This window comes from Endozoicomonas sp. ALE010 (assembly GCF_049310165.1).
GTDB lineage: Bacteria > Pseudomonadota > Gammaproteobacteria > Pseudomonadales > Endozoicomonadaceae > Endozoicomonas.
On the sequence record NZ_JBLYNV010000031.1, the window covers coordinates 1 to 57671 of the forward strand.

Sequence of the window (57671 nt, forward strand, 5' to 3'; positions counted from 1 at the left end):
CTATCTTGATTACGTGAGCCCTGTGGACTTTGAGCAACAGGAATTCAGTAAAGCGGCTTAATCAGGTGTCCATTTTTACTTGACCACTACATCCTGGCAGGGGCTGCCAAACACTACCAGATCGATAGGGCCGAGTTGCTTGATCATGGCTTCCGTGATATCCGTCACGCTGCCAAGGTTGGGTACATCGGGGTAGTGGTGTTCCAGTACGGCACAGGGGAACGGTTCGATTTCAGCAAAACCCACTGGCATCCACCCCAACGGGTGCCAGGCAACCGTCGCCGCTTCAATCCCCGAAAATAACGACAGGTATCTCATGCATTCCCTTCCTCCCTACGCAAAGTTGATCAACCTTTCCACCAAGGCTTCCACCTTGTGCCGACTCCAGCCCCGCCCCGGATGAAGCACATACTGGAGCAACACATCCACCGCTGTGGAGTACAACAGTTCAAAATTCTCCTGACTCATGCTGGCAAACTTCAGGCTTCTGGCACGAACCCGTACACCTCCATCCGGGTAACCAATCACGTCATAGAATCCGGCTTTCACGGTCACCCAGCGGCGAAACTCATCGAAGTTTTTCTCTGGCGTGAACCAATGATCCGTTCCTTCCATCCGGTATGGCTGCGGTTCAAAGTAATCAAAGCCCAGCTTCAGCAGGGCAAAGAACTTGCGGTGAAAATGTGGATTACGGGCTTTACGAAACTCTGCCCGAATCACCTGCCCGGTCTTCAGCTGCTGAACGAATCGCTGGTCATCGTCGGATACCGGCACCAGCACCTGCGCCGAGACTTTCTGCAACGCCAGCTCCGCCATCAGATCGCCTCCACAAAGTGCCAGCAGAGCACCATCACCAGCACAACCCAGACCACCGCCAGCCAAACACCATCCCTGAGCCTGTTCATGGGAACATGCCCATCAGTCTCTGCCGAGCGGCCTGCCCATCCAGCGGGTCAATGCCCTGTTCAGCCATGCTTTCCCTGACCAGCTGATTCGAGTGGATGGCCGGATCAAACTGGTGTTCGATGGCAAGCTGATCTTCCAACGGAAGCCCTTGGCATTCACGGTTAACCAGTTCTTGATAGGCCGCTCCAAACTTGCGCTTCACGTTCCGGCACTCCTCTGCATTCCCTGCGGTTCTCAGCTCATGCCAACCCGCCTCACGCCCGGCGAGATAAACCGCCCGGTGGCTCCAGCCGTGGTGACTCGGTTGTCCGGAATACTCATTGGCTTCCTGCCAGGCTTTCGCCAGCGCTGGCAAACCCAATTCTTCCGGCAGTGGCAGGCAGAGCTTGCGAAACTCCGGCGCTGTCGGAGGCCATTCGCCACCGGCCAGTCGTACACGGTTGAGACCTATTTCCAGCTGGGCAGGGTGTAACCCGTTCAGCGTTCTCTGCCACTCGCCGTTGCGATCAGCCAGACCGTAGGCACTGGTCCACTTCTGGCCGAACAGGGCCGTCATGGTCGAAAACAGAGTCACCAGATCTTTCCGGCTCAACGTCGTAGATATTCCCTCCGCTGAAGGCTTCCGTCCCGCTGAAGGCTCCTGTTCTTTCCGGTTGGAGGATATGGGCGTTGGCCTGTTCGACCTGTTCAACCAGGCTGAGTTTTCCAGAATTTCGCTGCCGGGCTTCATAGTTCACCATCCATGGATTGCTGGCGTTATCGGGGTTGTTCAGGTAGGTCGTGGTGGTCTTCACGTACTGGGTACCCGTTGCTCCGGTTTCGTCGCAGTAACGGGCGTAGTTCAGGATGTTGGCCAACAGGTCGTCAGAGGAGTGTCCTTCCCGTAGCCGGGTTTTGTAATGGCCAAAGGTTTTGGTCTTGCTGCCCTTGTCACCTTCACGTTTCGGGTACTGGCTCCACCACTCTTCGAAGGATTCAGAGAAATCAGCCTTGCCCGATTTGGCTTTTGCCGCAGTCGCACCAGTCGTGCTCCCGACACTTGGTGGCACTTCCTCCGTCCTGGAGGTCGCACCAGTCGTGCTCCCGGCACTTGATGGCACTTCCCCCGTCCTGGGGGTCGTGCGATCGTCAGATCGGACACATGTCTTGTAAATATTTCTCTTATTCTCTTCTTCTCTATTTCTCTTATTCTCTGGGCGAACTTTTTCCTCACTGTTCGCTAACGGTTCGCTAACCGGTTCCGAACGCTTAGTGAACTTACTCCGAACCTGTTCTATCAAACGGCGAGTTTCACTGCCCCCCTTGAAACTACTGGCCTTCAGCAGTTCACCACTCACCAGATTGGTGAACATAGGGAGATCATTTGACAGGCTTTCCGGCAGATTCAGCAGTAACCGAAGCCTTGCCTCCATCTGTTTGACATTCTCGGCCCGGTTATGCGCCATGAATTTATTGATGCAGATAAAATCCGTTTTCGCCGACACACTCAGAAACCGGTTCGCTAACAGTTCGCTAACGGTTATTTCAACGGTCTCTGCATCCCACTTCAGGTCACCCATAATATAAGCGCGGGGTAAGCTGAAAATGCCGATCATATTCCCGTGCTTGCAGGTCAGCAGGTAGGCAGCCAATAACTTGCCCTGATCACTGAGTTCCTCATGACGCATGGTGTCCCAGAACTGGCTCTCGATTTTCCCAAACGTTTTCACTGACCACCTCCAGGCTTTGGCGCTTCTTTTGGAAAATACCTTGCCGCCTGCTGGGCATTCTTCTGATTCAGGCTCATCCACTTTTTCAGAAAGATCACCACATTTTTGGCCTCACCTGGCTGGTCCCAGCGATCGATCATGTAGTGAAACGCTTTCAACAACTGTTCGCCCACATCGATATCCGGATTTTCCCAACACAACTCTCCATAGAGTGTTGCCGAGGTTGGCATGGCGGGCTGTCCTGCCAGTGGCCACAGAATGTCCTGCCAGCATTGTGGCTGGTCGGGGATGCCCAGCTTGTCGGTATGGATCATTGGGTACCTCCTGCGGGGCGAACGAAGAGGTTGGCTGGTGCTCTGGACTGAGCACGAGGTTGGGATTGACTCATCAGTTCTTTCCTTGAGAATTAGTTTTTATCGTTAGATCCTTGCTTTTGCAAAGACAATCGAAAGAATACGTTGCTTTTAGATTACTTGTAAATAGCCAACCTCATCCAAAGCGAACACTCGCCCTTAATTAATGGCTTCCAGCTGTGTACTATTTTGCTTATGGATAATGGAATAACAGCGATTGGAAAAGAACGTGACGAACTGGACAGATCGGGTCAAAAGCAAAGCGAAAGAACAAAATCTGAAAAATGTCGATATTGCCCGCGCCGTGGGTTGTACGGAAGGGACATTCAGTTTGTGGATGAGTGGTGCCCGGAACCCGAAGCTGAATAACAAAATCGCCATCGCTGAATTTCTTGGCGTTTCCATTGACTGGTTGGAGACCGGCGAAGAGCTGCCAGATCCGAAAACCCTACCCTACATCAGCCTGGATGAGGCGATCGCTTTCTTTGATGAACTCGATGAAAGACGACAGCAGATGATCTCGGAGTCGGCCATCTGCATTATTGAATCGGATCACAAGAGTTTCCTGTTACGGTTGGAAAACGACACCATGGTCAACCAGACCCCATCCGATACGGCGATCAGCATCCCCAAAGGTGCCAAAGTTCAGGTGGATACTGTGATTACCCCGGAGCCCGGGAAAATCCTGCTGATAGAACACGACGGTGAACTTTCACTCCGCCAGTGGCAACCGATCAGCAAGTCACAACACAGTCTGCGATTCATCAATCGGCTGTACGGCAATTTCGATCTTAACTACGCGGGAGATATCAAGGATATCTACAAGGGCACAGCCGTCGGTGTCAGCTTCCTGTTATAGCGGCCAGCCAATCACCAGCACACCGGGCTGCTGTCCATAGACCTTGATGCAGCGGCCATCGACAATTTGCTTGTCATCTTCCCACAGAATCCCGTTCAGGGCATCACAGTAGAGTTTGGCTACATTGTCAAAGTCCGGCTTCACCGCCGGACGAACCAACCCGGCCTGCGCCTGTCCGTTTTTCTTTTTTGACCAGCTTGCCGGGATCGGGAAGACCGCCACTACCAAAACCCCCACTGGCCCCGCCAGCATTTTTTCCGTTTTCTGCCTTGCCGCCCATCGAACCTCATGTTCCGCCCGCCGGGTGCCCGCTGGTGTGTAGCATTTGCCTCGACGGGTGAACCGGGGGCGCCCTTTGCTTCTGGGTATTGAATTAACAAAAGCAATGACATTTTCGGTATTCCTCTGATTATTTATCGCCACCTGCAAAGTCACTGGTAAACACTGAATCCACTGCTCAACGTTATCCATCCCTGGCTCCGTTCGATAACACAAGGCATTTCAGCTGATAACGGCAGCCAAAGCCTTCAATCCATAAAAACTATCAATACTCAAAAGCTAATATAAATATATTATAACTTATCATCTGCAAAGTTTATCTTTGCAGATATATAAATATAAAAAGCGTTTAAATTTACAAAAATAAGGAATCTTTATGGACGCAGTTACCCGCGATCTCAACCGGCACCTCAATGCCACTGACGACAGGGAAGCCCTCGAAGAGACCATTGAGTCCGAGCTGGAACGGATTGAAGCTCATATTCAGGAACAGATCGAAGATCACAAGCCCATCATCATCGCGGGATTCGGTGTTTTAACTCCCGGCAGCTTCCTGACCTTTCTCACCCTGGAAGAATTTCACCCGATGCAGGGCTACCGCTGGCTGGCCGTGAAGCAGCTGGTGCATGACTGCAACGACGAAAACACCCGCCTTTCTGGCTGGGATGTCATCAACTATGCGAGCAAACGAGGTTATTGCCGTGGTTAATCAAATAAAGACTGAAGAAGTAAACCGCCTGGAAGAACCGGTCATCACCGGGATCAGCGACTGGCTAAACATCAATCAGTACACCTACGACTACGGCAAGGTATGCATCCTGAAAGATCGCATTGCCAGCAACATCACGCCGGATATGACGGTGCTCCAGATCTATCGGGTCATCAGGGATGAAATCACCGCATGGCGTAAGGATCCGAAAACGGCAGATGCCGTGATCGTTGATTTCCGTGCCTGGTGTGAGCTGCATCGCACACTATCCAGTGCATTGGAAAAGAGTTTCCGGATGGAAATTGCCGACCAGGTGCTGGCCGTCAGAAACCGCATTCACCGGGACGAGGCTCTTCGCCATGCCAGCTAAAAAGAAAACCGAACTGATTGAATCCGCTGACGTATTGCCTGTGGATAAGTCAGCAACTGCATTGTCCGAAGTGGGACAAATCATGCAATCCGCCATTGCCCAGAATGCCAGCATCGACACACTGGAAAGGGTAATGAGCCTGTACGAACAGAGCCAGGCCATTGTTGCACGACAACAGTTTAACGAAGCCTTTTCCCGCTTTCAGCAAGAGATGCCAGTGGTTAAAAAGAACAAGACCGCAGCCTTTAACACCAATAATGGCGGTCGCATGGAGTACTCCTACGCCTCCATTGATGATGTGGTTGCTGCGGTTCAGCCGGTTCTTCACCGCTACGGACTGAGCTACTGGTTTGAGCAACAGCAGAATGGGCCAAACATCACCATCACCTGCAATCTGACCCATGTATCCGGCCACACCATCTGTAACACGGCCACGGGTCCTATGGATAACACCGGTAAAAAAAGCGTCCTGCAACAGATCGGTTCTACCGTGACTTATCTGAAACGTCAGACTCTGGTCGGGATTCTTGGCGTGGCCTGCACCGATGATGACACCGATGGTTATGTGCCCGATATGAAAGACTCGGCCCAGCCACCGGTTAAAAACCATTACCCCGATGCAGACTTCAAGCGCCTGTTACCAGAATGGCGGGCATCCATTGAGTCCGGCCAACAGAGTGCAGATCGGATAATCCGCAAAATAAATTCCAAAGCTCCAGCCACCCCACAACAAGTACAACAACTTAAAGCCATCCAACCACGAGGCCATTAAATGGACATTCTCGATATTCAACAGGGTACGCCTGAATGGCTTGCCCTGCGTCAGAACTATTTCACCGCCAGCGAGGCACCGGCCATGATGGGCGACAGTCCGTTTCTCAGTCGTGACCAGCTGCTGCATCAAAAGAAAACAGGCAGTACCCCAGAGGTAAACGAATTTCAGCAAAAGAAATTCGATGCCGGGCATCAGGCCGAAGCAGAAGCCCGACCGTTGGTAGAAAAAATAGTCGGAGCGGACCTGTTTCCAGCCACCGGCGTCACCATCATCGACGGTTTACCACTACTGGCCAGCTTCGACGGACTGACCATGATGGAAGACCTGGTCTTTGAGCACAAACTCTGGAATGAAAAGCTGGTTGCCCAGATTGAAGGGGAAGGCATTGAACCTGCCTATTACTGGCAGTTAGAACAACAGTTGCTGGTTAGCGGCGCCGAACGGGTATTGCTTGTCTGCTCTGATGGTACCTCCGCCAAGCTGCGCTATGTCTATTACGAATCCCACGACTATCGTCGTGAGGCCCTGATCGCCGGATGGAAACAGTTCCAGGAAGATCTGCTGAATTTCGAGCCGGACACACCTGTACAGGTACTGGAAGGCGAAGTAATTCAGGACACCACGGCACTGGTGGTTCAGCTGGATGGATCCGTGATTGATTCCAACCTGCACCTGCTGGAAGAACAGATCTTCAAACGCATTGATTCCGTCAAATCGGCACTGGTTACCGATCAGGATTTTGCTGATGCCGAATCGGCGGTGAAGTTTTTCAAAAAGACGGAAACAAAGCTGAAGGACGGCAAAGAGACTGCACTTGCCCAGGTACCGGATATCGCCCGTCTCTTCACCCGCATCGACCACCTGACCGAGGCCATGGCTACTAAACGCAAGTCTCTGGATAAGCAGGTCAAGCATCAGAAGCAGCACATCAAAGACAGCATCGTACTGAAAGCCGTCACCACCCTGGAAAAAGAACGTCAGGTGATTAATACCGAACTTACTCCCGGCTGGATCGCTGCAGTGGTTACACCTGCTGATTTTCAGGAGGTGATCAAGGGTAAAAAGAACGTATCCAGCATGCAGTCTGCGGTAAATGACCGGCTGGCACAGGCTCGGATCGAACAGAAGCAGCAGGCACAGGACGTAAAAAACAATCTGGCGATATACCGAAAAATGGCAGCTGATAAGGACTACCTGTTTCCGGATCTGGATGTGCTTCTTCATAAAGAGCAGTCCGACCTGATGGCCATTATTGAACTGCGGCTGAATCAGGAAGCCAGGCAGAAGGTAGCTGACAAAGAACCCGAACCGGTAACAGAACCTGAAAACGCCGAAGACCAACCGGACCTGCTTTACACCGATGGAGAGGTCACCGAAGAGATCCTGACCGACGATATCTACGCCATGGAAAAGTGGCTTGGAAAAGGCTCACTGGACTGCTATCGCTTTGACCACCACGGCAACGAATACCGCATCGAACTGATCATCCGTCGTGCCGCACTAATCACCCCAGCTCAACAACTCTCTCTAAAACCAGAAGAAAAGGAGACCGCCTGATGGCCGCATCCCTGAACCGCGTCACCCTTATTGGAAGGCTGGGTAAAGACCCGGACTGCAAAGCCACCGCCAATGGCAATGCCGTAACCCTTCTTTCCATCGCCACGGAAGAGAGCTGGAAAAAAGATGGCCAGAAACAGACCCGTACCGAATGGCACCGGGTAGTACTGTACGGCAAACCTGCTGAACTGGCCGCTCAGTATCTGGCCAAAGGCCACAGAGTCATGATCGAAGGTCAACTCCAGACCCGTAAATGGCAGGACCAGAATGGTCAGGATCGCTATCAGACCGAAGTCGTGTACAGCGGGTACAACGGCAAGCTGCTATTTCTGGAAAAGAACCCCAATGCTCAGCAGGCACAGCCTCAGAACTATCAGTCACAACCAGGCACACATCAGAACCAGTACGCCAATGCCCGGGATGGTGCTCATGCTCCCCAGCCCATGCAGACACAACAATATGACTCCTACGACGACTCCATCCCATTTTAAAGGAGCTTGTGTTAATGAAAGCCGGAATGAGCCCACTCACACCCGATGATCTGGCCCTGGCCATAGAGATAAAACAGAAGCAGACCGCTGGTCTTAGCTCGGAAAAGGAGGAAAAGGAACTGGCAAGAAAAGTCATGCTGGCTGACCGGATCGGTGACGAAATGGAAGGCCTGCAGCTGAATGCAGAAACCGTACTGATTGAAATGACGACGCTGATTGTGGCCATCACCGTAGGTATTCACAGCCCCCAGGCGCGAGATCAGGCGATGCTGGTCACTGGGCTGATCCTGCAACGAATCAGGGATATCAATCAGGACCCTGTCGTAAAGAGCAGTGCCATCCACTGAAACACCATAACAAGACCATAACCAGAAAAGGGAATTGAAAATGGCCGCAAACACTCTTCATCAAAATGGTAAGAGCATGAAAGGAATCAATATAAACACCCCCCATACTCCCATCAAGCCCTCTTCCAGCCAGTATGGATTTATTCCAGACAATGCCGTGACCAGAACAGAAATGGTTATGTCCAGTCGGGAGATTGCCAAGGTGCTGGACAAGGAGCATAAAAATGTCAAAAGAGACATTGAAGTCATGCTGAGCAAGCTTGGAATGGGTACGCTCAAATTTGAGCATACCTACGTCAACCCGCAGAACAAGCAGGAATACACTGAATATCAGTTACCCAGGTTTGAGTTCGAAGTGCTGATCACCGGATACGATGTTAAGCGTCGGGCGGCGGTTATCAATCGATGGTATGAACTGGAATCCGGACAATCTAAACCCCTTGCCCCTCTTATCCAGGAACCACAGCTTGACCCCCATCAACTGCTGGAAATCAATATGGACACCAGCCTGAAAGCCATATCCTTTGTTAAAGAATACGGCTTTAAAGGCAATCAGGCCATGCTGGCAGCAGACCGACTGGTGAAAAGCCAGATCAACTTTTCACCACTGGAAGCCATGGGCCAGAAACAACTGGTGGCACCTGTCCAGGCCATGACGTTTACCCCAACCCAGCTCGGGCAGATGATGGAACCACCACAAGATCCCCGTCAGGTAAACAAGTTACTGGAATCGGCAGGACTTCAAATCAAAATCGATAGCCTGTGGGTACCCACCGATCAGGGCCAGCCTCTGTGTGAAATCCTTGATACCGGCAAAGCCCATAACAACGGTACGCCAGTAAAACAGGTGAAGTGGTATCAAAACGTACTGGATCGCTTGCAACCGGCTCTCCCCGACGAATCTAAAACTGAATCGATCGATCAGGATAGCCGCTATGCTGATCCTGCGCCTGAATCGGAAATAGTTGGCTCTGATACCGATGAAGAGCCAGTACAAAGAAAACAAAAACGCAAACGCAACCGCTACGAACTGGATGATTACTTCTCCCTGGTGGAGCTGGGCGAATTTATTGGTCGCAGCCGTCAGCATGTGGTGGAGGTACTGGAAAAGCACCGGCTCATCAAATGGATCGGTCAGGGTAAAAAAGGCAAGTACCTGCTCACCGAAAAGGGCTGGCAGTATGGTCTGATGTACGACCCTTCCGAGATCTGCTTTCACAACCGGAACAGTAAGCGACTGACCACCAGCAATGCCCAGCCGGTGTTGGGGTACGACATCCTGAAATTTTTTTAATGGAAATGCGACATGGATGCGCTGATTTCCCAGCCTGACCTGATGGCGTGGTCAGGCATTAAGCAAAAAGCGGCGCTGGTCAAATGGATGGTTCAAAACCGGATACCGTTTTACTACGGACGTAATGGCGAAGTGGTCACCACCTACGCCGCCATTAACCAGCCATTGATCGGCACAGAGATACAACAACCCAAAAAACAACCACTCAAATTCCTGTAGGAGATGTATTGATGGGAAGACCACGCAATAAAGAGAATGCTCAATTGCCGGATGGCGTTTACCGAAGCAAAGGGCGTTTCATTTATAAGCCTTACCATGGCCGGGTTGGTCAAAAGAATGTGTACGGTGCTGAAATCGTTCTGGGTCCGGAAACCATGGCCATGTCCAAACTCTACATGGCCATTGAGAACCTGGAGAAAAGTTCCGACCAGACATTGGGCTGGCTGCTGGATGAATGTCTGGAGTCCCGAAAACTCAGAAGCCAGAGCAAGGATTGGCAGTACAACAAAAGGCTGTATACCCCCAAGGTGAAAAACTTCCCCGTGGAAGGGTATGGCACTTTCGGTAAAGTACCGCTGGCGCTGATCACCCCACCATCATTGAACCGGTTCTATGAAAAATTTTCCGACAAACCGGGCGCCGTCGCCAATGCCCGCAAACTGATCTCCAGTGCATGGAGCTGGGGAAGAAGCCATCTTGAAGGGGTACCACCTAACCCATCGCTGGATTGCGAAGCACTGCCAAGACCAAACCGGCAAGATGTGTACGTCAGCGATGAAGACTACGCCTGCGTTTACTATCTGGCCAATCCCTTCTGGAAAGCCATGATGGAGTTTGCCTACATCTGCCGGGCAAGACGTTCCGAGCTGATCAATATGAAGCGGGACCAGCTGCTGGAGAAAGGCATACAGCTGAAACGGGTCAAAGGCTCACTGGATGAAATCACCCTCTGGACCCCACGCCTGAGAAAAGCACTCAAGCTTCTTGAAGATTACAACAACGGTGAGAAGTTTGAATATGTGTTCGGTGCGCCCAACGTAATCGCCAAAAAAGGCATTCAGATGTCACCGGGACAAAAGATGCATAAAAACACGCTGGACAGCCAGTGGCAGAAACTGATCAATCGAGCAGTGGATGAAGGGCTCATTGACGAGAAATGGCACTTCCACGATCTCAAGGCAAAGGGAGTCTCTGACCATGAAGGACTAGTCTCCGGCCACAAAACACTGGAAGCAAAGAAAATCTACATCCGGAAAACCCAGGAAGTACAGGGTACGAGATAACAAAAGGGAAGAGAGATGAGAGAAGATATCACCGGGCAGTTGTCCGGTTTTTTTTGCCGTCAATTACACGACATATCTTTGAGTATTGGTGCCCAGGAGAAGACTCGAACTTCCACAACCATACAGTTACCAGCACCTGAAGCTGGCGCGTCTACCAATTCCGCCACCTGGGCATATACGACAATTTACTACTTTTTAACGATGTTTGGTGCCCAGGAGAAGACTCGAACTTCCACGACCATACAGTCACTAGCACCTGAAGCTAGCGCGTCTACCAATTCCGCCACCTGGGCCTTGCCATCGCTGTCCAACATCTCAGCGATGCGGCGCATATTAGAGATCACTGGATGGACTGTCAACCACTTAACATCAGATTAACCAAAGATTATGGAAGCTACGTATCCAGCTATCGGTTATTCACCTCACACCCAATAGCAAGGCGTAAAGAGGGTGGAATTGACTATCTCTTCATGGCTCTGGTCATGGTTTGAAACCACATCACTTTACTGAGATCACCGGTTGCCACGATATTCTGCTCCTGGACACCCCGCATAAAGGCTTCCTGGGTATTTTTTGCCGTCAGGATTTCAAAGCCTTTAGTGGCACTGGAGAAAGAAAGCTCAAATGTTGGCTCGGTGGTGGTTCCGGCAACCGGGTAAACCTGTTTGTCTTTGACAATATAGTGCCGGGCGACACCGTCTTTACTGCTGAGCTGAAAGGTCAGGTCCTGGCCTTCCAGCGTCTTTTGAAATGAGGGGTTCTTTCGACTGGCACGTTTCATCATGAAACCCAGTGCCCATAACAACAATTTGAATTTCACTACTTCAGTCCCGAACTCTATATAAAAAAACACTTCCCCATGGCTCAGCTTGCAAAAGCTGGCAATGGAAAAATGCTTTCTGAGAGGTTGTGCAAACAGTATTTATGAAGATGGTGAAACCGGTAGCCGGTTTATCTGGCACATCAATCGCAGCTGGCCAGATAGAGAGCTATCAGTTTACGGCTTCTTTCAGGGCTTTGCCCGGCTTGAAAGCCACTGTCTTACTGGCCTTAATCTGGATGGTTTCGCCGGTTTGGGGATTTTTACCGGTACGGGCAGCACGGCTGCGCTGTTCAAAAGTACCAAAGCCAACAAGGTTGACAGAGTCTGCTGATTTCATGGCACTGGTGATGGCTTCAAGAATGGCATTGAGCGCCAGGGAAGCCTTGTCCTTGCTGATATCCGCTTCGTCAGCGATGACATTGACCAGATCGGGTTTACGCATAGGAAATACACTCCGTTTTGTTTTTCTTGTTTCTTCCCTTGAATCAAGGGTTTCTCGCTTCCTGAGCAAGGACAGCAGCAGCTCTTGACTACAGGTGTATGGCTCACAGACAAAAACAGACTAAAACACAGCCGCTCTCAGGGCAATAGTCTGAACCAACTGTTTGTGGGATTTTTGTCAGAAATCCGGGTTTTTCGATCATTCAACCCACTTCCATCATCTCAAAGTCAGATTTGCTGGCTCCACAATCCGGGCAGAGCCAGTCCTCCGGAACATCCTCCCAGGCCGTTCCGGCAGGTATGCCATCGTCAGGCCAGCCGACAGACTCATCATAGACAAAACCACAGACAATACACTGCCACTTTTTCATCATTCTCTCCGGTTCATACATGCTAACTGTTGTTTGTTTCTGGTATGCTTTGTGCTTTTGAAATCACCCCAAATGCTCAACAGGTCAATCTGTAAACAAAGATTCACCAAGAAGAATAAATATACGTTATCAGAGATCATCATGCCCGCAAGTCACGAGCCGGAATCCAGCCGTTCACACCGCCTGGACAGCAAAGGCACTGTTTTTGACAACCGCAGCGGTGAAGAGCGCTGCTACCGTATTCGCTGTGCAGGAATCACCAAAGTGTATCCGGGTGTTGTTGCCAATGATCAGGTAAGCCTGGCCATCCGGCCTGGCGAAATCCATGCGCTGCTGGGCGAAAATGGTGCAGGCAAAAGTACCTTGATGAAAATCATCTATGGCGTGACGCAACCAGACAGCGGACATATCTGGTTTGATGGCCAGCAGCACACCCTGAAATCGCCAGCCCATGCAAGACGCCTTGGCATCGGCATGGTATTCCAGCACTTCTCATTGTTTGAAACCTTAACCGTGGTGGAAAACATTGCGCTCTCTTTTTACGGGAAGGCGATGGATAAAAGAGCAGCAGGCCAGCTGAAGGATCTGGCCCGACGCATCGAGGAAATCTCCAGCCATTACGGTATGCCCATTGACCCTCATCGTCATGTGCACAGTTTATCCACCGGAGAGCGCCAGCGGGTTGAGATCATCCGCTGCCTGGTACAAGACATTAGCCTGTTGATTCTGGATGAGCCCACCTCAGTGCTGACACCACAGGAAGTCAGCAGTTTGTTTGTCACCTTGAAAAAGCTGGCCGCTGAAGGCTGCAGTCTGCTGTTTATCAGCCATAAGCTTCAGGAAGTTAAAGCCCTGTGTGATAGCGCCACGGTACTGAGACACGGAAAGATTGCCGGAACCTGTGATCCGAAAACCACCAGCACTGAGGATATGGCCAGTATGATGGTGGGCAGCCAGACGACACTGGGTCAGCGCTACAGTTTTTCCACCAATAAGAATGACGATAAACGCCTCGTCGTCAGAGGGCTGACGGAAGCGGCACTGGGTGACTTTGGCACCCCATTGCATGACATCCATTTTTCGGTAAAACCCGGGGAAATTCTTGGCATCGCCGGTGTAGCGGGCAATGGCCAGAAAGAATTAATTCAGCTGCTCAGCGGGGAGAGACTGGCTACCTCACCGGACTTTATCACGCTGGATAACCAGCCCATTGGCCAGCTAACCCCCGGTAAACGACGACGCCTGGGCATGGCCGTCGTGCCGGAAGAGCGCCTGGGTCGGGGAGCGGTGCCCGACATGTCGCTGTCAGATAATGGCCTGCTCACTGGCTTTTTACAAAACCTGGTGTCCGGGGGATTTTTAAGACAGCGACGAATTCACGGATTTGCCAACAACGTTATCAGTCGCTTTCGTGTAAAAGCCCACGGCAACTCAGCGGATGCCAAAAGCCTGTCCGGCGGTAATTTGCAGAAGTTCATTATTGGCCGTGAAATTTTACAGAATCCCAAACTGCTGATCTGTGCCAGCCCGACCTGGGGCGTTGATGTTGGTGCCGCCAACCTGATCCATCAGTCCCTGATTGATCTGCGGGACAAGGGCACGGCCATCGTCGTGCTTTCTGAAGACCTGGATGAACTGTTCCAGATTTCGGACCGAATTGGTGCACTCTGCCACGGCAAACTGTCGCCGGTGAAACCGGTCAGGGAAACCTCCATTAACGAAGTGGGTCAATGGATGGCCGGTGTGTTTGGTCATCCGGAAAAATCAGCCTCAGCACCGATGGCAATGGAACCTGACAGACAGGCAAAGGAGTATACCCCCTGATGAAGATTGCCATTGAAAGAAGGCCGCAAGACTCCAGCCTGATGAAATATCTGTCCCCCGTTCTGGCGGTGTTGCTCACCCTGATGGCCGGGAGTGTGATTTTTGCCATGCAGGGGCAGAACCCGTGGACCGGTTTATATACCTTCTTCATTCTGCCCATCAGCGATAGCTATGGCCTGTCCGAGCTGGGTGTCAAAGCCGCCCCCATACTGCTCTGCGCCATGGGGCTGGCGGTGTGTTTTCGAGCCAATATCTGGAACATTGGCGCGGAAGGACAGTTACTGATGGGGGCTCTGATGGGCAGCTGGGCCGCCCTGAGCTGGATGGATTCGGAAGGTTTCTGGGTGCTCCCCGCGGTACTGATAACCGGCGCTGTGGCCGGTTTACTCTGGGCCTTGATCCCTGCGGTGCTGAGGAATCATTTCAATACCAATGAAATCCTCACCACCATTATGTTGAACTATATTGCCCTGAATCTGCTGCTCTATGCCGTGCACGGCCCCCTGAAAGATCCCCATGGTTTTAACTTCCCGGAATCCGCACTGTTTACCGATGCGGTCACGCTGCCACTGTTGCTGGAAGGAACCCGCCTGCATATTGGTCTGGCCTTCGGACTGCTGGCCGGGGTGTGCATTTGGGTATTGATGACCAGGACCTTCCTGGGCTTTCAGCTGAAGGTCATTGGTCTGGATGCCAGTGCCGGGCACTTTGCCGGTTTCCGTGAGCGCCGTCTGGTGTATTTCAGCCTGTTGCTGTGCGGTGCTTTGGCCGGGCTTGCTGGTATCTCGGAAGTCAGTGGCCCGATTGGTCAGCTGGTGCCATCGGTCTCCCCCGGCTACGGTTATGCGGCCATTATTGTTGCCTTTCTTGGTCGCCTGCACCCTATTGGTATTTTACTGGCCAGCCTGCTGATGGCGCTGGTTTATATGGGGGGCGAGATGGGTCAGATTGATCTTGGCCTGCCGCTGGCCATGGGCAGTCTGTTTCAGGGGATGTTGCTGTTCTTTCTGCTGGCCTGTGATTTTCTGATCAGTTACCGCTTGAAAGTCTCTGCTCATCAACCCCCGGCTCAGGGACATCATGTAGGAGTCAACGGCTAATGGATATGGACCTGATCACTAACATTCTGTTTGCCATGGTTCGAACCGGTACGCCGCTGCTGCTGGTTGCTTTGGGGGAACTGGTGTGTGAAAAGAGCGGCGTGCTCAACCTGGGGCAGGAGGGCATGATGCTTATGGGCGCGGTGATCGGCTTTATTGCCGCACTCACCACAGGGAGCCTGATCTTCGGGGTGATGATGAGTCTGCTGGTTGGCATGGCCATGGCCATGTTGTTTGGCCTGCTGGCGATCCAGTTGCGGGCCAATCAGGTGGCTACCGGCCTGGCCCTGACCATTTTTGGTGCAGGCCTGAGTGCTTATGTGGGCACTGACTACATCGGTCAGGCTTTGGCAGGCTTCCAGCCCATGTTGATCCCGCTGTTATCAGACATTCCGGTGCTGGGTAAAGCCCTGTTCAGTCAGGACATTCTGGTTTACTGCTCTCTGGGTATCGCGTTGGCTATCTGGCTGTTCTTCCGCTTCAGCCGCCCCGGCCTGATGGTGAAAGCCATCGGGGAAAGCCCATACTCAGCCACGGCTGTAGGCTTACCGGTAATACGGACCCGGTGGCTGGCGTTACTGTTTGGTGGTGCCATGGCGGGCCTCGGGGGGGCTTATCTGTCACTGGCCTATACGCCGCTGTGGGCAGAAGGCATGACCGCAGGGCGCGGCTGGATTGCCCTGGCCCTGGTGGTATTTGCCAGCTGGAAGGTAGAACGGGTCTTACTGGGGGCCTGGCTGTTTGGTTTGGCAAGCATTATGCATCTGGTACTGCAGGGGATGGGTGCCTCTATTTCATCCAATCTGCTGGCGACCCTGCCTTATCTGGCGACCATTGTGGTGCTGGTATTGCTATCAAGCAACCAGTCCAGAAGCCGGTTGCTGGCACCAATGTCCCTTGGCAAACCCTACCACCCGGCGGGGTAATCTTTAAAACAGTTCCAACCTGGCCTGACAGGGAACTCAGGCCATTAATCTAACGATAAAACAGACCTGTAAGGAGTTGATCATCCCATGAAATCCCTGATTAAAAAGGCCCTCGTCTCCGTGGCCACGGCCGGATTGATGACCCTGTCGACACTCTCGTCGGCGGTTGAAAAGCCGCTGAAAGTGGGCTTTGTCTATGTCGGCCCGGTGGGTGATGCCGGCTGGACCTATGGTCATGATGAAGGCCGACTGGAGATGGTTGAGAAGCTGGGCAAGAATATCGAAACCACTTATGTTGAGAGTGTCTCTGAAGGTGCCGATGCCGAGCGGGTCATCCGTAAGCTGGCACAGCAGGGACACGACCTGATCTTTACCACCTCGTTTGGCTACATGAACCCAACACTGAAAGTGGCCAAGCAATTTCCCAACGTTAAGTTCCAGCACGCCACGGGTTACAAGCGTGGCAAGAATGTTGGCACCTATTCCGCCCGCTTCTATGAAGGCCGTTACCTGACGGGCGTGATTGCCGGACATATGACCAAAAACAATGTGATTGGCTATGTGGGTTCATTCCCGATTCCTGAAGTGGTCCAGGGGATCAATGCCTTTACCCTCGGCCTGCGCAGTGTCAACCCGGATGCCACCGTGAAAGTGGTCTGGATTAACAGTTGGTACGACCCTGCCAAAGAGCGTGAAGCGGCTGAGTCACTGATTGCCCAGGGTGCCGACATCATCAACCAGCACACCGACTCACCCGCTCCGGTGCAGGCCGCCCAGGACAAAGGGGTATTTGCCTTTGGCTATGACACGGACATGACACGCTTTGGTCCCGATGCCCACCTGACCGGCAGCATGGTTCACTGGGGGGGCTTCTATACTGACACGGCCAAAGCAGTACTGGATAAGCAGTGGAAGGCAGAAGATGTATGGGGCGGCTTCTCCGCAGGCATGGTTGAAATGGCCCCTTATAACAAAGCCATTCCTGAAACCGTTGTTGCCCAGGTCGAAGCCTTCAAGACACAGATTGCCGATGGCACCTTCACCATTTTTGAAGGCCCCATCAAGGCACAGGATGGTTCCATTAAAGTTTCAGAGGGTACAAAGCTGAACGATGGTGATATTCTGTCCATGAACTGGTATGTGGAGGGCGTTGAAGGCTCTTTGCCTAACTGATCCCCACTTGATTGACAGATCCTGGAGTCATCGGCTCCAGGCAGGATGTACTGCCGATGCCCTTTGCTGACATGAACTGGCAACCCGCCCGGGATGCCAAAGCGATACCCAGCGCACTGCGTGAGATGATACTGGATCAACATTCGTTGACCCGACGGCTGAAACAAGCACACAACAACGATTTTTTTGTCCGGGTCATTTCCCATGATTGGCAGGAGCCGGATGCATCAGAGAAAGCCTTTCTTCATTGCGATGATCAGCGTGCCAGCATAAGAGAAGTCCTGCTGTTTGGCTCAGGTCAACCGGTGGTTTTTGCCCGCAGTGTGTTACCGGAGTCCAGTCTGTCCGGTGAGAATAGAGTACTTCTGGAACTGGAGGACAGGCCATTAGGTGAATATATTTTCAGTCAGCCCGGCCTGCGCCGTGGACCGATTGAAGTTGCCGATATCAAAGCCAGTGAATTTAACGCACACCTTGATGTGGAATTTACGGCAGAAATCGCCTGGGCCAGACGATCCCTGTTTTTTTTGCGGGATAAGCCTATTTCTGTTTGTGAGGTTTTTTTGCCTGAGCGTGAGAGCAGAGGGGCTGTCTGAGAATAGCGCCTGGTTACCTCCTGGTAGCATGTGAAGCGGCATTGCAGTATGCCAGTAAATTTTTTACTGCCAGCAAAAATATCGTTTCCCGCTTACTGCACAAGAATGGTTACCGGCGTCGGAAACCACAGAAAAAGCGAACCATGGGACAGCATGCCGAACTTCTGAGTTTGCCTGCGAAAGCGTTGAACTGTGGTGGAATGAAGAGGGGCAAAGGGGCTATCCGGGTCAGAATGAATTGCTCATGTTGTGTGACGGTGGTGGCAGTAACAGTGCGTCGGCATATATTTTCAAGGAAGATCTGCAGGCGCTGGCGAATCGTCTGGGTGTGGAGATCCGGATAGCGCACTATCCACCATACTGCTCTAAATACAACCCCGTTGAACACCGCTTGTTCCCACACGTGACACGCGCCTGTCAGGGCGTATCGCTGGAAAGCATTGAAACAGCGGCATACTACATGAGTAAAACAGAGACAACAGGACTTGCCGTAACTACCAGAATCATCGACAAGGTCTTTGAGGCTGGCCGGAAGTATGCGGCTGATTTCAAGGAGAAAATGACCATTCAGTTCGATAAAATTCTCCCAAAATGGAACTATAGAGCTATCCCTGAAGCTGGGTGAAATGAGGAAGTTATTTCGGGACTATTCCTTAATAAGCGCTTTGCTGATTATCTTACTTCTTACTGCCAGTTGGGAACGTGGCAGCAAGAAGTAAAAAAGGTTAATCAGCTCTTTCCGGGATGATTAATCTGGGCCATGCCAATAACCCTTGGGTCGTTGGAATTTTTATGGTTAATTATTGCCAGGTAGAATGGATGGTCAAATTTAAAGCGAAGAAGTTTTTCAGGAGGTATATGTAAATCGTATGAGAGTATAGATGACGCAGCAGCTACCGCCGCTCCATTTTCATCAACGTCCAATGCTGCTATATGTTTACCCTTGGCTTCAGCCTCTTCACATATTTTTGTAAATTGATAATTGAACTTGAACTTGGGCAGCGTTAGCACCGCGTGTTTACTTCCGGATTTGCCCAGGATAGTGGTGAGTCCACTTGACAAAACCTGGTTGAGATCTTCACTACCGGGATTCGTTTCCCCTTCTGGCGGTAAAACAAACACTGCTTTCATGCCCGATTCCATAACAGGAACAGCGACAAAGTCATAGTCTTTATTTTTTATGTGCTTAATGGGTTGTACACTTCCACTTTCCATCCACTGTATTTCTGAGTGGGTTGCATTTTCCCATGTCATTTCTGAACTCTCATTTTCATTCATCACTCTAAAAGGAAACTGCCATGAGACCTGTTGCAATAACCAGGTGACCAGTTGAAACGCCAGGTCTGGATTATCCAGGTCTTTTGCTTGCAGAAAATCAGTAATCAGGCCCTGGGTGTCTTTTGTTATTTGCTCATTGAGCTCTGCCGTGGCCTGTTCAGGTCCCTTGTGAAAAAAAGCTTCACTGGTTGTATGAGGAATCTGGGATTGTCTCAGAATTCCATCAATCTTTGGTCTTTTTGAAAAGACATGTATGCCTTCTTCGGTGCTTTTGATCAATGGTCGAGCTTGATGAAGCTCACCAATATCCCCTGCTTGATAAGGCTCACCAGTATCCCCTATAGAGTCCGCCATATATCTTAAATTGGTAGTGATCGCCTCTGATGTTGTGACCAGAGCAGGTGAGGTGACAATGTTAATTGATCGTTCGAATAATGTTAATTCTCTAACAAATTCCTGTACGTCATCGACAAGCCCCTTCAAATAGGGTTGGACATTGTTTGTTACTGATGTACCAGAATCTGGGGAATCAGCCGACTGTGTTGAGGATTGCGGGAGGGGTAAATCACTGTTGTCCCAGAACGTATTGGATGGAGCTCTGGGGTAGTCACTAGAGGGTAAATTATTCATATATATTCAAGCCTCCAATCGTAATATTTTTATCTGAACCAGCACATTATTTATAATCAAACATGGCAAGTTCTGACCGGTTAAATGATAGGAGGTATTTTTATTCTGTAAATAATTGTTTGAAAATTAAATGTCATTGTTATTTTTGCCAGATAGATGGTTGTTGTTGATTTTATTTGGCTATAGTGATCTCCAAATGATTTACTTAATTTTCTTTCAGGAAAAAATTCTTTTCTGAAATCGAAGGCTTAACAGGATGGCTAATAAAGCGTTTGCATCATCAAGAGATCTGGAACCCAAAAAAGAGACGCTTGAAGTGCTGGCAGAAGGTGTTTATGCCTTTACCGCTGAGGGGGATCCCAATGTCGGGGCCATTGAGGCAGAAGACTTCCTTATTGCTTTTGAGGCTCGGGCAACACCAACGGCGGCGTCCGACTGGTTACGGGAACTCAGAAGGCATACAACAAAGCCTGTTAAGTATCTGGTTTTGTCCCACTACCATGCAGTGCGCGTACTCGGTGCCGCCGCCTTCTCAGCCGAATCGATTATTGCCCATGAGAACACCCGGTTCCTGATTGAAGAGCGTGGTATGGAGGACTGGGGCAGTGAGTTTCGTCGAATGCCCAGGTTGTTCCGGGAGCCCGAAGGAATCCAGGGGCTGACCCATCCTGATATTGTGTTTAATGATCGATTAGAAATCCCGCTGGGTGGGCTTCGGGGAAGCCTGGTGCTGGAATACTGTGGACGGGGTCATACCGCCGGGGATATCTGTGCCTGGCTGCCCCGGCATAACATTCTGTTTGCGGGAGATCTTGTTGAGGCCCGGGCTGCACTTTACACCGGTGATGCTTTCCATTTCGACTGGTCCACCACCACGTTGGACAAGATAAAGGCTTACGGTGCTGAAACGTTGGTTGGTGGCCGGGGTGCAGTTGTCCACGGTCGGGATCATGTAGATGCCGCTATCGAGCAAAGTCGCACTTTCCTCAAGACCCTGATTGATCAGGTAGGGACCGTTTATAAAAACGGGGGAACGTCAACCGAAGCCTTTGCCGCATCCCATAAAAGCCTGGCCACCCGGTATGGTAACTGGCCCATTTTTGAGCACTGCTTGCCATTTGATGTTCAGCGCCTCTGGGATGAGTTTGCTGGTATCGACTGGCCGAGAATCTGGACTGCCGAGCGGGACCAGGCAGTTTGGGATCAACTGCATGGCGGATATTGAAGTTGGTATCAATAGAGAAATGTACACGGTTAATAAACGACGGGTTGATGATCCCCGGCTTGCATACTCACCGACTGACCATAAAAATTTATATATGACTTGACTCTCCAGGGTGAAATCCGTTTAATACGCCTCGCACATCGTTTTCGTTGTTTGAACAGCGCCTGGGTAGCTCAGTTGGTAGAGCAGCGGATTGAAAATCCGCGTGTCGGTGGTTCGATTCCGCCCCTAGGCACCACACTTAAATGATAAAAAATACATGTGCCAGAATTTAGCCTGGGTAGCTCAGTTGGTAGAGCAGCGGATTGAAAATCCGCGTGTCGGTGGTTCGATTCCGCCCCTAGGCACCATATAAAAAGCCTTGAGCCCTTGCTCAAGGCTTTTTTGTTATTGGAGTTCAAAAAAGCAAGTACAGCCAAACCTGACGACAGGTTTTGCTGTGTCAGGCGCAATGGTTGCACTGTGCAGCTCAACAAATAAGCAACGATTGATAAGCATCCATCGTCTTCTATATGCGCGTTATGTCTAGTACATGGTTTCAATGAGTTTGACGTGTACGATCTCCGTTCACCCTGAGCGGAGTCGAAGGGTGCTTGGCACGTTCTATCAGAGTCCGGAGTTTCCGCCTGTAGGCCCTATGGGTCCTTCGACAGCCTCAGGGCGAACGGAGTGCGGAGGCACGACAACCCGTCAAACTCATTGAAACCATGTACTAGAGTTATCTGAACAATAAACATGATCAAAGATTTTCCCATCAGCTGTTAAGGCATGCCAGCCCCTGAGGTTGGCTAAGAATAGCCAGCCGGGAGTTAGTTATCTTCCGGCACATAGCCTTCAGCGGCATCAATATCTTCGCCGGAGAAATATTTATCCATTTGTTCCATAAGATACTGCCGGGCTTCAGGTGCCAACAGGTTAAGATGCTTTTCATTGATCAGGCGGGTCTGGTGGGCCTGCCATTCAGTCCAGGCTTCCTGGGAAACATGCTCAAAGATCCACTGACCCTTTGGACCGGGTAATGGCGGAACAATGAGGCCTTCCGCTTCTTTTTTCAGTTTGACGCATTGAATCATTCTGGCCATTGTTATCTCACTGCTTCAGTTACTGTGGATTGAGGGTATCTTAACGGGAAAGCTACCTGATAAACATTCATTCCCTTCAGGAAGAGCAGCTGACTTCCAGTTTTTTGCCCCATTCAGGCGGTTGACCTGCATAGTGCTCAAAATCAGGGTGCTCATCGTAGGGCGAAACCAGTACGTTCATCAGGTTTTCAATTTCCTGGTAGTCCCCTTTCTCTGCCTTTTCGATCGCCTGTTGTGCCAGATAGTTTCTGAGAATGTATTTCGGGTTCACCTGTTTCATTCGTTTCTGGCGGTTCTGGTCATCCAGAGGGTTTCTCTTGAGCCTTTTCTTATAGCTATCCAGCCAGGGGGCGAGTGATGGGTGGTTAACTAACGGCTCCAGCTGGTTAACGGCTTGTTCTGAAGGAAAGCTGCTGAGGGTTCGGAAGAATAATGTGTAATCACAGTGACTGTCATGCAATAGCTGAAGGAGATCGCGAACCAGTTCTGCGTCTTCCTCCTCTTCTGCCACCAGCCCCAGTTTATCGAGCATCAGGCGGGTATAGGTTTGGGTGTAGATTTGTGGGTATTGATCCAGCGCTTTCTGGATTAACTCAACATCATCAAACAGGGGAACCAGTGCCTGGCCCAGCCTGCCACAGTTCCAGTAGCCAATGTCGGGTTGTTGGCTGAAGGCATAGCGACCGGAGTGGTCAGAGTGGTTGCAGATGTAGTGCCAGTTAAAATCGTCCATAAAACCATAGGGGCCATAATCAAACGTATCCCCGATAATGCTCATATTGTCGGTATTCATAACGCCGTGGGCAAAACCTGCAGCCTGCCACCGGGCAATTAAGGTTGCGGTACGATGAACGACTTCTGCATAAAACAGCTGATAGCCTTTGTCACTGCCCGCCACTGCTTTCATTCCTTCAAGATCATGAAAGTGGTGTTCAATGGTGTAATCAGCCAGCTCTTTTAAGGCTTCATATCGTTTGTTGTAAAAAAAATATTCAAAGTGGCCAAAGCGGATATGGCTTCTGGCCAGTCTGAGTAATGTTGAACCCGCTTCCCTGGTTTCCCGGTAAACCGGCGTATCACTGGTCACCACGCACAAAGCGCGGGTCGTCGGAATGCCCAGATGGTGGAGCGCTTCTGAGGCGAGATATTCCCGGATGCAGGAGCGCAGGACGGCTCTGCCATCACCAAATCGGGAGTAAGGGGTTGGCCCGGCCCCTTTAAGATGCAGGTCCCACTTTTCTCCCCGGGTATTGACCAGCTCTCCCAATAACAACCCTCTGCCATCACCCAGCTGGGGATTATAGGCACCAAACTGATGGCCGGAATACACCATGGCCAGTGGTTCTGAACCGGGCCATGCACGGTTTCCGGAACCGATTAATGTCAGTTTTTCCCGGGTTTTTCGGGTGTCTTCAAGGTTCAGCTGCTGGCCGGCTGATGGGCTGTAGGTCACTAGTCTCGGGTTCTCCAGGGGAGTTGGGCCCAGCCTTGTATAAAAGCATTCAGGCAGGCGTGAGAAGGTGTTGTTGAAGTGTCCGCCATCAAGGTTATTCATCCCTGTGGTGCTCCCGGGTGATTCACAGAGAATCAGTTTACTCTGTATCTGTGCGCTACACATTCATTCATATAAATGGCCAGTTTTTGAACTTATAGCCAGATTTTCTGTCTGAGAATACAAGTTGTTCAGAATAATAAAAGGAGAGAGGTATATGAGTTCAGTTGAATTGGGCGCTTTGAACGCCATGTCTTACTGTTGGAACAAGCATGATGACAGTTTCATCCTTGCTCGTGCGGTGAAAGCCATCGCGGTGGTGGTGAAAGCGATATTTACCAAATATACCGTCTCATTAATTGAAGCCGAGGCTGTGATGAAGCGTCATCCTGACGCCTGGTTTGCAAAGCCCGTCACACGGGCATTGGCTGAATACAAGATAACCCATGCAACGGATACTTCACAACAACCATCAACAGCTGGCAGTCCTCCTCCGTCATCAGCAACAGCAGGCAGTTCTCCCTCATTGCCCCAACCACCGGCGAATTCGCTATTCTCATTCTCTTTAAAAGAAACGGATACAGACCGGGTTCGATTTATAGACGGATTCCGGACAACAGCAGATGTAAGGGACGCTTATAAAGAGATGAGGATGGCCGCTGGTGATTCGTGGGTTGCAAACGCCAGGTTAACCTGCAAACAGGTGGCTAAAGATGCTGTAGATGACATCGCATTTAATAATAAAGATCATTACGCTATATCGAAATTCCTGGTAACTATCACTCACCCAGACCATAGAGGGGAATCGATTGAAGAAGTGCTTCATGTGATGGATAAAAGGACTGGGCAGCACAAGCTGGTGCGTATTGGTTCGTTCTGTGAAGTTGCAGACGGATCAACAGCCGGAGGGTGCGGTTTCCCCGGATATTCAAAGTTAAGCTCAACCAGGGCAGGCCTTTATTTAAAAAATCTCCAGGCTAAAGATCAAGATGGCAAAGATTACTATCCCTATGCCCAGACCAGGTTTGGTATTGGCGAATATGACAGTAATAATGTTGGCAGTATGTGGAGTTGCGGTTTTGACGTACTGAGAATGCAGCTTTTCCAGGCAACAGGTTATAAATTTTCTTTTCAGGTCCTGGTTGCTTATTTAGAAGAAATAATCAGCGCCAGAGGTGATGCTCAAGAGTTGAGACGTAGTTTGTCTAATGGCCATTACCCTATGACAATATGTGTAATGCACCTGCTTTTAACCGGCATCGCCTCATCATCAGGCTACTCGAATTTACTGGTGGAAGAGGGGTCTGAAGGTGAGGGTCGAATCTCGCCAGACGAAAGAGAAGGTCTTGGTATCAAAACATGCACGCGTCAGGATATATTGGAAACCACAAACTGGGATTACTCATCAACAGCCATGATTTGCCAGCCTTTATACTCTTTTGGTATCTATCGAAACAAAAAAAGAGACGGTACGTTCGAATACACGGTCTACGATCCTCACAATTTCGAAGGTAGTCCAGACTTTTACGATTCAGGCAAGGGGCCGGGGCTAGAGAGTTTTGCATCCGCCGAAGCAGCGATTCATCATGTAACGAGCCGTAAAGGAGGTGCCAATGGCAAGATTGATGCTTTCTTTAGAGGCTCTGATGCTGGACTATGCTTCATGCGGGACAGAATGTTGAAAACGAAAGGTCGGCTGGAGTCTGAAGGAAAAGGCTTTTAGAAGCTATAGCGAACCCTGGCAATACACCCATCAACTTTGAAGTTATCTGCCCAATGGTGGGAGTAACGGAAGGTAATGGTGGTATTGCTTTGAATTTCCACACTCATGCTGGCATCAAATTGATAGCGGTTGTTATCTCTGTCGGCACCATTGATACGGAAGTGTTCACCCCCTGCGGCAAAGTGAGCAGTAATAGCAATCGGATCTTTTTTGAAATCGTGAAAGCCCATCAGCCCAAGCTCTGGTTTGATGACCATTGCCCGGGTATTCATTTCTCCCATCAACTTCAGGCCAGCACCCAGTTCCATGATGTCATATTTGCCATTTTTGACCTGATCGTATGATAAGTGTGTCTGGGCAGGATCTCTGGCGGACTCGGTATAATCGTCAGTTTGGATGGTGAAATAATTAAAGGCTACCTGAGGCTGCCAGCTCCACTCATCTCCCAGGGAGTAAGTGTGGCCCGCAATCATGCCGACCCCCCAGCTCCGGGAATCATATTTTGCATCGTTCAGGTGACCATCAACGTAGCGGCGTCCTTTATTCTTGCCAGAGGAATAACTCATCCGGCCATCAAAGAAAAAATCATTTTCCAGGTACGAGGAGTAAAGGCTGACAATATGAGTATCCGTGTCAATTTTGTTTCTTGAGCCATCTTTCCCTGCTACGTTTCCTTTTGCATAGGTGTAGGCAATGCCTGCTTCTATATTCTGATCCCTTTCCAGAGGGCTATCTGCCCCCATGGAGAAGCCAGTGATTCTGGCATGATAACCCGGTACATGGTCGTTGATATCCTGTGTTGCCTTGCTGTAGTCGTATTGAATCCAGGCCGCGCCAGAAGAGAAGATATCTCCGGTGTTGATGCCGGTTCGTTTGCCAGACATTCTGTCGTTAAGGGTTTTGCCCGCCGTTTTCAGTGCAAGGTTGGCATTGTGCACCGCATGAGGCGACATGGCAGGGGCAAGCTCTGCGGCTTTTTTCATGTCTTTGCCGGGCTTTACATTTTTTACAACATGCCGGGTTAATTTGGCACTTTCACTGTCGTGTTCTTCTTTTTCGGAAGGTTTTGTGGCTGCCAGCATCATGGATCGAAACCGCCCCGGAACCTGAGATACCCGATGGTCAGCCTGATCCGTGCTGATCAGCAGCATTCTTTTTGCGTTATCCGGATCAATGATCGCGTCATAGTGGATATAGAGCTCATTGTCAGCATCCACATTAACCGGCTGGTTAATGTTGGAATCCTCTGCTTCCATCAACAGATATTGTTTGCCAATGGCCGGATCTTGAATGATAACGCTGTCAAACACAAAATCAGCAGCAGGACCCACGTGGATATTTTTGGCTGCCACCACCGGGGCTTGCGGTATCGTACCATCGGTTAACGGCTCAAACCCTGCCGCGTCCGGACTTTGTTCTGTCAGCACCAGGCGACCATCCTGTTGATAGTTACCGTCGATATTAAGTTCAGATGGAATGGTAACGACGGCTCCCTGACGAATATGCAATGCAGGTGATGATTCAGGCACCTCTGCACGACGACTGTCTGACGAGCCGGAAACGATAGCCATTCTATCTGCCAAAAAATGGAGATGGCCATTCACATCAATGAGCCCATTGGACCGAAGCAGGTTACCTTTATAGTGGTTGATACCGTTAAAGGTAATGAAATCAATATCGGATATCTGTTCTTCTACTGTCGTATTATTGGCAATGAATCGATCATCCTTACCGTTGGCTCCTTTAAGTGAACCAATCTTGCCACCGGTTTGCTCTATGCTGAATGATGGGCTGCTCTGTAATGGTGACAGGTTGACCTCATCCAGCGTTCCTCTGGAATTTACGTATACCCTGCCACAGTCTTCTGTAAAGTGGGTTGCCAGTATTCCTTTGCCCTCTGGCATCTGATCAGAAACAAGAATATTGGCTGCACTGGCTGCTTCGTGGATGTTGATATTTTCAGGATTTGTTAACTGAATGCTGTGCCAGTCAGCGCCAAAGATATCGATATTGGCAAATCCTGAGGCTGTTTTCAGTGGGCCATTCACCAGGGCCAGAGTGTCGTTTTTGTCCTGTCGGCCGATGACCCGATCGGTATTGCCGCCATGTTGCATAAAGTACAGGGGAGGGCGCTGGGTATCCGCCGAGAAATCCAGTACTTTCAGCTCTCCCCGGTGATCAGGTAATTCATTGATGCCAGCCTCACCGAGATTGGTGACGACAAATGCCTTATTCCAGTCATAGGGGGCATCACCGGAAAAAGAAAGATGCATCGACTGTTTTTGAGCGAAATCCTGCTCACTGGTCTGCGTTCCATCAGCAACAATAAGATCTGCTGCCCCATCAGGGGCAATAGTGAGTGTTTCGGGATTATTCACCAGCCCCTGGCTGTTCCAGCCTGAGCTATGAATCCAGATATTTTTCACAGAATCAACAGCACCAATATTGGCTCCGTCATTGAGATTGAGCCGCTGTATCTGCGGAGTCGGCTGGTTGCTTTTTATCGTCAAAGGACGCTCTGGTGATGTCTGTATATTCAGCCTGGCAGGGGTATCCGGCACATCGGCTGCGGGCTTGGAGCTGTCAGCAACATTGACTTCAGCAACAGGTGCATCAGCGACCAGTTCAATAGCACTGATCCGGCCTTCAGATACAAAATCCGGGGTTGTGATAAACAGTCGCTCTACCGCCGGAATCTCACCTTTAAGCTTTGCTCCTTGAGTTAGCTGCAGGCTATCAATTTTTTTGCTGAAGACACTGACGGGTCTTGGAGTACTGAGTACCAGGTTGTTCCCAAAGGGGCTTTGTTGCGGGTTACCACCAACCAGTACATTGCCAAGCCCGGTTTCCGGAGAATAAACACCGTCGGCATTAGTAATTTTTCCCAGCTCCAGCGTCTTGTGGTCACCGGGCATGATGCTTACCACGCCACCCTGCAACGATAGATCACCAAGACTGGCCTGGTCATATACTTCCAGCAGGCCAAGTGCTCCACCCTCTGTTACCGTAACAGGCAACCGCTGTCCGGCAGCTGTTTTTATCTGAAGGGTCAGATCATTCTCTGTACGGTGAGGGATCTCCTGTGGTCCATAAACCCGCAGTAATGTCAGAATGCCATGCTTATCAACCAGCACTTCTCCGGTGTTATTGAGCGTTCCATGGGAACCCCAGTCATTACTGGCAACGGTAACGGAGTGGAGGCTGTCCGTATCGCCCTGAATGTGGCCTCCGTGAATAACCAGCTGATCGTCCTTTTCCGGGTTACCTGTCAGAGTACCTATTTCACCATTAAGAATCTCAAAACGCATGTTGGGACGTGCTTTAATGTTGAAATTTAGACCCGGTGTCATGAGGTCAGTTTTTAATGTTGTACTTTCATACTTCCCGACTGAAAACGGCATAAACGTCGGATTAGGTATATCCTGGGCCTTGTCTGCTCTTTCTTTCTCCAGGTGATCAGCACTGACCGCATAAATATGCCCAATAGGCAGGGTGCTGGTGAGTGTCAATGACTCAAGATCAGCGGGAAGCTCCACCGGTGCTGCCACGCCATGAAGATTCAGGGTAGCAAAACCATGTTGTAGCGCTGAGCTTGAAACGGCTTGTACGGTTTCTGCAGAACCGCCCTTAACGGTTAGTTGGTCGTTTCTGGTGTTGTTGCCCCGCAGGTTTACCAGCGTGTCACTGTCGTGGACATAGTGAAGGTCTGGACGTTGATGGCCGTTGGACGCATCAATCTCATTAACAGTGCCGTAATTGGTGATCCTGATGGCATCACCGGATGCGCTGTCACTGAAAAGCAGCCCCAGGCTGCTATCGGTATGTGCCGGAGAGGCTCCCAGTGTAACCCCTTGTACCAGCGCAGAGGTTGAAACTTCAATATGTCTGGCATTACGAACAGGTCCGTAAGCGTGAAAAGGCTGGTCAGCGGAGGCCTTTACGATCAGTTTCTCCGGAGCAATCAGTTGGCCAAAACGCGCCCCGTTGGCGATGGTGACTTCTGCTTTACCCGCTGATCCATCGAATTCCGGGATCGGTTGACCCGAGCTGATGTCAGACTCTGAAGGCGTTGCAACCACCAGTGTATTGGCTTTTTCTGTCAGTCGGTTGTCTTGTAATGACTGTGCTGGGTTCCCGAGGACAATTGACGTCTGTTCAAAAGTGGGTGTCTCTTTATCACCAGCGAATTCAGTGACCAGATGTTTTACGCCACGGACCGGCGTTTTTACCTGCCAGTCACCATCGGTTTGTGCTCTGATTCGATTTACATCCTCAATGATATTGATGATTCCGCTTGCCAGAGATAGCTCATCACGGCCTTGCAGATGGCCTGTCATCTGGCTGATATTACCTCCCACCAGGGATATTCTGGCGGCAGGACGGTTATTGGTGTCCGATAAATCAATATGGGCTATTCCAGATTCGCTGACCTCGATATCAACGCCATTTTCTGATGGAAACGAATCCGTAAAACTGAGCTGCAGGGTTTGCGCCTGATCCTCACTGACAGGACTTAAGGTGACATTCACAGTGCCGGCAGCAATCAGTGATTTTGGGTTTATAATTGGCCGGGATGCAGTCCACCGGTCACCGGTTATATAAATGAATTCAAAGTCCCTGACTTCACCATTGACTGAAATCTTCTGGTTAATGTCTTCAGTCATGTTGTCTGCCGGGTTGATACGCAGAATATCCATCGGGCTGTTGCCGAGCAGATTTCCCTGTAGTGTGCCGCCACGAAGTTCAATCAGGTTCAGGTCATTACCGGAGCCTTCAAGCAGCACGGCAGCACGCTGTCCCCTGATATAGCTACCGGGCGTGAAGATGGCGATATTAAAGGGCCCTGTTCCCCGGATAGCGGCATCATCACTGATCACTGTTCCCGAATTCTTAAGCCCGCCTTTGTGCAGGTGAATGCCGCTGGCACCATCCGTAGCAGTTATGGTGCCGGTGTTGGCAATAAGTCCGAAACCGACATTTGGATTATCCGGGTCAATGGATTGTGCCCTGGCCCCGGTTGAGTGCGAACCCGATATCTGGATACTGCCGTGATTTTTGATCAGGCCATTGTTATAAGACAGCAGTCCGGTTCCCTGACCCTTAATAGAGCCATGGGGATAATTTATGGCACCTGCTTTGTAGTCATTACTGTGTTCATCCCACTCTTTGCCGATACCGGACCAGACAATGTTCTGTCCATTACTGACCATTCCTGTGCTTTCGGGGTGGTTTAGCAAAATGGTGCCGTGATTGGTGGCTGTCGTTTGATGGCTTGTATCTTCAGGGCTGGCTGTGGCCCTCATACCTGTTCCTGGTACATTGATTTCAATATTGCCGTGGTTCAGGATTTTTTCACCCTCAGCCTCCATTCCTGTCATCCCCATGGTGGCGATGTAGATAGTGCCGGGGTTTATATTGTTCGCATCGGAACCCGGTGGGGAGTTTTCCTGAGTTTCTTGCTGGTCATTGGATAAATTACCGGCATTTTCAGTTTCAACTCCAGCGTGATCACTTTGGCTTGATGTTGAGACTATTGCAGAAATGGCAATTACCAATATTTTTTTATGGAATGTCTCACATTTGCAACCAATCATTCTTCAGGTTCCTCAACCAATGGGTTAAACCATAGAGCTGAAACTTCTATACATAATGTATAAAAATAACCTCAGGGTAATTTCTTACAGTGCATTCTCTACTTTTTGTAAAAGTTTCTTTACCGGTGCTGCCAACCCCAATTCAGGCGATTGATCCAGGGCAAACCAATAATAATTGTCATGGTCTTTTATTACCGTATTGGTTTGCCCCGGATATTCAACAAGACTCAGTGCCGGGGTAATGTCCAGATGGTAGTGGCTGAAGGTATGACGAAAAGACGGCCATGTGTCGAAGTCTGTCAGTAACAGGCCTGTCTTCTCAAGTGCCTGCTCGATAATCTGATCAGGAGCTGAAATCTCGGGAAAGCTCCAGAGTCCTCCCCAAATGCCAGACGGTGGTCGTTTTTCAAGCAGAACTTCACCGTACTGATTCACTACCATCAGCATAATAACCGACTTTTCCGGTTTCTCCCGTTTTGGCTTTGATTCCGGAAACAGCCTCTGCTGGCCTGTTTTGTGCGCTATACAATCGGCTTCCAGTGGACAAACCTGGCAGGCGGGTTTACTTCTTGTGCAAACCGTTGCCCCCAGGTCCATCATCACCTGAGTGTAATCACCTGTGCGACACTCAGGTGTCAGCTGTTCAGCAATCTCCCATAGCGCATTGGCGACACGTGTCTGCCCGGGCCAGCCGGAGATGGCAAAGTAGCGGGTAAGCACTCTTTTTACATTGCCATCCATGATGGGAGCCCGGATCCCCATGCTAATGGAGGCAATGGCACCAGCAGTGGATCGGCCAATGCCCGGAAGTTCCATAAGCTGTTCAACTGAGTGGGGAAATGCCCCTGCGAAGTCACTCACCACTTTTTTTGCGGCTTTATGCAGGTTTCTTGCGCGACTGTAGTAACCGAGCCCACTCCAGAAATGGAGTACTTCATCTTCACTGGCTGCTGCAAGGTCAGTCACTTCTGGAAATCGCGCCATAAACTTCTGGTAGTAGGGGATGACGGTGGTTACCTGCGTCTGCTGCAGCATGATCTCGCTGATCCAGACACGATAAGGCGTTTTATTTTGCTGCCACGGCAGATGCTTACGGCCATGTACATCGAACCAGTCCAGAAGTCTCTGGCTGAAAGTATGGTCTTTATATGGGGCTTTTTGAGTCATTAAATTACAAAAACAGGTTTGCGATCAGCCTGTTGGCCGATCGCAGTATAGTCGTTATGGGCAGAAATTTTATTTGAAGAAGCCCTGGAGCAGATCTTTAACAGGTCCCTGCACCTTGTCTTCTATCTTCTGCTTAAGGCGGTTTTCAGCGATTTCGGCAATGGTTTCAGTCAGTCGTCTGAAATCTGCGCCACATTTCAGGGCACCAAGATCACCGTGGCAACGGACAGGCCAGGTGACATTGACGTAATCCTTGTTGATCTGACAGGCAGGATCACTGTCTGGTGCTTCTTCGCCACGAATGTTGAGACCCATACGATAATCCAGCTGTCGATCCACAAGATTTACCTGGCCATCACCTTTCAGGTTCATATAAGCGAGCGCTGCAATCAGGTTGTCGTTTTTAGCAACACCGTTTTTGATGACGAAACTGCCGCTCAGGTCGGTAAACTCGGTAGATGTGCCCCAATCCGTCGCTCTCAGCTCTTTCTTACGCACTTTGGCAACGCCTTCACAGACCAGTTTGTCAAAGTTGGCATCAGTGAATGCGCCTTTATCAATCTTGAATTCAATGTTGCCATTCAGGTTTTTGGTGAGAACACTGGCGTATTGACCCTGTGTATGGACCTTCATACCCGCATTCACATCGCCTTTCAGTGAGGCAAGATCAGGAATAGCGGTTGATAACGCTTCAAGGCTGATATTTTTCAGCTCTGCCGATGCTGCCATTTTTGGCTTGCCTGACCGACGCACATCCAGGTTAGACGTCATATCAATAGTGCCCTGATAAAAGCGGGAACCAATGGTTACTTCCTGCTTACCCCGGGCTGCTTTTATCGAAACAGACGGCTGTTCAAAAATGAATTTGGCCACGGTGAGAGAGGCCAGCTTCATTGACCCGTCAAGGTTAAGGCCGCGCAGCATGGCTTCCGGAATCAGAGGATGCTCTTTACCGGATGCGGGTGGCTCTGAGCCCGATTGAGCGGGTTGCTCTTCATCAGGCACTTCTGCGTTATCCGTGACTGGGGGGAGATAGTTATCCAGATTAAGGTCGTTGCCGGTAAAGCTGAACTGCATATCGCCCCGGTCAATGCTGTTCATCCTGAAATTGCCATCCAGAGTAAAACTGTCCAGCTGGAGTTGCAGCTTATCTGCGCTCAGGCTTTCACCATTGGTGCTGAAATGACTGTCAAAGGATAGCCGGTTCAAGGCTTTTGGGTCTGACATGGGAGGGAGTTGCACCTTGATCTGGTTCAGCAGATTGGCAAGGTTAAACTCGGCAACATCCAGGTTGCCCTTAACCAGCATGGGTGTTTGCTGATATTGAACATTACCCACAATACTCAGGCTTTCACCTTTTTCTACATCCGGTGTGGCACTGACTTTCAGGTTCTGGATGTCATAATGACCCGCTTCCAGATTAAACGTCATCTTGCCACTGATCAGTGAATTTACCACCAGGTCAGGAATGGTGATGTGGGCTGTTAATTGAAAGTCAAAAGGCTGCTGATTGCGGATGGCACCAGTGGTTAAACTGGCCTGGTCAATCATGTATTTCTGCCCGGAAACCTGGTCTTCGTAGCTGATCAGCAGTCCACTGACGTTGACACTGGCAATATCCAGTTTGACAGGCGAGGCAGGTTCTGACTCAGGCGTCGGGGATGGCTCCTGTCCCCTGGGCGTGGGTTGTTCAGTGGGCGTTGGCGCACTGACCTGCCAGTTGCCCTGGCCTCTGGTATTTTTGACCAGCGTTAATTCCAGCCTTGTCAGCTCAAGGGTCTGCATTTCAATGCGTTTACTGATTAAGGGTATCAACTTCACACTGACTCCGGCGGAGCCCAGCTGCGCCAAGTGTGAATTATTGGCCCCTGCGACGGATACATCCTCAAGAGAAAGGCCAACCCAGGGGAAGATTGACCAGCCAATGGGCCCGTTAATGCTGACTTTCAGTCCCGACTGTTCATAAACAAGCCGGGTGATTTCATCGCGATACTGGTTGGGGTCGATAACGCGTGGCAGCAGTGCCGCACCGATAACACCCAGCAAAACCACCGCCGCCAGCAGCACGGCAATGAACTTGAGAATGCGGTTCATGGGAATCCTCAGGATCTATGGAAGAGTGATAATAAAAGACACCTATCTTACCCTGATACTTAACGTCATCAAGGGTAAAACAGGCTTGTTGCGGAAATGGGAACTGCGTCAGAGGCTGGCGATTTGCAGCTTTTTCAGTGATTCCACCGGACGGGTCCATGGATGAAGTATCAGGGCAATGTTTTTCATTGCCGGGGACTTCAGCGCCCTGATGGCTTCCTGACTGTTTCTGTATTTTCCCTGAACCAGAACATACCAGTCCTTCTGGTTGCGCTGAACATGAACAGTGACTGCTGAAGCCAGCTCCGGGAAACGCTGTTTCAACTTGTCAATTGTCTGCCGGTTACTGGCTGCGAACCACTGAATGGTATAGCTGTCATCAGGGCTGTTCAGCAGTTCATTCACAGGATTGTGAGGGTCCGGCTGTTCATAGTGTTGGTAGTTGTTGTCCGGCTGATAACCCGGGTGGAGAGGTTGTTCTCTGTTGGGCATCGTATGAACAACCGCTGGTCTGTGCATTGTCGGTGTACCAGCGTCGTTTGAACTCACTAACCTTGCCTTCACTGGCTGTCGGTTAAGGTCTTCACGATGGACAATATAGGTCTTGTCGCCGGGGTCTTCCTGACTAATCCATTGGCGTCTATCAATAGACGGCTCTGTCACGGGTCTGGCCCACGCATGGGTAGCCTGCGGGGTTGAACCGACCAGGGACTGCAAATAGGCGACCTGTCTGACTTTTGGCGAGAAACGTGCCGACACTCTTGACAGTGAAGGCGTGAGCAGAGCATCCAGAGCCTGGGAACGATTCACAAACAGCATACTGACCAGGGCATAGCGATTCCTGCTGTGTCTCTGGTAGTGGATGATCTGGGTATTTTTCAATTCGCTGTAACGAAGCCTTGCCCGTTCAAGTGATGCTTTTCTACTGGCATTCATCCATTCAATCGTATAACTCTTTGGATTGGCGGTCAGAACATTCATTGCCGGACGAGAGGGTTCCGACTCTTCATAACTCCGGGGTTGTCTGTATTCAGGGGCTGGTGCAACAGGCGCGTTTGGCGTGTTGTAGTCGACACGGCTCCCCTGAGTATGTTGCTGAGGAATTCTACTGCGATAGGCCGGTGAGATACTGACATACATTTCCTGCGGGTTAGCCTGCTCTGGCAGAATCCGGTAGTTTTGATCACTGGATAAGCCGGAGTAGGATTGGCCCTCGAACTCACTGCCATAAGACACAGTATTTATTTCAGGCGGCTGGCCAGTATCATAACCTGTCTCAGCCAATGGGTAGCTATTATCACGACGGATGACCGATGTTTCCGGTTGCTGAGTATAAGAGGGCTGCCGTTGATATTGTGAAGGTTGACGGCTTTGCTCTGTACTATAGGAAATATCGTAGTTAATAGGCGCATTGTTGCTGTCGCGCATGGACAGCTCTGGGGGATATTCTGGCTGATAGCGGTCGGCCAGCTGTTCCACCGGGTAATTCGGCCTGATAATATCCAGTTTATGAATACTGGCCAGCGATCTTGTCCAGGGGTAAAGTTCTCTGGCCATATGGGATCTGGGCGGTGAATCCAGTTCCGCCATGGCGGCAATATGGCTTGGATATGGGCCATCCAGAAGCACATACCAGACTGTGCCTGATCTTTTGTATTCAGCAATGGTCGCGTTTTTTAATACCGGGTAGCGCTGCTTTAGCGCCTCCAGCTGTTCACGCTCTTTTGCTGCCATCCATTGAAGCACGTAATGATCTCTCGGAGCATCCAGAATACTGACAAGTGATTCTGAGTTTCGAGCTTCAATAGATAATGAATTATAGGATTCAGCATAAAGCTGTTGTTCATCAGACTGTTTTTGCCTGGAGTATCCGGCATACTGTTGAGCAGGTTCGGTTTTATAAAACTGTCTGCTTATGCCGTTGCATAGCCAATCATTATTAATGCCTGACTGGCAGTTCCAGGAAATATTCGAAGCCAGAGGTTTTGGCGGCAATACTAGACTCTCTGCAACAGGTGCAGCAATTGACGTCAGAGCGGCCACGACACAAAGCCTGAGTTGTTTTTCCTTAAACAACAATCGACCGGACATGGTATCAGATCCTTCTTGGTTCAAATCAACAATACCTGACTAGTAAACAAAATCAACCCTTATAAAAATTAATTTTTTATTAAATATTTTTTTGTGAATATTTCGATTCTTATAAAGAGAGCTATTATGTTAACGGCGGAGTTGTTTTTTTCGGGAAAACAAAGGGTATTCACTTTTTGGTTTTTTTTGAGTCTGGAAAAAACGAGCTTATCCATTAATTGATTATTAGATTATCTAAAAAACCAGCCTTTAATAGTGTAAACAAAGGTTGGCGGTCTCCTCAGATTGAGTGAAAGGTTGTTGAGGAAAAAAAATGTCAAAAGTGAATTACCCTGCTTTCAAATTACCAGGCAATGTAATTTGGCTGATGGGGTTACTGAATATTTTATGCATAGCGCCTGTCATCAGCATGGCCAATGAATGCTTCCCTGCGTTTGATAAGGCAAAGTCTCAGTACATTGTCGGTTATGGTAGCCTGCTTTATGAGCAGGCCAGGAAATCAACCAATATCGGGTTTAAGCCTGAGGTTCCGGTCTGGGTTGATGGATTCAGAAGAGGGTGGCAGACCAGAACCCGTCAGGATAACACTATCAAGGTGACTGAGCTGGGGGTTATACCGCTGGTTGGCGGACGATTTAATGGTGTGTTGATTTCCATGCCAACCAATAAGATCAAGTCCATAGATCGTCAGCAGCAACTGACCTGCCGTGTGCTGGTCAACCCCGAGCGATTAACCTCCATGAGTAACGGGAACATCCCGGAGAATAGCCAGTTCTGGCTCTATCAGACGCAGAATAAATACAGCAGCAAACCCGCAGGCAGCTATCCGATCCTGATGTCCGATGTGGATGAATTTCTCACGGGATGTCTTGAGCAGGCGGATCGGTTTGGTCTTGAATCCTTCGCCCGGGAGTGTGTGACTACGACCTGGAACTGGTCATCACACTGGGTGAATGACCGGTTACACCCATTGAAAGCAAAACCGGCTCAAATCCAGAGGCTGCAGGTGGATAAGCTTCTGGAAAGCCTGGAAGGTAATCTTTATGAACAGGTCCGGTCCCAATAAAGAATATCCTCTTACAGCCTCCTAGCGAGCAGTTAACAGTCTCTATATAATGCTCACCATAATATCCCGGCAAACAGAATAGATGACAATCCAACCGGAGAAGTTCATGGCTGAGCGCAAGGCGAGTGTTGAAAGAAACACCCTGGAAACCCAGATTCGTGTGGCCATCAATCTGGATGGTACTGGCAAGGCATCGTTTGATACAGGGGTGCCTTTTCTTGACCACATGATGGATCAGATTGCCCGCCATGGCCTTATTGACCTTGATATCAAGGCTGTTGGTGATAATGATATCGACGATCACCATACCGTTGAGGATATCGGCATTACCTTGGGTCAGGCCTTTGCCAGGGCCATTGGTGATAAAAAAGGGCTGTATCGTTACGGGCATGCTTATGTGCCCCTGGATGAGGCGCTTTCCAGAGTCGTTATCGATTTCTCCGGGCGACCCGGTCTGGAATTTAATGTTGAATTTACCCGTGCAATGATCGGCCGCTTTGACGTTGACCTGTTCTATGAATTCTTCCAGGGCTTCGTGAATCACGCCGGTGTCACCCTGCATATTGATAACCTGCGGGGACGCAACGCCCATCATCAGATAGAAACCGTCTTTAAAGCCTTTGGCCGCGCCTTACGGATGGCGGTTGCCCTGGATCCGCGCATGGCGGGCCAGATGCCTTCTACAAAAGGGTCGTTGTAACCATGAAGACGGTCGCTGTCATTGATTATGGGATGGGCAACCTTCACTCCGTCAGTAAAGCACTGGAACATGTTGCCGAGGCGAATACCCGAATCATTGTTACCTCCGATCCCGGGCAGATACTGGCTGCCGATAAGGCAGTGCTTCCCGGCGTAGGGGCAATCCGTGACTGTATGGCGGAGATACGGCGTCATGGTGTTGATGAAGTGGTTCGAGAGGTGGCAGCCAACCGCCCCTTGCTGGGTATTTGTGTGGGTATGCAGGTACTGCTCGATCATAGCGAAGAGAATGGCGGGGTTGAGTGCCTTGGCCTGTTTTCCGGTGAGGTAAAGTTCTTTGGGAAAGACCTTCGGGATAGCGAAGGCGCTCGATTGAAAGTTCCCCACATGGGCTGGAGCCCGGTCCGTCAGGCTGAACCCTCCCATCCTCTCTGGCAGGGAATCGTAGACAATGCCCGGTTCTATTTCGTGCACAGCTACTATGCCCGTGTTGCCAATGCCGCGATGGTGGTGGGTAGAAGTGACTACGGTCTTGGTTTCGATGTCGCCCTTGGTCATGACAATATTGTCGCTGTGCAGTTCCACCCTGAAAAAAGTGCCGCCAATGGACTGCAGCTGCTCGAAAACTTTTTAACATGGAAGCCATAACGATGTTAATCATTCCTGCAATCGATTTGAAAGATGGTGCCTGTGTCCGGCTGCGTCAGGGGGAAATGGCGGATGCCACGGTCTTTGGTGATGACCCGGTTGCCATGGCCAGCCGGTGGGTGGATGCCGGTTGCCGCAGGCTTCACCTGGTTGACCTGAACGGGGCGTTTGCCGGCAAGCCCCTGAACGCCGATGCGGTTCGTGGTATCACCGCAAAGTACCCTGATTTGCCCGTACAGATTGGTGGGGGTATTCGTGATCTGGCGACAATAGAAGCCTATCTGGAGTCTGGTGTTTCCTGGGTGATTATCGGTACCAAAGCAGTAACCGACCCTGACTTTGTCAGGCAAGCCTGCCAGACGTTTCCCGGCCATGTAATCGTGGGTATCGATGCCCGTGATGGCCGTGTCGCAACGGATGGTTGGGCAAAAGTCACCGACACCCAGGCTGTAGACCTTGCACGTCAGTTTGAGCAGGACGGTGTCTCTGCCATCGTCTATACCGATATAGCCCGGGATGGCATGATGCAGGGGGTCAATGTTGCCGCAACCCGGCAATTGGCCAACAGCATGGCGATTCCTGTGATTGCTTCCGGTGGTATCACTGATATGAACGATATACGTGCCCTGAAAGCCGTTGCCGGGGAAGGGGTTGCCGGTGCGATTACCGGTCGTGCCATTTACGAAGGGACACTCAATCTGAACGAAGCGCAACGTTACTGCGATGAATGATTATGGTATCCCGCCAATGAACAGGCCCGATATTAACCGGGACGATAAAAATATGGCCGTACTGGCGCATCTTCTGCCTCTGTTCGGCTTTATGGTTCCGGGGTTGAATATTGCCATACCGCTGGTGATCTGGCTGATGAAACGGGACAAGTCGCTCTATATTGAGCACCATGCCAGAGAGTCCCTGAACTTTCAGATCACCATCACACTGCTGGCGACTCTCTGGGTTATCCTCAAGTTCATGCTGGTTGGGTTTCTATTATTACCACTGGTGCCAGTGATCATCATAGTGGTTCTGGTGTTTATGGTCAGGGCAGCGATGAAGGCGGGCAGTGGAGAGTTTTACCGCTACCCGGTGTCGCTGCGTCTGGCCAATTAACAAGCGTTTGGAAAGGTTGAAGTCATGGGACTGGCTAAAAGAATAATTCCCTGTCTCGATGTCGAAAATGGGCGGGTGGTTAAAGGCGTTCAGTTTGTCGATATTCGGGATGCTGGTGACCCGGTGGAAGTTGCCCGGCGTTATAACGAAGCGGGCGCTGATGAGATAACCTTTCTTGATATTACCGCCAGCCATGAGGGGCGGGAGACAACGGTGCATACCGTTGAACGTATGGCCAGTGAAGTATTTATCCCGCTGACCGTTGGCGGTGGTATTCGCAAAGTGGAAGATATCCGCACCATGCTTAATGCGGGTGCGGATAAAGTCAGCATCAACACCGCGGCGGTTTTCAATCCTGAATTTGTGCAGGAAGCGGCTGACCGTTTTGGCTCGCAATGTATTGTCGTGGCTATTGATGCCAAGAAAGTGAGCCAGCCCGGTGAGCCAGACCGCTGGGAGATCTTTACCCATGGCGGGCGCAAGCCTACCGGCCTTGATGCTGTGCAGTGGGCACTGAAAATGGAGAGCCTCGGAGCAGGTGAAATACTGCTGACCAGTATGGATCAGGACGGTGTCAAAAATGGTTACGACCTGGGCGTCACCAGGGCTATCTCGGAGTCAGTGGGTATTCCGGTCATTGCCTCCGGCGGTGCGGGTAACCTGGATCATCTGGTGGCAGGCATAAAAGAAGGTAAAGCGGATGCGGTACTGGCCGCCAGTATTTTCCATTTCGGGCAATACTCTATTCCTGAAGCCAAGGAGTATATGGCTGCCCGGGGGATTGAGATGAGAATTTGACCAGGATTGCTTATCAGGGTGCCTCGCGGAGGGCTTCCATTTACCATTTACAGAGAGCTTCCATTTACACCTGGCCACGATTTTCAGAACCCAGTGGCTGAGAGGTAATTACTGCGACTGTTGTCGGCTTGTAAACCGGGCTGTCAACATAATAGCGATGGAACGGTTCACTTTTACAACAAGAAGGAAGCACGGACGGCATGGCTGATACCAGCCTGCCATAACAGAGGTATGTTCCAGAGCTTGATTTAGACTCCAGTAGATCTTGCGAAGAAGGGGCGGGCTGAACAGCTCCTGAACCAGTAACAGAGTTCATATATTCATTCTTAACGTAACTATTCCAAAACACCATAAACCTAGCAGACGGGAGTAGATCCTGCCGCAAAATATTTGAAATTTCTGTTAAACATTTGGTGGATAACCCGCAGGATGCTTAAGTCGTTTTAAAACAGCCTCTTAATTCCAGAATGGACTCCATCTCAAAAATCTGGCCTCTCAATTCATTGGCCAGCTCGTTTTTGATGCCTTTGATATTGATGACTTCACTGTCCAGGGCGGCAAAATCCGGAAGGTCTGAGGGAAGCCAGCTGGCTTCTGACCGGCGCATATAAATACCATCCATATCTGGCAGGTTAGCCAGAGTCAGTGCCTGGCTGGCGGCACTGTCACCCAGGGCCGGGTGTTGCTCTTCCGGGAACTCTGCCTGTTGATCACTGACGCTCAGGCCAATACCAATATGTGTTTTGGCAATATTGATTGCTCCGGCTTTTTCAGCCAGCACTTCGATCATCAGACAGCAGAATAGAGCATCTGAGGTAAATGCCGGGCTCTCTTTGCTGGAAAACCGCAGATAGGCATTCCCTTCTGGCGTATAGGTTACCTCGCCACCATAATAATCCGCAGCTTCGCTGATGATCTGGCTGTGAGTGCGGAGAATATCCTGCAAGTCTCTGGGGGCTAGCAATTGCTGAAGCCTGCCCAGGTTTTTGACTTTGATTGCGGCAATCATCGACGTTTCCTGCTGCTCTTCAACACTCTCTTCCGGCTCCGCCATTTTCTTTTCAAGCAGCTGCTGCTCGGCAAAGACAGAAAGCCGGGTGATTTCGCCAGTGATCGGCGGGATTGGGTTCCCTGTGGGCAGAATGGAACGTAACTGTCGTTCAATAAGGCGCAGCTGAGTCGCCAGGCCGGAGGCATAGAGGTGCAGAAAAATCAGCCCGGCCAGCAGCAGTATCAAGCTGATAGCAATAATCACGAACAGGGCTTCTTTGGGTTTCTGGCTGAGCAGACCTTCGTTGAGTGATAAGCGGGCGTAACCGGCAATTACATCCTGGTAATGAATGGGTGATGAATACACCGGATGCCTGATGCCTTCGTCCGCCGTTGTGGCAATGGCTTTGGCAATTCTCTGGTTATCGATGCTGTAGATACTGGCTTCGGCAACATAAGGGTTCTGCACCAGCTGACTGAGCAGAACATTGAGGCTGAGCCTGTCTCCGGTGACCAGCATATCGGTCGCGGCGCTGGCAGTCTGTTCACTCAATAATTGACCGATACTGTCCGCCTGGTGCTGGCTTGATGAATCAATCTCATTGCTGATAACCAGCGACATCCCAATCGTCAGCGTGGCCATCAATAGACCAAAGATGACCATTAACTGCGTTCGGATGGAAAAGCGGGATGTGAACTGCGCAAAAATATCTGGCGTGAAAATACGCTTCTTCAAAAGTTAAGCTCCTGAGAGGAAAGCCAATGATTGTGATGAATTATCAACAGGCCCTACTGTCAATGAGTAAATTCTGACAGCCTCGCCGGGGAAGAGCCAGACTAAAAAAAGTGGAGACAGGCTGCTCCACTTGTTGCAATGGCAGGATGATAGCAGACAAAACCTATTTCCCTTGCTATTTCAGAAATAGTAATGCAGGCGAGATTTCACCTTTAACATTGCGTTAATGGTTATTTCCTTTTTAAAAAGGCTTTAATAAGCTCCCTACACTCACTGTCACGGTCAGCAAGGCTTAGAGGTGTAGCGTCACATTTATTTTTCGCTTTGACCCGGATGCCGACAGCTTTCAGCAACTCCCTGACGATCTTTGCATCATCTCGTTTGGCAGCCAGGTGAAGAGCCGTATCACCATTGAAGTCCATTTGATTGAAATTGGTGCCTTTAACCGCCAGTAATTCCGTGACGACATCTGCACGGCCCTGTTTGACAGCAAGCAGGATGGCTGTATTGTTGAAAAGTCCAACCCTCTCATTGATCTTGATGCCGTCAGTGTTCAGTAACTTCCGGACGATATTTATGTTGGCATATTTGACAGCAAAGTGGAGAGCATTCCAGCGATTTTTATCCTTCTTATTGACGTTAATACCGTCAGTGGTCAGTAACCTCATGACGGTCTCAGTGCGATTATGTTGGACTGCCAGGTGGAGAGCCGTAAGGCCCGATTTATCAGCGATATTGATATTCACTCCATTGGTTTTAAGCAGCTTTTCCAGGCTTTTGCCATGGCCCATGACAGCGGCGATGTGCAGCGGTGTTCTGCCGTTCTCATCGGTAGCATTGATGTATGTCGAGATGACCCGGTCATTCAGATATTCCATGGAATCAGTTTTGGCAGCACTGTGCACTAAGGAAGTAATATCCGCACCATTAGCAATCAGAGCGTTCAGGACCTTATTGTTGTTCGCCAGGAAAGCGGGATACAAGGCTCCGTTAAGGTCTTTCGCTCCCTCCTTGATCAAGAGTAAAAGGGCCTGATCTTTTCCCAGTTTGGCCGCAGTGCACAGGGCACCATCAAGATCTTTTGCTCCGTTATTGATCAGGGGTTTAAGGCACCAGGTTTGCCCCTGCCCGGCGGCTTCACGCAGGGCACCGTTAAGGTCTTTTGCTCCCATTTGGATCAGACGACTAAGACAGAGTATGTGCCCGTGCCCGGCGGCAGTAAGCAGAGCATCGTCAAGGTTGTTTGCTCCCGCTGCGACGAGAATTTCAAGGCAATGCAATTGCCCCCATTTGGCGGCTTCGTGCAGGGCGCTATTAAGGGCAGGTCGGCCGGGGCGGGTGGTGATCAGGTAATTAAGGAGTTCGGTATTGCCCTTCTGGATAGCGGTGGTCATGTCCGGACGAATCAATGGCAGTGTCGATTGCCCGTATGCACATTCGCGCAGGCCAAGACTTCTTAACTTCTGCGGTAAATCGTCAGGCGTTTCAATGATGCATTCCGGGTTGCACTGGGTTCTGACCAGTGAACGCCCATCCAGCTGTCCTCTGTTATATCCGTCGTCATTCTTACCGATGCCGCCATTTACGGGGACATTTGCTGTGTTGCCCCAGACATCACTCATGAAACCCTTCAAAACACTTTCCATCGCTTTGTCCAATTTTAGAGTTAAAGACTGTAGTTAGTTCTCGTCCAAAAACACAACCAATTGAAAATCGTGGAAATTCATCTTGAAAAATAATTGAAGCTTTGTTGTTTTTACAGCTAGAACATCAGGGAATGCTAAAAACAGAAGGCTTCGAATGCACAAGAAACGCAATCCTTAGGATAGTATGGAACTTCATTACGTTCCTCATGAAATCTGTACTCAGCTTTTCGGACTATCTCAGTGGCTTGATGCTTATCCGCAGTTGAATGACTGGGTTTATTGAAGACTTGAATTCTGGTGACAAACAGAACACTGACAGAAATGGGCTGTCAGCAAAACTGGCCCACCTGATGACCGTGTGGCAGTTTCATTGTGCGGGGTGACTTGGAAAAATCAGATTGCCAATTCTCATGAACGACTATTACGGTCATGAGAATTGGGTTCCAGAAAAGAATATAGACGACATTTAACATTTATTTGTTGTGTTTGTGGTTATTTGCTTTTTCAAAGGCTTTTAAGACTTCCTTGCACTCCCTTTTTTTAGCAAGGTGGCTAGGAGGCTGTCCGAGAATAGACTGCCCTACTGCGGTGGCAGCAAATTGGTCTAAAAAGTCGGAAATTTTTAGCAAATAGAACCACTATTCACTAAAAATTTCCGACTTTTTATCCTCAATTTTCTGCCATCCTCGCTACGGGCGCTATTCTCGGACAGCCTCCTAGGCTTTTTGCCTTTATTGGTTATCTCATTGATGTTGATGTCTTCAGAGGTCAGTAACGCCTCCATGGCGTCTTTGCGACCGAGGTAGGCAGCCATGTGGAGAGCTGTATAGCCAGTGTCATTCTTCTCATTGACATCGATGTGCTGCAGTAACAACTTGATGACGTCTGCATCAGCGTATTGGGCAGCCATGTGGAGAGCCGTCCTTTTCCTATAATTCTTCGCATCGGCCTTGATGTCTGCTTTCAGTAACAAATTGATGATCTCTATATTATTGTACCTGGCAGCTAAGTGGAGAGCCGTACCGCCATCATGTTCCGTCTTATTGACGTTGATGCCGGCCTTCAGTAACAACTTGACGGCCTCTGCGCGTTTTTTTATGACTGCCAAATGGAGAGCCGAATCGTGATTGTTATCAGTGATATCGAGATTCACCCCATCGGTATGAATCAGCTTTTCCAGGCTTTCGATATGGCCCAGGATAGCGGCGATATGCAGTGGTGTTCTGCCGTTCTTATCGGTAGCATTAATGTCTACCAAGGTCAGGAAGGTCGAGTCATCCAGACATTCCATAGAATTTTTACGGGCAGCAGTATGCAGTAAGGAAGTCATATCTGCTCCCTTCGTCAGCAGCATCTCCTTTGACTCTTCGTTTTTCGCCAGAACGGCGTAATACAAGGCACTGTTAAAGTCTTTCGCCCCCTCATTGATCAGAATAAAAGGGGGTTCGTATGCCCCTGTTGGGCGGCAGCGCACAGGGCATCATCATAATTTCTTGCTCCCAAATTGATCAGGGGTTTAAGGCACTGCAATTTTCCCTGCGCGGCGGCTTCGCGCAGGGCTCCATCAAGATCTTCAGCTCCCAATTTTTTCAGGGGTTTAAGGCACATCGTTTGTCCCTGCGCGGCGGCTTTGCGCAGGGCACCGTCAAGATCTTTAGCCCCCAATTCTTTCAGGAGGGGGAGGCACTGCCCTTGCCCTTGCCCGGCGGCAGCACGCAGGGCATCGTCAAGGTTGTTTGCTCCCGCTTTGAACAGGATGTTAAGGTACTGCGTTTGCCCCTTTTTGGCAGCATTGAGCAGGGAGTCATTAAAGAGGCCGGCGGGTATAGCACTGAAATGGTGTCTAAGGAGTACAGGATTGCCCCTCCAGGGCAGCAACATGCAGGGGTGTCTCCCCATCTTGATTGGCAGTATTAAGTACCATGGTTGCATAATCAGGTGATTCGTCATCAGCGACGTCGCTCCTGCCCGGACCAATCAATGGCAGTGCCGATGCCCGCTTGCACATTCCCGTTGGTTAAGACTTGTTGACACCTGCTGTGCATCGTAAGGCTGCTCGGTGATGCGGGTGCAAGAGGTTTCGGACAGTAAACGCCCAGCAAGCTGCCCTGTGCCAGAATCGTTATCATTTTCAACGATACCATGATTTTCGAAGGCATTGGCTGTGTTGGCTGTGTTGGCCGTGGCACGATCTAACGTGTTGCTATTCATCGCTTTACTCTACTTTAAGATTAAACTCTGCAGCTTTGACAATAAGCAGCAGAGAAAATTCCTTAAAACAGAATTTTCCACAGTTCTTTTTGAATATGTAATGTGCAACAGATGATTTTTTGTTGAAAAAAAACCGAGCTCAATCAAATAGGGAGGTCTTGCAGAGTGACTCTTCACTTGGTAACGGTGACCGGAAAAAATCAGATTAAAAATACTCATGACCGGCTATGACGATCATGAGTATTTGGTTCCAGAAATAGTAATAATCCTGGATGAGATTTAACCTTTCATATTGCGTTAGTGTTTATTTGCTTTTAAAAAGTCTTTAAGCAGTTTCCTGCAATTATCGTCAGCAAGATCCAGAGCCGTTCGGCCGCTGTTATTTTTCTCTTTGACCTCAATGCCAACATCCGTGTCCAGCAATATCTCGACGATATTTGTATTACCTCTTTTAACAGCCAGGTGGAGAGCTGTATCGCCATGGTCATCCTTTTGATTGACCTTGATGTTTTTAATGGGCAGTAATTGCCTGACGGCGTCTGGAATATTCTTGTAGGCAGCAGCATGGAGAGGTGTCCAGCCCTCTTCACCCCCCTCATTTACCGCGATGTCACTAGTTTTCAGTAACTCCTCCACGATCGTACTGTTGTCTGCATCGATAGCATAGTGGAGAGCAGTAAAGTGATTGTTATCCTTCACATTGACATCGATGTTGTCAGCTTTCAGTAACATCATGGCAGTGTCTGTACGCATATTAAAGACAGCAAAGTGGAGAGGCGTATGGCCGGATTTATCAGTGGTATTGATTTTCACTCCATCGGTTTTAAGCAGCTTTTCCAAGCTTTTGGTATGGCCCATGGCAGCGCTGATATGCAGTGGTGTTCTGCCGTACTTATTGGGAGTATTGATGTAAGCCGATATGATCTGGTCATTCAGCCGTTCCACAGAATCTTTCTCGGCAGCGGTGTGCACTACGGTAGTAATATCCGCTCCGTTATCAATCAGATCTTCCCGGATCTCATCGTTTTCTTTCAGGACAGCGAAATACAAAGCATTGTTAAGGTTTTCCGCTCCCTCTTTGATCAAGAGTTGCAGGGACTTGCTTTGCCCCTGTTCGGCGGCAGCGCACAGGGCACCATTGAGATTATTTGCTCCCTGATTGATCAGGGGTTTGAGGCACTGGATTTGTCCATGCCCTGCGGCTTCGCACAGGGCCATGTTAAGGACTTTTACTTTATCATCCGTTCTGATCAGTGGGTGGAGGCAATGTGCTTGCCCCTGTGCGGCGGCAGCAAGCAGGGCCTCGTCAAGGTTTTTTGCTCCCGCTTTGACCAGGATTTCAAGGCAATGATTTTGCCCCGATTTGACGGCTTCTTGCAGGGCGTTGTTAAGGGTAGATTCGTCGGGTTTTTTGCTGATCAGGAATTGAAGATGTTTAGCATTGCCATCCCGGGCAGTGTTGACCATGCCTTCACTGAATTCGTCGTTCTTTTTCAGTATTTGCAATACATTGGTGCTGCGTTGCCGTTCAGCAGTGTGCAGGGGTGTCTCACTAGGGTGGTTGGGTTTTTGATCAATTGATTTGCCGTCAATGACGCTGCTACTGCCCCGATCAATCGGCAGTGCTGGTTGCTTGTCTGCACATCCGCGTTGGTCAAGACTGATTGACTTCTGCTGTCCATCGCCAGGCTCATTGGTAATGCATTTTTGGGGGGCAGAGGTTTTGACCAGTGAATGCCCATTAAATTTTCCTCCGTTATCCTCATCGTTACCACCGACATTTTCCAGGTTGAACCTGACGGTAGGCACCTTGCTCATATCAACATTATTCATTACTTTGCCCTACTTTAGGATTTAAGACTGTGGTTTTGACAACGAGCAGAAGGGAAAATTCCACAAAACAGAAATTTTTTTTTGCATTTTTTTTTGAATACGCAATTTTCAATAGAGGATCATTTGGTGAAAAAAACCGAGTTCAGGTAGTTCAGGTAGTTCAGGTCTTGCAGAGCAACTATCTGCTTAGCACCTTTTTGCCGTAAAAATCACCGGGTCAGGCATGAACCGGCTCGTATTGTGTTTTTTCTTTCAGAGTTTGTGCACTGGAAATGGCTGCCTGCTGTCATTATTCTTATCCTCAATTTTGTCCCGGCGCTATAAAAATACCCGCGATAATATGTACAATCGTACAAACTTTGATAACTATAAATGGCCTATTTATCAAAGTTTGAGTGGTTATAAAACGAGTACAAACGTGCAGAAAAAAGTGAGCAATATAATACTGATTAATGTGACTGGCCGGGACCAGCCGGGACTCACCTCATCCATAACCTCTATTATGGCCAACTACGGTCTGGAAATTCTGGATATTGGTCAATCGGTCATCCACGATACCCTGACCTGGGGCATTCTTGTCCGTCTGCCAGAACAGACTTCAGGTCATGGTGATTCCGCTGCTGTTGCCAACAGAATGCTAAAAGATCTTCTGTTCCATTTTCATGAAAGTGATTTGCAGTTCAGCTATCAACCGGTGTCTGAAGAAGACTACGAGCACTGGGTCTCTGAGCAAGGCAGAAATCGTTATATATTGACGCTGTTATCCCGTAATGTCACCGCAGAGCAAATCGCCAGAGTCTCTGGTATTACCGCCGCTCATGGACTGAACATTGACCATATTACCCGGCTTTCCGGTCGACGGTCGCTGCGCAATGATAACAAGCGGGATAAAAAAAACAGCCGTCGTTCATCATGCCTGGAGTTTTCGGTTCGGGGTACGGCTCCTGATCAGGAAAAACTAAGGGCTGACTTTCTCAATCTTACCGCTGACCTGGACGCTGATGTGGCATTTCAGGAAGACAGTATTTATCGGCGTAACCGTCGGCTGGTTGTCTTTGATATGGATTCCACCCTGATCGAAGCGGAGGTTATCGACCTTCTTGCAGAGGCCGCTGGTGTGGGTGAGCAGGTGGCAATGATCACTGAGAGGGCCATGCAGGGTGAGCTGGATTTTAATGACAGCTTTCGTGAGCGCCTGGCCATGTTGAGGGGGCTGGATGAGTCTGTGCTGGGGGATATTGCCAGACAGCTGCCGTTAACCGAAGGTGCAGAAACGTTGATTCGTACCCTCCGTTCACTGGGCTATCGCACGGCTATTCTATCCGGTGGGTTTACCTATTTCGCCCGCTATCTTCAGGAAAAACTGGGGATAGACTATATCCACGCCAATGAACTGGACATGGTTGATGGCAAGGTTACCGGCCTGGTGAAAGGCGACATTGTCAATGGTGAGCGAAAAGCCACACTGCTGAAGCAGATTGCCGCTGAAGAGGGCATTTCCCTGAATCAGGTTATTGCGGTGGGGGATGGTGCCAATGATCTGCCAATGCTCAGCGTGGCCGGGCTGGGAATTGCCTTTCGGGCCAAGCCGATGGTGAAACAAAGTGCCCGGCAGTCAATTTCCACCCTGGGGTTGGACAGTATTCTTTATCTGTTGGGCTTTAGTGAGAAAGATCTGGAGTCTCTTTGGAGCAGTACTTAATTGTTTTGCTGGTTTAGAGCTTGATCTCCGTTCATCCTGAGCGGAGTCGAAGGATGACAGGCACAATGGCCCTGATTTCACGCCCTTCGATAGGCCTCAGGACGAACGGTGTTTGGAATCCGGGAAAGACGGAAGTTATTCAGGAGCTATTACTTAATACCCTTAGCTCCTGTCCAGACTGAGTAAAGGTATTCGCGATGGATGAGTGGATAAGCTGGCAGGATCATTGCCCGTACTGTGGAGAGCCCATCGAACTGCTGTTGGATGCGGGTTTTACCGAGACGGATGAATCATTGCTTTACACTGAAGATTGTCAGGTGTGCTGTCGCCCCATCGTTGTGACGCTGGCCATCGACGAAGACGGTAACCATTATTGCCAATTAACGACAGAGTCTGGCTATTGAGATGAAAATGAATATGAACATCCTAAGGACATGGAGCAAGCAAGCCTCAGCTGCTTTGGTCATGGCTACCGTCGCTTTTATCAGCGGCGTCAGTGCCAGTGAAGCGAAAACCACTACCTGGCAAACAATAGTGGAGCAATCAAAAGGGCAGACGGTGTATTTCAATGCCTGGGGGGGAAGTGAGCAGATCAATGATTATATTGACTGGGCTACCGATCAGGTAGACAAACGTTACGGTATTGCACTGAAACATGTCAAAGTCAGTGACACATCAAATGTCGTAAGTCGTGTACTTGCGGAAAAAGCAGCAGGGCGAAACAGTAATGGCACCGTTGATCTGGTATGGATTAATGGTGAAAACTTTCGTTCCATGAAGCAAAACGGCCTGTTGTTTGGCCCTTTTGTCCAGGACTTACCCTCGTTTAAGGGAGTGAACCCGCAAGAGAACCCCTCCACGGTGCTTGACTTTGGTGAGCCTGTTGAAGGCCTTGAAGCGCCCTGGGGGATGGCACAACTGGTGTTTATTTATGACACCGATTCGTTTTCCCGAAAAGAAACAGTCCCGCCAGCCAATGCCTCAGAACTGCTTGAGTTTGCCAGAAAGCATAAAGGGCGTGTGACGTACCCCCTGCCACCCGATTTTGTCGGTACGACGTTTCTGAAGCAGTTGTTGAGTGAGTTGACGCCAGATCCCGGTGCGCTGTTAAAGCCTGTCTCTGCAGCGGATTTCGCTGCGGTAACTTCCCCTTTATGGCGATATCTTGATGAACTTCACCCTTTATTGTGGCGAGAAGGCGAGACGTTTCCAGCCAACAATCTGGCGCTGACCCCCATGCTGGACGACGGTGAAATTTTACTCTCCATGACCTTTAATCCCGCCTATGCCAGCTCTGCTATTGCCAATGGGGAGTTACCAGACACGGTGAGAACATACGTCCATGATGTGGGTACACTGGGAAATACCCATTTTCTGGCGATTCCTTTCAACAGTGATTCCACCGGGGCAGCACAGGTCGTCATTAATTTTCTGCTATCACCGGAGGCACAGGCACACAAAGCGAACCCGGATGTCTGGGGAGACCCTACGGTGCTCAGCATGAGCCAGTTAAAGGGGGTTGAGCGCAAACGCTTTTCAAGTTTGCCCCTGGGGCCGGCAACCCTGTCGCCTGAAGCGTTAGGTAAAGTGCTTCCGGAACCTCACAGCTCCTGGGTTGCTGAACTTGAGGATGCCTGGAAGGCAAGATACCGCCAGTGAGTTTATTGATAAAGTGTGAGCGGGTATCGGTCAGGTCTGTTTCACGGTTACTTGCTTTAGGGTTGGTGGCACTGTTTTTATTCCCGGTCCTGGCCGGGTTGGGCAGTATTATGCTGCCTGCCTTTGGGTATATGCCGGTCCTGGGGTTTGACACAGTCAGTTTATCTTCCTGGCAAATGCTGCTGGAAACACCTGCGCTTATCGAGATGCTGTTGCTCAGTCTCTGGACTTCTGTTTTAGCCACGTTGTTATCACTGTTCCTTGCTTTTGGTGTGCTCTGTTGCACCTGGGGCACGCCCCTTTGGCAGAAGGTTCAGCGGTGGTTGGCACCCTTGATGGCTGTGCCCCATGTGGCACTGGCTTTTGGGGTTATGTTTGTGTTGATGCCCAGTGGTTTGCTGGCCCGGCTTATTGCTGTTTTTGCCGGGTGGAGTTTTCCTCCTGACTGGCAGACGATCCAGGATCAATACGGCATAAGCCTGATACTGATTCTGATTATTAAAGAAACCCCTTTTTTGCTGTTTATGATGGCGGCGTCTGTCGTGCAGTTGCCCGTCGCCGATACGCTGAAACTGGGAGGCAGCCTGGGATATCAGCCAGCTGTTATCTGGCTTAAGCTGATCTGGCCGCGCCTCTACCCGATGATTCGTCTGCCGGTGTATACCGTATTGGCGTTCGCCATCTCTGTGGTGGATGTGGCGCTGGTGATTGGCCCTGCAAACCCTCCGACATTTGCCGTACAGATTTTTCAGTGGATAAATGATCCGGATTTGAGCAAAAGCCTGCTTGCCGCATCGGGCAGTGTGCTTTTATTGCTGCTGGTGGCCTCTGTTATTGGTGCTTTTCACCTGACGGAATGGACCATGAACAGACGGCTCAGACACTGGTTGATCAATGGGCATCGTGGTCGGTTCAGTGGTCTCTGGCTGTCGTTCAGCAGGAAAGCCTGGCAGGGTTTGGTGGTGCTGTTTCTGTCCGGCGGGGCTGCTCTGCTGATCTGGTCTTTTGTCTGGCGCTGGCGATTCCCTTCTCTCTGGCCAGACTGGTCTTTGCGAAGCTGGCAGCGCGCCTGGGAGGGTATCAGTGAGCCCATTGTGAACTCCCTGCTGATCGGCGTGACCGCCACGTTAGCGGCCAACATTATCTCGGTTATTTTGCTGGAGCTGAATGATCTCCAGCGACAAAACAGTGAATCAGCCGGAAAGTGGCTGGCCCTGCTGACCAGGGGGGCCATGTATATTCCGTTGCTTTTGCCGCAAATGACTTTTCTGTTTGGTGTTCAACTGCTTCTGCTGCAATGGGGAGCAGAGGGTCACTGGTTGACGGTTACCGGCCTGCATTTGCTGTTCGTATTGCCTTACTGCTTTCTGAGTTTGTCAGGCCCCTGGCAGCATTATGATCAGCGCCACAGTCTTCAGGGACTGTTATTATCCGGGTCCTGGCTGAAGACCTTTTTGCGGGTGAAGCTGGGCATAGTCTGGCGTCCGGTGATGGCCAGTCTGGCGTTGGGCTTTGCGGTGAGTATTGCCCAATATCTGCCAACCCTGTTTGCCAGTGCTGGCCGGGTGGAGACAGTGACAACCGAGGCCGTCAGTCTGGTTTCCGGCGGAAATCGACGTTTGTTTGGCGTCTACGGGCTTGTTCAAATGCTCCTGCCTTTCATTGCTTATGCCATGGCTTTTTTCCTGAGCTATTGGACAATCAGACATGGACGTTTTGCCAGGAGACTCAACTCTTGAGCCTGATTCTTGATCAAATTGATATTACGCTGAATGGCCAGAAGCTGTTGGATAACATCTGTTGTTGCGTGGACGACGGTGAAGTGCTTTCGGTATTGGGTCCCAGTGGTTGCGGTAAAAGCAGTTTGTTAAATCTGATTTGCGGGACGCTGCCAAACAGCTTTGGTTATTCAGGACAGGTGATTCTGGACGGGGTAGTGCTGAATAACCTGCCGCCCTGTAAACGACAGGTAGGCCTGCAGTTTCAGGATCACCTGTTGTTTCCCCATATGACGGTGGGTGAGAATCTGGCCTTTGCGCTGCCTGCGCACTACCGGAAATCCCAGCGCCGGGAAAGAGCAGAGCAGGCACTGGCTGACTGCGGAATGTCGGGCTTTTTCGAGCTGAATCCAGCCATGCTGTCCGGTGGCCAAAAAGCAAGAATCAGCCTGATGCGAACGCTGTTATCCGAACCCAAAGCCCTGCTGCTGGATGAGCCTTTTTCCAAGTTGGATGCAACACTGAGAAGCAGCTTTCGGCACTTCGTCTTTCAACAGATTCAGAGCCGAAGCATTCCTGCGCTTATGGTGACCCATGATGAACAGGATATTCCTGATAAAGGCTTATTGCTTAGGCTCTGATCATTGATTTTGAACCGGGTAAAAATAGATCGGTATTGGCAAAGAAATCAGAGGTGTCAGAGCCCGGGGGAAGCTCAGGGTAAGGTGATCTGAGAATCAGAGCCATGCTATTGTCAGTGTCGGTTAAATGGACTGCGTGCTCGAACTGGGTTGCATCCATTATGTAAAAATGGCCGGGTTTATTCGATTCAATGGTGGTCAGCTGATCATTGTTTCGTATGGTTAACGTTCGTTGACCGGCCAGATTGATACAAGCCACCAGCTGGCCTACCTTGCCCTTATCCACATGCCAGCCAAGACAGTGATTCGATGGTAGCATGGCGTTATTCTCAGGGGTTTCAGATCGGCGACAATAAAAATTAATAGACGTCAGTCGCAGGGCATTCTGGCCAAAATAGCGTTTAAGGTCAGGGTTGAGGGTGTGAAGATGATTCACCAGCTGAATAATGGTGGCATGGCTGGCCGCCAATATTGTGCGGTCCGGTTCTTCTACTGGCATCGGGATTGCCCATGAGCGTACAAGCCCGGCATCACCATGACACATGAACGTGGCTTGTGTACTCGGCAGTTTTGCCAGATAGGATTCCCACTTGGGAACGAGACTGCATGTAGCATTACCTTGTCGAGCTATTACTTCGTGGTACGGCAAGCCCATGGCCTCTATATCACGATTAATGCCTGCGATTAATGCCGGGTTAATATAGCCGGTCATGATCGTTGCCTGAGAGCCGCGAATATTAGGCGCATTAATTTTCTGGCATTTATAGGCAGAACGGCGTCCTTTGTTGAGAATTATGGGGCTGATTTCTTTTCCGTTGGTCTCCGGAAGGGGTAACTGAAGTAATCTGGCCGGCAATGGTCGTAACGAAATGGTTCTCTGTTTATTCTCTGGGGCAGTCGCTTTAGTGGTTGGGTTATCCATTGTGGATAAGCAAGACTGGCCGGGTTTGTCCTGGTTATTATTCTTTCTTATCTTTTTCCCCTTGAGGAACGCATCGGACAAAGGATGCGCAGAACCAAAGGTCTCAGTGCTTGTATGAGGCCTTTTGTGAGAACGAAGAATCATAAAGAGCAAAATCCGTAATATTTTTATTCGAACGATTAATATAGAAGAACGGTCAGAAATTGCTTAACTAACCCGGATATTTCATAAACTGCCCCGAATCTCGCGCGGGACTTTGTCGCTCTAATCCGGGTTAAACCAGACAGGACCGTTACACATCCTGTCTGTCATTTATTTTTGTCAGCCAAAGTCAAAGTCCATCGTTTCCATTGGCCCCTGAATATAATACCCCTGCGCGTAATCAACGCCCATTCGCCATAAGTGTGCCAGTGTCCGGGTACTTTCTACCTTTGGCACAATACTGCGAATATTATGTTCTTTGAGGATATCCAGCATTTTGATGATGTTCTCATCACTGTTTTCATCCAGCTTGCTGGTGAAGCTGCCGTCCAGGCGCACAAACTGGATATCAAGGTGTTTCAGTATCTTCATGGAACGAGAGTCACCCTGAAATCGGGTAATGGCCAGCTGGCAGCCAATATTGTGAATAGTTTCAGCAAAATCCACAATGCGTTTCAGCTGTTGCAGCACAATGGACTCTGGCAGTTGCAGGACAATACTGTCAGGCGGCAACTCTGTTGCTTTCAACAGGCCGGAAAGATACTGGGCTAACTCGGTTCCCTGGATGGACAGGTGACTCAGGTGAATCAGCAATCGAACGCTTTGCCCCTGTTTATGGACCTGTGCCAACTGGCGCACGCATTGACGAAGCACCCAGCGATCAATATGCGGCATCAGGCTGGAGGATTCTGCCGCCGCCATAAACGTGCCGGCTTCAACCACTTCACCCTGGTGAGAGTGCAGGCGCAGGAAGACTTCATACTGTTTTTCTTCGGAACCGGTAATGTTGATGACAGGCTGGAACAGCAGACGGAATGAGTCCTGGGACAGCGCCTGACGAATCATGGCCTGTACATCGCCATCCCTGGCTTTCTCATCGAGTTCTTCCGTTTTGGAGTAGCGGCAAAGACGTTCGGCATTTTTAATGGCGCGCTGGCAGGCACTTTCTGCATTATTTAACAGTATGGTGATGTCTTGTTTATGCTCTTTCACCGCAAAACCGATACTGACTGTCGCTGTGAGCGTTTCATCGTCACTGCCGAACAGGTGCTCATCAATGGCGCTTTGCAAGGTGATGAGGCGCTTATGGGTGTCATCCGGATTACCTGCTGTTTCAACCAGCAAAAAGCTGTCATCGGTATAATGGCAGATAGCGGCAGTGGGGAAGAGTTCCTCAGCCATCCGCACAATGGATCCCTGTATGGAGATAATGCCGTCGATACTGGCTTCTTGTTGTAAATTCTGAAAGTCATCCAGCTGTATCCAGGCCAGTGTTGCCTCTGTTGCTGCTGTGACCGCAGATGCGGCTTGCTCAAGAAACTGTTCTTTCGTTTCTGCACTGGCCTTATGGTTCACCGGCTGGCTGAGTACGGGAACCATTACCGGTAACAGAATCAGCTGGATGCAGGGTTCATCATCGTATTGCGCAGCGGATAAACGAAGGCTGACGGGGGTACTGTGGCCGTCGGTATGAAGCAGCTCACATTCAATCTGGTCAATCGTTTGGTTGGTCCCAAACTGCTTCAACATCTGCCTGATCTCAGCTTGATGTCGTGCGGCGATCATATCGATCAGGGGAATGCCCGCCAGATCATCGGCATGGTCGTAGCCCGTGAGCTGAAGATACGCAGCATTGGCATCCACATGCATGCCATCGTGAATATAGGCGATGGCTTCAGAGGCATTGGCCAGTAACAGTTGGCAACGTTTGTTGGACTCATTCAGCTCCTGACGGACATTGCTGAGGTTTCGCCGGTCTTGCAGGCTGGTGAGCTCACGGAGAACGGCGTGCAGTATATGCTCTTCATTGGCACTGGGTATCGCGTCTCTGGCTCCGGCAGATAGCCAGGTAGAAGTACGCTGAGGATTGTATTCCGGCAGGGTGACAATAACCGGAATATCCTTCTGGTGTTTTTCAATGATGGCCAGTACCTGCTGTGCATTAAGCCTGGTGGTTTCTTCAGCGCTGAGTACGACATCCCATGGCTGCTCTGACAGGGCTTCCTCCATGGTTTCGATGGAAGCGATATGTTGCACCCGGGGAGGCAGGCCCGCATTGCGAAACAACTTTACCCAGCGTTCCACATCGTTAGGGGAGTCTTCCAGGGCAAGCAAGCGTAGAGTTTGTCGGCGGTAATTCATGGGAGATTGATCACTATTATTTTGAATGAGGCAGCTCTTACGTCAGCAGATGCTCCCTGAAACGGTATGAGCCTGTTTCAACATCTTACGACAAGCGCAATTCAAAGGTATAGAGTGCCTCCACGGAATTGTGACCGGCACCGGGAACTTGATTACCGGGATCAGGAACAATGACAGTTTACCCAAATAGCTTGAATTGGTACTGGCTCCAGGTTGGCGTTGTATTCATGCAGCGCATAAGTTGACCTTTCAGCAGGGTATCATTCTGAATCAACTCAAACTTGGCGCCCTCCCTGGCGGAGAGATTTGGTATGACCAGAGAGGGCTGGTTGGGGTCGGTTAACATCAGTGATCTCTGGAAGTGGCTGGCTGCCTGAGTTTTGTGTA

Annotated in this window: 54 protein-coding genes and 4 tRNA genes (1 of these 58 running past the window's edge); 32 read left to right on the forward strand and 26 right to left on the reverse strand. The window is 50.1% G+C overall.

Going from position 1 to position 57671, the window contains the following annotated elements; translation table 11 throughout:
• Nucleotides 1-75: 75 nt before the first annotated feature.
• Genes ACO6UY_RS13705 through ACO6UY_RS13725 form a run of 5 tightly spaced genes read right to left on the reverse strand, consistent with a single transcriptional unit; the run spans nucleotide 76 to nucleotide 2929 of the window.
• Complete coding sequence (locus tag ACO6UY_RS13705) at nucleotides 76-318, reverse strand: DNA cytosine methyltransferase (RefSeq protein ID WP_422490269.1); 243 nt, start codon at nucleotides 316-318, stop codon at nucleotides 76-78.
• 15 nt (nucleotides 319-333) lie between these two features.
• Nucleotides 334-882: a DUF1367 family protein gene (locus ACO6UY_RS13710; protein ID WP_422490271.1), complete on the reverse strand. Its 549-nt coding sequence runs from the start codon at nucleotides 880-882 to the stop codon at nucleotides 334-336.
• Nucleotides 883-901: 19 nt separating this feature from the next.
• Nucleotides 902-1462 (reverse strand): hypothetical protein, encoded by a 561-nt coding sequence (locus ACO6UY_RS13715; RefSeq protein ID WP_257263945.1) that lies wholly within the window; start codon nucleotides 1460-1462, stop codon nucleotides 902-904.
• Nucleotides 1413-2615 carry a hypothetical protein gene (locus ACO6UY_RS13720; RefSeq protein WP_422490274.1) on the reverse strand — a complete coding sequence of 401 codons (1203 nt, stop codon included), beginning with the start codon at nucleotides 2613-2615 and terminating at the stop codon, nucleotides 1413-1415. The genes ACO6UY_RS13715 and ACO6UY_RS13720 overlap by 50 nt, the downstream gene beginning before the upstream one ends.
• Nucleotides 2612-2929: a hypothetical protein gene (locus ACO6UY_RS13725; RefSeq protein WP_422490276.1), complete on the reverse strand. Its 318-nt coding sequence runs from the start codon at nucleotides 2927-2929 to the stop codon at nucleotides 2612-2614. The genes ACO6UY_RS13720 and ACO6UY_RS13725 overlap by 4 nt, the downstream gene beginning before the upstream one ends.
• 268 nt (nucleotides 2930-3197) lie before the next feature.
• Between ACO6UY_RS13725 and ACO6UY_RS13730 the strand changes: the two genes are divergently transcribed.
• Nucleotides 3198-3827, forward strand: a complete 630-nt coding sequence (locus ACO6UY_RS13730; protein WP_422490278.1) for a helix-turn-helix domain-containing protein — start codon at nucleotides 3198-3200, stop codon at nucleotides 3825-3827.
• Here ACO6UY_RS13730 and ACO6UY_RS13735 read toward each other — a convergent pair.
• On the reverse strand, nucleotides 3822-4298 hold the full coding sequence (locus ACO6UY_RS13735; protein WP_422461967.1) for a RusA family crossover junction endodeoxyribonuclease: 477 nt from the start codon (nucleotides 4296-4298) through the stop codon (nucleotides 3822-3824). The two genes, ACO6UY_RS13730 and ACO6UY_RS13735, sit on opposite strands and share 6 nt — an antisense overlap.
• A 184-nt stretch (nucleotides 4299-4482) precedes the next feature.
• Between ACO6UY_RS13735 and ACO6UY_RS13740 the strand changes: the two genes are divergently transcribed.
• Genes ACO6UY_RS13740 through ACO6UY_RS13780 form a run of 9 tightly spaced genes read left to right on the forward strand, consistent with a single transcriptional unit; the run spans nucleotide 4483 to nucleotide 10932 of the window.
• Nucleotides 4483-4815 (forward strand): hypothetical protein, encoded by a 333-nt coding sequence (locus ACO6UY_RS13740; RefSeq protein ID WP_422461965.1) that lies wholly within the window; start codon nucleotides 4483-4485, stop codon nucleotides 4813-4815.
• Nucleotides 4784-5185, forward strand: a complete 402-nt coding sequence (locus ACO6UY_RS13745; protein WP_422461963.1) for a hypothetical protein — start codon at nucleotides 4784-4786, stop codon at nucleotides 5183-5185. The genes ACO6UY_RS13740 and ACO6UY_RS13745 overlap by 32 nt, the downstream gene beginning before the upstream one ends.
• Complete coding sequence (locus ACO6UY_RS13750; protein ID WP_422490280.1) at nucleotides 5175-5957, forward strand: ERF family protein; 783 nt, start codon at nucleotides 5175-5177, stop codon at nucleotides 5955-5957. Before ACO6UY_RS13745 ends, ACO6UY_RS13750 begins: the two co-directional genes overlap by 11 nt.
• The gene (locus ACO6UY_RS13755) at nucleotides 5958-7517 is read left to right on the forward strand and encodes a YqaJ viral recombinase family protein (RefSeq protein WP_422490282.1); all 1560 of its coding nucleotides are present in this window, start codon (nucleotides 5958-5960) and stop codon (nucleotides 7515-7517) included.
• A complete protein-coding gene (locus tag ACO6UY_RS13760) occupies nucleotides 7517-8008 on the forward strand; it encodes a single-stranded DNA-binding protein (RefSeq protein WP_269672013.1) in 492 nt (163 codons plus the stop codon). Before ACO6UY_RS13755 ends, ACO6UY_RS13760 begins: the two co-directional genes overlap by 1 nt.
• 26 nt (nucleotides 8009-8034) lie before the next feature.
• Nucleotides 8035-8355 carry a hypothetical protein gene (locus ACO6UY_RS13765; RefSeq protein WP_422490287.1) on the forward strand — a complete coding sequence of 107 codons (321 nt, stop codon included), beginning with the start codon at nucleotides 8035-8037 and terminating at the stop codon, nucleotides 8353-8355.
• Nucleotides 8356-8395: 40 nt separating this feature from the next.
• On the forward strand, nucleotides 8396-9649 hold the full coding sequence (locus ACO6UY_RS13770; RefSeq protein WP_422461951.1) for a Rha family transcriptional regulator: 1254 nt from the start codon (nucleotides 8396-8398) through the stop codon (nucleotides 9647-9649).
• A 12-nt stretch (nucleotides 9650-9661) separates the two neighbouring features.
• Entirely contained in the window at nucleotides 9662-9868 is a 207-nt protein-coding gene (locus tag ACO6UY_RS13775; RefSeq protein WP_101746061.1) for a DUF4224 domain-containing protein, read from the forward strand.
• 11 nt (nucleotides 9869-9879) lie between these two features.
• Nucleotides 9880-10932, forward strand: a complete 1053-nt coding sequence (locus ACO6UY_RS13780) for a tyrosine-type recombinase/integrase (RefSeq protein ID WP_422490289.1) — start codon at nucleotides 9880-9882, stop codon at nucleotides 10930-10932.
• An 86-nt stretch (nucleotides 10933-11018) separates the two neighbouring features.
• Here the strand turns inward: ACO6UY_RS13780 and ACO6UY_RS13785 are convergent.
• From ACO6UY_RS13785 to ACO6UY_RS13805, 5 genes are all read right to left on the reverse strand, one after another.
• Nucleotides 11019-11105: transfer RNA gene (locus tag ACO6UY_RS13785), tRNA-Leu, on the reverse strand.
• A gap of 33 nt (nucleotides 11106-11138) precedes the next feature.
• Nucleotides 11139-11225, reverse strand: a tRNA-Leu gene (locus ACO6UY_RS13790).
• Between the two features lie 167 nt (nucleotides 11226-11392).
• A complete protein-coding gene (locus ACO6UY_RS13795; protein ID WP_422490291.1) occupies nucleotides 11393-11752 on the reverse strand; it encodes a helicase in 360 nt (119 codons plus the stop codon).
• 172 nt (nucleotides 11753-11924) lie between these two features.
• Nucleotides 11925-12197 carry an HU family DNA-binding protein gene (locus ACO6UY_RS13800; protein ID WP_163371979.1) on the reverse strand — a complete coding sequence of 91 codons (273 nt, stop codon included), beginning with the start codon at nucleotides 12195-12197 and terminating at the stop codon, nucleotides 11925-11927.
• Nucleotides 12198-12399: 202 nt separating this feature from the next.
• Nucleotides 12400-12567 (reverse strand): rubredoxin, encoded by a 168-nt coding sequence (locus ACO6UY_RS13805; RefSeq protein WP_422447956.1) that lies wholly within the window; start codon nucleotides 12565-12567, stop codon nucleotides 12400-12402.
• 141 nt (nucleotides 12568-12708) lie between these two features.
• On the opposite strand from ACO6UY_RS13805, the gene ACO6UY_RS13810 reads away from it, so the two are divergent.
• From ACO6UY_RS13810 to ACO6UY_RS13835, 6 genes are all read left to right on the forward strand, one after another.
• Nucleotides 12709-14391 (forward strand): ABC transporter ATP-binding protein, encoded by a 1683-nt coding sequence (locus ACO6UY_RS13810; RefSeq protein WP_422447831.1) that lies wholly within the window; start codon nucleotides 12709-12711, stop codon nucleotides 14389-14391.
• Nucleotides 14391-15491 carry an ABC transporter permease gene (locus ACO6UY_RS13815; RefSeq protein WP_422490293.1) on the forward strand — a complete coding sequence of 367 codons (1101 nt, stop codon included), beginning with the start codon at nucleotides 14391-14393 and terminating at the stop codon, nucleotides 15489-15491. The genes ACO6UY_RS13810 and ACO6UY_RS13815 overlap by 1 nt, the downstream gene beginning before the upstream one ends.
• On the forward strand, nucleotides 15491-16417 hold the full coding sequence (locus ACO6UY_RS13820) for an ABC transporter permease (RefSeq protein WP_422490294.1): 927 nt from the start codon (nucleotides 15491-15493) through the stop codon (nucleotides 16415-16417). The genes ACO6UY_RS13815 and ACO6UY_RS13820 overlap by 1 nt, the downstream gene beginning before the upstream one ends.
• An 87-nt stretch (nucleotides 16418-16504) precedes the next feature.
• Entirely contained in the window at nucleotides 16505-17590 is a 1086-nt protein-coding gene (locus ACO6UY_RS13825) for a BMP family ABC transporter substrate-binding protein (protein ID WP_269672022.1), read from the forward strand.
• A gap of 11 nt (nucleotides 17591-17601) precedes the next feature.
• Nucleotides 17602-18186 (forward strand): chorismate--pyruvate lyase family protein, encoded by a 585-nt coding sequence (locus ACO6UY_RS13830; protein WP_422490296.1) that lies wholly within the window; start codon nucleotides 17602-17604, stop codon nucleotides 18184-18186.
• Between the two features lie 58 nt (nucleotides 18187-18244).
• Nucleotides 18245-18811, forward strand: a complete 567-nt coding sequence (locus tag ACO6UY_RS13835; RefSeq protein WP_422447954.1) for an ISAzo13-like element transposase-related protein — start codon at nucleotides 18245-18247, stop codon at nucleotides 18809-18811.
• A 104-nt stretch (nucleotides 18812-18915) separates the two neighbouring features.
• Here ACO6UY_RS13835 and ACO6UY_RS13840 read toward each other — a convergent pair whose 3' ends face one another.
• Entirely contained in the window at nucleotides 18916-20094 is a 1179-nt protein-coding gene (locus ACO6UY_RS13840; RefSeq protein ID WP_422447823.1) for a serpin family protein, read from the reverse strand.
• A gap of 256 nt (nucleotides 20095-20350) precedes the next feature.
• Between ACO6UY_RS13840 and ACO6UY_RS13845 the strand changes: the two genes are divergently transcribed.
• From ACO6UY_RS13845 to ACO6UY_RS13855, 3 genes are all read left to right on the forward strand, one after another.
• Complete coding sequence (locus tag ACO6UY_RS13845; protein ID WP_422490298.1) at nucleotides 20351-21319, forward strand: MBL fold metallo-hydrolase; 969 nt, start codon at nucleotides 20351-20353, stop codon at nucleotides 21317-21319.
• A gap of 162 nt (nucleotides 21320-21481) precedes the next feature.
• A tRNA-Phe gene (locus ACO6UY_RS13850) sits at nucleotides 21482-21557 on the forward strand.
• Nucleotides 21558-21593: 36 nt separating this feature from the next.
• A tRNA-Phe gene (locus ACO6UY_RS13855) sits at nucleotides 21594-21669 on the forward strand.
• Nucleotides 21670-22128: 459 nt separating this feature from the next.
• Here ACO6UY_RS13855 and ACO6UY_RS13860 read toward each other — a convergent pair.
• On the reverse strand, nucleotides 22129-22401 hold the full coding sequence (locus ACO6UY_RS13860) for an oxidative damage protection protein (protein ID WP_422447819.1): 273 nt from the start codon (nucleotides 22399-22401) through the stop codon (nucleotides 22129-22131).
• 76 nt (nucleotides 22402-22477) lie between these two features.
• Complete coding sequence (locus ACO6UY_RS13865; RefSeq protein ID WP_422447817.1) at nucleotides 22478-23956, reverse strand: protein adenylyltransferase SelO; 1479 nt, start codon at nucleotides 23954-23956, stop codon at nucleotides 22478-22480.
• Nucleotides 23957-24110: 154 nt separating this feature from the next.
• On the opposite strand from ACO6UY_RS13865, the gene ACO6UY_RS13870 reads away from it, so the two are divergent.
• Nucleotides 24111-25616: a hypothetical protein gene (locus tag ACO6UY_RS13870; protein WP_422447815.1), complete on the forward strand. Its 1506-nt coding sequence runs from the start codon at nucleotides 24111-24113 to the stop codon at nucleotides 25614-25616.
• Here ACO6UY_RS13870 and ACO6UY_RS13875 read toward each other — a convergent pair.
• The 4 genes from ACO6UY_RS13875 to ACO6UY_RS13890 form a co-directional block, all read right to left on the reverse strand.
• Nucleotides 25613-31210, reverse strand: a complete 5598-nt coding sequence (locus tag ACO6UY_RS13875; RefSeq protein ID WP_422490299.1) for an autotransporter outer membrane beta-barrel domain-containing protein — start codon at nucleotides 31208-31210, stop codon at nucleotides 25613-25615. The genes ACO6UY_RS13870 and ACO6UY_RS13875 overlap by 4 nt on opposite strands.
• A gap of 84 nt (nucleotides 31211-31294) precedes the next feature.
• A complete protein-coding gene (mutY, locus tag ACO6UY_RS13880; RefSeq protein ID WP_422447811.1) occupies nucleotides 31295-32377 on the reverse strand; it encodes an A/G-specific adenine glycosylase in 1083 nt (360 codons plus the stop codon).
• A gap of 69 nt (nucleotides 32378-32446) precedes the next feature.
• Nucleotides 32447-34471 (reverse strand): AsmA family protein, encoded by a 2025-nt coding sequence (locus tag ACO6UY_RS13885; protein WP_422490301.1) that lies wholly within the window; start codon nucleotides 34469-34471, stop codon nucleotides 32447-32449.
• A gap of 108 nt (nucleotides 34472-34579) precedes the next feature.
• Nucleotides 34580-36562, reverse strand: coding sequence for an SPOR domain-containing protein (locus tag ACO6UY_RS13890; RefSeq protein ID WP_422447807.1), 1983 nt, complete (start codon nucleotides 36560-36562; stop codon nucleotides 34580-34582).
• A 313-nt stretch (nucleotides 36563-36875) separates the two neighbouring features.
• Here ACO6UY_RS13890 and ACO6UY_RS13895 point away from each other — a divergent pair, with 313 nt between their 5' ends.
• The 6 genes from ACO6UY_RS13895 (at nucleotide 36876) to hisF (ending at nucleotide 40883) form a co-directional block, all read left to right on the forward strand.
• Nucleotides 36876-37628, forward strand: coding sequence for a hypothetical protein (locus ACO6UY_RS13895; protein WP_422490303.1), 753 nt, complete (start codon nucleotides 36876-36878; stop codon nucleotides 37626-37628).
• Nucleotides 37629-37734: 106 nt separating this feature from the next.
• Nucleotides 37735-38328, forward strand: coding sequence for an imidazoleglycerol-phosphate dehydratase HisB (gene hisB, locus ACO6UY_RS13900; RefSeq protein ID WP_269671797.1), 594 nt, complete (start codon nucleotides 37735-37737; stop codon nucleotides 38326-38328).
• A 2-nt stretch (nucleotides 38329-38330) separates the two neighbouring features.
• Nucleotides 38331-38975: an imidazole glycerol phosphate synthase subunit HisH gene (hisH, locus tag ACO6UY_RS13905; protein WP_422447803.1), complete on the forward strand. Its 645-nt coding sequence runs from the start codon at nucleotides 38331-38333 to the stop codon at nucleotides 38973-38975.
• 2 nt (nucleotides 38976-38977) lie between these two features.
• Nucleotides 38978-39706, forward strand: a complete 729-nt coding sequence (gene hisA, locus ACO6UY_RS13910) for a 1-(5-phosphoribosyl)-5-[(5-phosphoribosylamino)methylideneamino]imidazole-4-carboxamide isomerase (RefSeq protein ID WP_422447801.1) — start codon at nucleotides 38978-38980, stop codon at nucleotides 39704-39706.
• Nucleotides 39707-39722: 16 nt separating this feature from the next.
• Nucleotides 39723-40085 carry a DUF4870 domain-containing protein gene (locus ACO6UY_RS13915; protein WP_269671794.1) on the forward strand — a complete coding sequence of 121 codons (363 nt, stop codon included), beginning with the start codon at nucleotides 39723-39725 and terminating at the stop codon, nucleotides 40083-40085.
• 24 nt (nucleotides 40086-40109) lie between these two features.
• Nucleotides 40110-40883 carry an imidazole glycerol phosphate synthase subunit HisF gene (gene hisF, locus ACO6UY_RS13920; RefSeq protein WP_422447797.1) on the forward strand — a complete coding sequence of 258 codons (774 nt, stop codon included), beginning with the start codon at nucleotides 40110-40112 and terminating at the stop codon, nucleotides 40881-40883.
• Nucleotides 40884-41316: 433 nt separating this feature from the next.
• On the opposite strand, the gene ACO6UY_RS13925 is transcribed toward hisF, so the two are convergent.
• The 3 genes from ACO6UY_RS13925 to ACO6UY_RS13935 form a co-directional block, all read right to left on the reverse strand.
• Nucleotides 41317-42609, reverse strand: coding sequence for an AhpA/YtjB family protein (locus ACO6UY_RS13925; RefSeq protein ID WP_422447795.1), 1293 nt, complete (start codon nucleotides 42607-42609; stop codon nucleotides 41317-41319).
• Nucleotides 42610-42839: 230 nt separating this feature from the next.
• Entirely contained in the window at nucleotides 42840-44231 is a 1392-nt protein-coding gene (locus tag ACO6UY_RS13930) for an ankyrin repeat domain-containing protein (protein WP_422490305.1), read from the reverse strand.
• Nucleotides 44232-44877: 646 nt separating this feature from the next.
• Complete coding sequence (locus ACO6UY_RS13935) at nucleotides 44878-45729, reverse strand: ankyrin repeat domain-containing protein (RefSeq protein WP_422490307.1); 852 nt, start codon at nucleotides 45727-45729, stop codon at nucleotides 44878-44880.
• Here ACO6UY_RS13935 and ACO6UY_RS13940 point away from each other — a divergent pair.
• The gene (locus ACO6UY_RS13940; protein WP_422490308.1) at nucleotides 45705-46172 is read left to right on the forward strand and encodes a hypothetical protein; all 468 of its coding nucleotides are present in this window, start codon (nucleotides 45705-45707) and stop codon (nucleotides 46170-46172) included. The two genes, ACO6UY_RS13935 and ACO6UY_RS13940, sit on opposite strands and share 25 nt — an antisense overlap.
• A gap of 60 nt (nucleotides 46173-46232) precedes the next feature.
• On the opposite strand, the gene ACO6UY_RS13945 is transcribed toward ACO6UY_RS13940, so the two are convergent.
• Both ACO6UY_RS13945 and ACO6UY_RS13950 read right to left on the reverse strand, forming a co-directional pair.
• Nucleotides 46233-46466 carry a hypothetical protein gene (locus ACO6UY_RS13945; protein ID WP_422447787.1) on the reverse strand — a complete coding sequence of 78 codons (234 nt, stop codon included), beginning with the start codon at nucleotides 46464-46466 and terminating at the stop codon, nucleotides 46233-46235.
• Between the two features lie 297 nt (nucleotides 46467-46763).
• Nucleotides 46764-48284, reverse strand: a complete 1521-nt coding sequence (locus ACO6UY_RS13950; RefSeq protein ID WP_422490310.1) for an ankyrin repeat domain-containing protein — start codon at nucleotides 48282-48284, stop codon at nucleotides 46764-46766.
• Nucleotides 48285-48729: 445 nt separating this feature from the next.
• Here ACO6UY_RS13950 and serB point away from each other — a divergent pair, with 445 nt between their 5' ends.
• From serB to ACO6UY_RS13975, 5 genes are all read left to right on the forward strand, one after another.
• Entirely contained in the window at nucleotides 48730-50001 is a 1272-nt protein-coding gene (serB, locus tag ACO6UY_RS13955) for a phosphoserine phosphatase SerB (RefSeq protein WP_422490312.1), read from the forward strand.
• 197 nt (nucleotides 50002-50198) lie between these two features.
• Nucleotides 50199-50405: a CPXCG motif-containing cysteine-rich protein gene (locus ACO6UY_RS13960; RefSeq protein WP_269671786.1), complete on the forward strand. Its 207-nt coding sequence runs from the start codon at nucleotides 50199-50201 to the stop codon at nucleotides 50403-50405.
• Between the two features lie 13 nt (nucleotides 50406-50418).
• Entirely contained in the window at nucleotides 50419-51660 is a 1242-nt protein-coding gene (locus ACO6UY_RS13965; protein WP_422490314.1) for an ABC transporter substrate-binding protein, read from the forward strand.
• Nucleotides 51657-53399 carry an ABC transporter permease gene (locus ACO6UY_RS13970; RefSeq protein WP_422447779.1) on the forward strand — a complete coding sequence of 581 codons (1743 nt, stop codon included), beginning with the start codon at nucleotides 51657-51659 and terminating at the stop codon, nucleotides 53397-53399. The genes ACO6UY_RS13965 and ACO6UY_RS13970 overlap by 4 nt, the downstream gene beginning before the upstream one ends.
• Nucleotides 53396-54019, forward strand: coding sequence for an ATP-binding cassette domain-containing protein (locus ACO6UY_RS13975; protein ID WP_269675986.1), 624 nt, complete (start codon nucleotides 53396-53398; stop codon nucleotides 54017-54019). The genes ACO6UY_RS13970 and ACO6UY_RS13975 overlap by 4 nt, the downstream gene beginning before the upstream one ends.
• On the opposite strand, the gene ACO6UY_RS13980 is transcribed toward ACO6UY_RS13975, so the two are convergent.
• The 3 genes from ACO6UY_RS13980 to ACO6UY_RS13990 all read right to left on the reverse strand — a co-directional run.
• The gene (locus ACO6UY_RS13980) at nucleotides 54009-54941 is read right to left on the reverse strand and encodes a hypothetical protein (RefSeq protein WP_422490316.1); all 933 of its coding nucleotides are present in this window, start codon (nucleotides 54939-54941) and stop codon (nucleotides 54009-54011) included. The genes ACO6UY_RS13975 and ACO6UY_RS13980 overlap by 11 nt on opposite strands.
• Nucleotides 54942-55262: 321 nt before the next feature.
• Nucleotides 55263-57284: an EAL domain-containing protein gene (locus tag ACO6UY_RS13985; protein ID WP_422490317.1), complete on the reverse strand. Its 2022-nt coding sequence runs from the start codon at nucleotides 57282-57284 to the stop codon at nucleotides 55263-55265.
• A 178-nt stretch (nucleotides 57285-57462) separates the two neighbouring features.
• Nucleotides 57463-57671, reverse strand: the final stretch of a protein-coding gene (locus tag ACO6UY_RS13990) for a hypothetical protein (RefSeq protein WP_422490319.1). It continues 1444 nt past the right edge of the window; only the last 209 of its 1653 coding nucleotides appear in the window; the start codon falls outside the window, past its right edge; it ends in the stop codon at nucleotides 57463-57465.

Bases quoted from the DNA above. Each gene is read 5' to 3' on its own strand.
- ACO6UY_RS13825 (WP_269672022.1), top strand. From the start codon at position 16,505: ATGAAATCCCTGATTAAAAAGGCCCTCGTCTCCGTGGCCACGGCCGGA.
- ACO6UY_RS13965 (WP_422490314.1), top strand. From the start codon at position 50,419: ATGAACATCCTAAGGACATGGAGCAAGCAAGCCTCAGCTGCTTTGGTC.
- ACO6UY_RS13840 (WP_422447823.1), bottom strand. From the start codon at position 20,094: ATGAATAATTTACCCTCTAGTGACTACCCCAGAGCTCCATCCAATACG.
- ACO6UY_RS13950 (WP_422490310.1), bottom strand. From the start codon at position 48,284: ATGAGCAAGGTGCCTACCGTCAGGTTCAACCTGGAAAATGTCGGTGGT.
- mutY (WP_422447811.1), bottom strand. From the start codon at position 32,377: ATGACTCAAAAAGCCCCATATAAAGACCATACTTTCAGCCAGAGACTT.
- ACO6UY_RS13705 (WP_422490269.1), bottom strand. From the start codon at position 318: ATGAGATACCTGTCGTTATTTTCGGGGATTGAAGCGGCGACGGTTGCC.
- ACO6UY_RS13740 (WP_422461965.1), top strand. From the start codon at position 4,483: ATGGACGCAGTTACCCGCGATCTCAACCGGCACCTCAATGCCACTGAC.
- ACO6UY_RS13780 (WP_422490289.1), top strand. From the start codon at position 9,880: ATGGGAAGACCACGCAATAAAGAGAATGCTCAATTGCCGGATGGCGTT.
- ACO6UY_RS13770 (WP_422461951.1), top strand. From the start codon at position 8,396: ATGGCCGCAAACACTCTTCATCAAAATGGTAAGAGCATGAAAGGAATC.
- ACO6UY_RS13860 (WP_422447819.1), bottom strand. From the start codon at position 22,401: ATGGCCAGAATGATTCAATGCGTCAAACTGAAAAAAGAAGCGGAAGGC.
- ACO6UY_RS13915 (WP_269671794.1), top strand. From the start codon at position 39,723: ATGAACAGGCCCGATATTAACCGGGACGATAAAAATATGGCCGTACTG.
- hisB (WP_269671797.1), top strand. From the start codon at position 37,735: ATGGCTGAGCGCAAGGCGAGTGTTGAAAGAAACACCCTGGAAACCCAG.
- ACO6UY_RS13800 (WP_163371979.1), bottom strand. From the start codon at position 12,197: ATGCGTAAACCCGATCTGGTCAATGTCATCGCTGACGAAGCGGATATC.
- ACO6UY_RS13875 (WP_422490299.1), bottom strand. From the start codon at position 31,210: ATGATTGGTTGCAAATGTGAGACATTCCATAAAAAAATATTGGTAATT.
- ACO6UY_RS13810 (WP_422447831.1), top strand. From the start codon at position 12,709: ATGCCCGCAAGTCACGAGCCGGAATCCAGCCGTTCACACCGCCTGGAC.
- ACO6UY_RS13745 (WP_422461963.1), top strand. From the start codon at position 4,784: ATGCGAGCAAACGAGGTTATTGCCGTGGTTAATCAAATAAAGACTGAA.
- ACO6UY_RS13715 (WP_257263945.1), bottom strand. From the start codon at position 1,462: ATGACGGCCCTGTTCGGCCAGAAGTGGACCAGTGCCTACGGTCTGGCT.
- ACO6UY_RS13765 (WP_422490287.1), top strand. From the start codon at position 8,035: ATGAGCCCACTCACACCCGATGATCTGGCCCTGGCCATAGAGATAAAA.
- ACO6UY_RS13930 (WP_422490305.1), bottom strand. From the start codon at position 44,231: ATGAGTGATGTCTGGGGCAACACAGCAAATGTCCCCGTAAATGGCGGC.
- ACO6UY_RS13890 (WP_422447807.1), bottom strand. From the start codon at position 36,562: ATGTCCGGTCGATTGTTGTTTAAGGAAAAACAACTCAGGCTTTGTGTC.
- ACO6UY_RS13960 (WP_269671786.1), top strand. From the start codon at position 50,199: ATGGATGAGTGGATAAGCTGGCAGGATCATTGCCCGTACTGTGGAGAG.
- ACO6UY_RS13845 (WP_422490298.1), top strand. From the start codon at position 20,351: ATGGCTAATAAAGCGTTTGCATCATCAAGAGATCTGGAACCCAAAAAA.
- ACO6UY_RS13755 (WP_422490282.1), top strand. From the start codon at position 5,958: ATGGACATTCTCGATATTCAACAGGGTACGCCTGAATGGCTTGCCCTG.
- ACO6UY_RS13980 (WP_422490316.1), bottom strand. From the start codon at position 54,941: ATGGATAACCCAACCACTAAAGCGACTGCCCCAGAGAATAAACAGAGA.
- ACO6UY_RS13735 (WP_422461967.1), bottom strand. From the start codon at position 4,298: ATGGATAACGTTGAGCAGTGGATTCAGTGTTTACCAGTGACTTTGCAG.
- ACO6UY_RS13885 (WP_422490301.1), bottom strand. From the start codon at position 34,471: ATGAACCGCATTCTCAAGTTCATTGCCGTGCTGCTGGCGGCGGTGGTT.
- hisH (WP_422447803.1), top strand. From the start codon at position 38,331: ATGAAGACGGTCGCTGTCATTGATTATGGGATGGGCAACCTTCACTCC.
- ACO6UY_RS13870 (WP_422447815.1), top strand. From the start codon at position 24,111: ATGAGTTCAGTTGAATTGGGCGCTTTGAACGCCATGTCTTACTGTTGG.
- hisF (WP_422447797.1), top strand. From the start codon at position 40,110: ATGGGACTGGCTAAAAGAATAATTCCCTGTCTCGATGTCGAAAATGGG.
- ACO6UY_RS13940 (WP_422490308.1), top strand. From the start codon at position 45,705: ATGCCCCTGTTGGGCGGCAGCGCACAGGGCATCATCATAATTTCTTGC.
- ACO6UY_RS13820 (WP_422490294.1), top strand. From the start codon at position 15,491: ATGGATATGGACCTGATCACTAACATTCTGTTTGCCATGGTTCGAACC.
- ACO6UY_RS13865 (WP_422447817.1), bottom strand. From the start codon at position 23,956: ATGAATAACCTTGATGGCGGACACTTCAACAACACCTTCTCACGCCTG.
- ACO6UY_RS13815 (WP_422490293.1), top strand. From the start codon at position 14,391: ATGAAGATTGCCATTGAAAGAAGGCCGCAAGACTCCAGCCTGATGAAA.
- ACO6UY_RS13750 (WP_422490280.1), top strand. From the start codon at position 5,175: ATGCCAGCTAAAAAGAAAACCGAACTGATTGAATCCGCTGACGTATTG.
- hisA (WP_422447801.1), top strand. From the start codon at position 38,978: ATGTTAATCATTCCTGCAATCGATTTGAAAGATGGTGCCTGTGTCCGG.
- ACO6UY_RS13725 (WP_422490276.1), bottom strand. From the start codon at position 2,929: ATGATCCATACCGACAAGCTGGGCATCCCCGACCAGCCACAATGCTGG.
- ACO6UY_RS13760 (WP_269672013.1), top strand. From the start codon at position 7,517: ATGGCCGCATCCCTGAACCGCGTCACCCTTATTGGAAGGCTGGGTAAA.
- ACO6UY_RS13805 (WP_422447956.1), bottom strand. From the start codon at position 12,567: ATGAAAAAGTGGCAGTGTATTGTCTGTGGTTTTGTCTATGATGAGTCT.
- ACO6UY_RS13775 (WP_101746061.1), top strand. From the start codon at position 9,662: ATGGATGCGCTGATTTCCCAGCCTGACCTGATGGCGTGGTCAGGCATT.
- ACO6UY_RS13895 (WP_422490303.1), top strand. From the start codon at position 36,876: ATGTCAAAAGTGAATTACCCTGCTTTCAAATTACCAGGCAATGTAATT.
- ACO6UY_RS13945 (WP_422447787.1), bottom strand. From the start codon at position 46,466: ATGAATAGCAACACGTTAGATCGTGCCACGGCCAACACAGCCAACACA.
- ACO6UY_RS13985 (WP_422490317.1), bottom strand. From the start codon at position 57,284: ATGAATTACCGCCGACAAACTCTACGCTTGCTTGCCCTGGAAGACTCC.